This window comes from Nocardia vermiculata NBRC 100427 (genome assembly GCF_001613265.1).
Classification (GTDB): Bacteria; Actinomycetota; Actinomycetes; order Mycobacteriales; family Mycobacteriaceae; genus Nocardia; species Nocardia vermiculata.
This window is the reverse complement of the sequence record NZ_BDCA01000040.1, coordinates 1-54,214: the sequence shown is the minus strand read 5'-3', so window position 1 is coordinate 54,214 and position 54,214 is coordinate 1. Positions and strand designations below refer to the sequence as shown.

At 66.1% G+C, this 54,214-nt stretch carries 52 protein-coding genes; 39 read left to right on the top strand and 13 right to left on the bottom strand.

The window, feature by feature from the left end; genetic code table 11:
• Window positions 1–83: 83 nt before the first annotated feature.
• Genes NV2_RS28160 through NV2_RS28150 form a run of 3 tightly spaced genes read right to left on the bottom strand, consistent with a single transcriptional unit; the run spans window position 84 to window position 1,964 of the window.
• Entirely contained in the window at window positions 84–605 is a 522-nt protein-coding gene (locus NV2_RS28160) for a nuclear transport factor 2 family protein (protein WP_084475616.1), read from the bottom strand.
• Window positions 606–617: 12 nt separating this feature from the next.
• Complete coding sequence (locus tag NV2_RS28155; protein WP_067881103.1) at window positions 618–1,517, bottom strand: TIGR03619 family F420-dependent LLM class oxidoreductase; 900 nt, start codon at window positions 1,515–1,517, stop codon at window positions 618–620.
• A gap of 3 nt (window positions 1,518–1,520) precedes the next feature.
• Window positions 1,521–1,964 carry a nuclear transport factor 2 family protein gene (locus NV2_RS28150; protein ID WP_067881100.1) on the bottom strand — a complete coding sequence of 148 codons (444 nt, stop codon included), beginning with the start codon at window positions 1,962–1,964 and terminating at the stop codon, window positions 1,521–1,523.
• Window positions 1,965–2,126: 162 nt separating this feature from the next.
• Between NV2_RS28150 and NV2_RS28145 the strand changes: the two genes are divergently transcribed.
• The 4 genes from NV2_RS28145 (at window position 2,127) to casI (ending at window position 6,874) form a co-directional block, all read left to right on the top strand.
• The gene (locus tag NV2_RS28145) at window positions 2,127–3,290 is read left to right on the top strand and encodes an acyl-CoA dehydrogenase family protein (protein WP_067881097.1); all 1,164 of its coding nucleotides are present in this window, start codon (window positions 2,127–2,129) and stop codon (window positions 3,288–3,290) included.
• A 31-nt stretch (window positions 3,291–3,321) separates the two neighbouring features.
• Window positions 3,322–4,428, top strand: coding sequence for an acyl-CoA dehydrogenase family protein (locus NV2_RS28140; protein WP_067881089.1), 1,107 nt, complete (start codon window positions 3,322–3,324; stop codon window positions 4,426–4,428).
• 38 nt (window positions 4,429–4,466) lie between these two features.
• Entirely contained in the window at window positions 4,467–5,123 is a 657-nt protein-coding gene (locus NV2_RS28135; RefSeq protein ID WP_067881123.1) for a PaaI family thioesterase, read from the top strand.
• A 65-nt stretch (window positions 5,124–5,188) separates the two neighbouring features.
• Entirely contained in the window at window positions 5,189–6,874 is a 1,686-nt protein-coding gene (gene casI / locus NV2_RS28130; RefSeq protein ID WP_067881088.1) for a steroid-22-oyl-CoA synthetase, read from the top strand.
• Window positions 6,875–7,021: 147 nt separating this feature from the next.
• Here casI and NV2_RS28125 read toward each other — a convergent pair whose 3' ends face one another.
• Window positions 7,022–7,762, bottom strand: coding sequence for a TetR/AcrR family transcriptional regulator (locus tag NV2_RS28125; RefSeq protein WP_067881087.1), 741 nt, complete (start codon window positions 7,760–7,762; stop codon window positions 7,022–7,024).
• Window positions 7,763–8,399: 637 nt separating this feature from the next.
• Between NV2_RS28125 and NV2_RS28120 the strand changes: the two genes are divergently transcribed.
• The 12 genes from NV2_RS28120 (at window position 8,400) to NV2_RS28065 (ending at window position 20,963) form a co-directional block, all read left to right on the top strand.
• On the top strand, window positions 8,400–9,929 hold the full coding sequence (locus NV2_RS28120) for an ABC transporter substrate-binding protein (protein WP_245662812.1): 1,530 nt from the start codon (window positions 8,400–8,402) through the stop codon (window positions 9,927–9,929).
• 26 nt (window positions 9,930–9,955) lie between these two features.
• Window positions 9,956–10,897 (top strand): ABC transporter permease, encoded by a 942-nt coding sequence (locus NV2_RS28115; RefSeq protein ID WP_067881082.1) that lies wholly within the window; start codon window positions 9,956–9,958, stop codon window positions 10,895–10,897.
• The gene (locus tag NV2_RS28110; protein WP_067881079.1) at window positions 10,894–11,787 is read left to right on the top strand and encodes an ABC transporter permease; all 894 of its coding nucleotides are present in this window, start codon (window positions 10,894–10,896) and stop codon (window positions 11,785–11,787) included. The genes NV2_RS28115 and NV2_RS28110 overlap by 4 nt, the downstream gene beginning before the upstream one ends.
• A complete protein-coding gene (locus NV2_RS28105; RefSeq protein WP_067881121.1) occupies window positions 11,777–12,829 on the top strand; it encodes an ABC transporter ATP-binding protein in 1,053 nt (350 codons plus the stop codon). The genes NV2_RS28110 and NV2_RS28105 overlap by 11 nt, the downstream gene beginning before the upstream one ends.
• On the top strand, window positions 12,826–13,629 hold the full coding sequence (locus NV2_RS28100; protein WP_067881076.1) for an ATP-binding cassette domain-containing protein: 804 nt from the start codon (window positions 12,826–12,828) through the stop codon (window positions 13,627–13,629). Before NV2_RS28105 ends, NV2_RS28100 begins: the two co-directional genes overlap by 4 nt.
• 2 nt (window positions 13,630–13,631) lie before the next feature.
• Window positions 13,632–14,378, top strand: a complete 747-nt coding sequence (locus NV2_RS28095; protein WP_067881073.1) for an IclR family transcriptional regulator — start codon at window positions 13,632–13,634, stop codon at window positions 14,376–14,378.
• Between the two features lie 31 nt (window positions 14,379–14,409).
• Window positions 14,410–15,270 carry an SDR family NAD(P)-dependent oxidoreductase gene (locus NV2_RS28090; protein ID WP_067881070.1) on the top strand — a complete coding sequence of 287 codons (861 nt, stop codon included), beginning with the start codon at window positions 14,410–14,412 and terminating at the stop codon, window positions 15,268–15,270.
• 113 nt (window positions 15,271–15,383) lie between these two features.
• Complete coding sequence (locus tag NV2_RS28085) at window positions 15,384–16,418, top strand: NAD-dependent epimerase/dehydratase family protein (protein ID WP_307613583.1); 1,035 nt, start codon at window positions 15,384–15,386, stop codon at window positions 16,416–16,418.
• 29 nt (window positions 16,419–16,447) lie between these two features.
• On the top strand, window positions 16,448–17,428 hold the full coding sequence (locus NV2_RS28080) for a BtrH N-terminal domain-containing protein (protein ID WP_245662811.1): 981 nt from the start codon (window positions 16,448–16,450) through the stop codon (window positions 17,426–17,428).
• A gap of 357 nt (window positions 17,429–17,785) precedes the next feature.
• Window positions 17,786–18,988 (top strand): Cmx/CmrA family chloramphenicol efflux MFS transporter, encoded by a 1,203-nt coding sequence (locus tag NV2_RS28075; RefSeq protein WP_067881064.1) that lies wholly within the window; start codon window positions 17,786–17,788, stop codon window positions 18,986–18,988.
• 88 nt (window positions 18,989–19,076) lie between these two features.
• Window positions 19,077–20,045 (top strand): asparaginase, encoded by a 969-nt coding sequence (locus NV2_RS28070; protein ID WP_067881061.1) that lies wholly within the window; start codon window positions 19,077–19,079, stop codon window positions 20,043–20,045.
• 27 nt (window positions 20,046–20,072) lie between these two features.
• Entirely contained in the window at window positions 20,073–20,963 is an 891-nt protein-coding gene (locus NV2_RS28065) for a polysaccharide deacetylase family protein (RefSeq protein ID WP_067881058.1), read from the top strand.
• Window positions 20,964–21,016: 53 nt separating this feature from the next.
• Here NV2_RS28065 and NV2_RS28060 read toward each other — a convergent pair whose 3' ends face one another.
• Window positions 21,017–21,571: a MarR family winged helix-turn-helix transcriptional regulator gene (locus NV2_RS28060; protein WP_067881055.1), complete on the bottom strand. Its 555-nt coding sequence runs from the start codon at window positions 21,569–21,571 to the stop codon at window positions 21,017–21,019.
• A 228-nt stretch (window positions 21,572–21,799) separates the two neighbouring features.
• On the opposite strand from NV2_RS28060, the gene NV2_RS28055 reads away from it, so the two are divergent.
• A complete protein-coding gene (locus tag NV2_RS28055) occupies window positions 21,800–23,158 on the top strand; it encodes an MFS transporter (protein WP_084475614.1) in 1,359 nt (452 codons plus the stop codon).
• A gap of 74 nt (window positions 23,159–23,232) precedes the next feature.
• Here NV2_RS28055 and NV2_RS28050 read toward each other — a convergent pair whose 3' ends face one another.
• Complete coding sequence (locus NV2_RS28050; RefSeq protein ID WP_210749835.1) at window positions 23,233–24,225, bottom strand: SDR family NAD(P)-dependent oxidoreductase; 993 nt, start codon at window positions 24,223–24,225, stop codon at window positions 23,233–23,235.
• A 392-nt stretch (window positions 24,226–24,617) separates the two neighbouring features.
• On the opposite strand from NV2_RS28050, the gene NV2_RS28045 reads away from it, so the two are divergent.
• From NV2_RS28045 to NV2_RS28035, 3 genes are all read left to right on the top strand, one after another.
• On the top strand, window positions 24,618–26,036 hold the full coding sequence (locus tag NV2_RS28045; protein ID WP_067881050.1) for an MmgE/PrpD family protein: 1,419 nt from the start codon (window positions 24,618–24,620) through the stop codon (window positions 26,034–26,036).
• Window positions 26,037–26,047: 11 nt separating this feature from the next.
• Complete coding sequence (locus tag NV2_RS28040) at window positions 26,048–26,875, top strand: SDR family NAD(P)-dependent oxidoreductase (protein WP_307613584.1); 828 nt, start codon at window positions 26,048–26,050, stop codon at window positions 26,873–26,875.
• A gap of 170 nt (window positions 26,876–27,045) precedes the next feature.
• Window positions 27,046–27,825, top strand: coding sequence for a hypothetical protein (locus NV2_RS28035; RefSeq protein ID WP_067881036.1), 780 nt, complete (start codon window positions 27,046–27,048; stop codon window positions 27,823–27,825).
• An 82-nt stretch (window positions 27,826–27,907) separates the two neighbouring features.
• Here the strand turns inward: NV2_RS28035 and NV2_RS28030 are convergent, their stop codons facing one another.
• From NV2_RS28030 to NV2_RS28020, 3 genes are all read right to left on the bottom strand, one after another.
• Window positions 27,908–29,380 (bottom strand): FAD-dependent oxidoreductase, encoded by a 1,473-nt coding sequence (locus NV2_RS28030; protein WP_067881115.1) that lies wholly within the window; start codon window positions 29,378–29,380, stop codon window positions 27,908–27,910.
• Between the two features lie 116 nt (window positions 29,381–29,496).
• Window positions 29,497–30,174 carry a Dabb family protein gene (locus tag NV2_RS28025; RefSeq protein ID WP_067881033.1) on the bottom strand — a complete coding sequence of 226 codons (678 nt, stop codon included), beginning with the start codon at window positions 30,172–30,174 and terminating at the stop codon, window positions 29,497–29,499.
• Window positions 30,167–30,514 carry a hypothetical protein gene (locus NV2_RS28020; RefSeq protein WP_067881108.1) on the bottom strand — a complete coding sequence of 116 codons (348 nt, stop codon included), beginning with the start codon at window positions 30,512–30,514 and terminating at the stop codon, window positions 30,167–30,169. The genes NV2_RS28025 and NV2_RS28020 overlap by 8 nt, the downstream gene beginning before the upstream one ends.
• Window positions 30,515–30,862: 348 nt before the next feature.
• Between NV2_RS28020 and NV2_RS28015 the strand changes: the two genes are divergently transcribed.
• From NV2_RS28015 to NV2_RS27970, 10 genes are all read left to right on the top strand, one after another.
• A complete protein-coding gene (locus tag NV2_RS28015) occupies window positions 30,863–32,065 on the top strand; it encodes a 3-ketosteroid-9-alpha-monooxygenase, oxygenase component (RefSeq protein ID WP_084475609.1) in 1,203 nt (400 codons plus the stop codon).
• A 67-nt stretch (window positions 32,066–32,132) separates the two neighbouring features.
• A complete protein-coding gene (locus NV2_RS28010) occupies window positions 32,133–32,357 on the top strand; it encodes a hypothetical protein (protein ID WP_067881107.1) in 225 nt (74 codons plus the stop codon).
• 129 nt (window positions 32,358–32,486) lie between these two features.
• Complete coding sequence (locus tag NV2_RS28005; protein WP_067881030.1) at window positions 32,487–32,876, top strand: VOC family protein; 390 nt, start codon at window positions 32,487–32,489, stop codon at window positions 32,874–32,876.
• Between the two features lie 62 nt (window positions 32,877–32,938).
• Window positions 32,939–33,991: a hypothetical protein gene (locus NV2_RS28000; protein WP_067881028.1), complete on the top strand. Its 1,053-nt coding sequence runs from the start codon at window positions 32,939–32,941 to the stop codon at window positions 33,989–33,991.
• Between the two features lie 95 nt (window positions 33,992–34,086).
• Window positions 34,087–35,637 carry an ABC transporter substrate-binding protein gene (locus NV2_RS27995; RefSeq protein WP_067881026.1) on the top strand — a complete coding sequence of 517 codons (1,551 nt, stop codon included), beginning with the start codon at window positions 34,087–34,089 and terminating at the stop codon, window positions 35,635–35,637.
• A 55-nt stretch (window positions 35,638–35,692) separates the two neighbouring features.
• Entirely contained in the window at window positions 35,693–36,640 is a 948-nt protein-coding gene (locus NV2_RS27990) for an ABC transporter permease (protein WP_067881018.1), read from the top strand.
• The gene (locus NV2_RS27985) at window positions 36,637–37,542 is read left to right on the top strand and encodes an ABC transporter permease (RefSeq protein WP_067881016.1); all 906 of its coding nucleotides are present in this window, start codon (window positions 36,637–36,639) and stop codon (window positions 37,540–37,542) included. Before NV2_RS27990 ends, NV2_RS27985 begins: the two co-directional genes overlap by 4 nt.
• 29 nt (window positions 37,543–37,571) lie before the next feature.
• Window positions 37,572–38,666, top strand: a complete 1,095-nt coding sequence (locus tag NV2_RS27980) for an ABC transporter ATP-binding protein (RefSeq protein WP_067881106.1) — start codon at window positions 37,572–37,574, stop codon at window positions 38,664–38,666.
• Between the two features lies 1 nt (window position 38,667).
• Complete coding sequence (locus tag NV2_RS27975; protein ID WP_067881014.1) at window positions 38,668–39,681, top strand: ABC transporter ATP-binding protein; 1,014 nt, start codon at window positions 38,668–38,670, stop codon at window positions 39,679–39,681.
• A 163-nt stretch (window positions 39,682–39,844) separates the two neighbouring features.
• Window positions 39,845–40,516 carry a PadR family transcriptional regulator gene (locus NV2_RS27970; RefSeq protein ID WP_067881013.1) on the top strand — a complete coding sequence of 224 codons (672 nt, stop codon included), beginning with the start codon at window positions 39,845–39,847 and terminating at the stop codon, window positions 40,514–40,516.
• A gap of 10 nt (window positions 40,517–40,526) precedes the next feature.
• On the opposite strand, the gene NV2_RS27965 is transcribed toward NV2_RS27970, so the two are convergent.
• Window positions 40,527–41,303 carry an IclR family transcriptional regulator gene (locus NV2_RS27965; protein ID WP_067881010.1) on the bottom strand — a complete coding sequence of 259 codons (777 nt, stop codon included), beginning with the start codon at window positions 41,301–41,303 and terminating at the stop codon, window positions 40,527–40,529.
• Window positions 41,304–41,591: 288 nt separating this feature from the next.
• Between NV2_RS27965 and NV2_RS27960 the strand changes: the two genes are divergently transcribed.
• The 9 genes from NV2_RS27960 to NV2_RS27920 all read left to right on the top strand — a co-directional run bounded on the left by NV2_RS27960 (window position 41,592) and on the right by NV2_RS27920 (window position 51,673).
• Window positions 41,592–42,836 carry an ABC transporter substrate-binding protein gene (locus NV2_RS27960; protein WP_067881007.1) on the top strand — a complete coding sequence of 415 codons (1,245 nt, stop codon included), beginning with the start codon at window positions 41,592–41,594 and terminating at the stop codon, window positions 42,834–42,836.
• Between the two features lie 38 nt (window positions 42,837–42,874).
• A complete protein-coding gene (locus NV2_RS27955; RefSeq protein WP_067881004.1) occupies window positions 42,875–45,664 on the top strand; it encodes an ABC transporter permease subunit in 2,790 nt (929 codons plus the stop codon).
• A 2-nt stretch (window positions 45,665–45,666) separates the two neighbouring features.
• Window positions 45,667–46,428: an ABC transporter ATP-binding protein gene (locus NV2_RS27950; RefSeq protein WP_067881002.1), complete on the top strand. Its 762-nt coding sequence runs from the start codon at window positions 45,667–45,669 to the stop codon at window positions 46,426–46,428.
• A 229-nt stretch (window positions 46,429–46,657) separates the two neighbouring features.
• On the top strand, window positions 46,658–47,605 hold the full coding sequence (locus NV2_RS27945) for an SMP-30/gluconolactonase/LRE family protein (protein ID WP_067880999.1): 948 nt from the start codon (window positions 46,658–46,660) through the stop codon (window positions 47,603–47,605).
• 35 nt (window positions 47,606–47,640) lie between these two features.
• A complete protein-coding gene (locus NV2_RS27940) occupies window positions 47,641–48,546 on the top strand; it encodes an SDR family NAD(P)-dependent oxidoreductase (protein WP_067880997.1) in 906 nt (301 codons plus the stop codon).
• 34 nt (window positions 48,547–48,580) lie between these two features.
• The gene (locus NV2_RS27935; protein WP_067880994.1) at window positions 48,581–49,810 is read left to right on the top strand and encodes a cytochrome P450; all 1,230 of its coding nucleotides are present in this window, start codon (window positions 48,581–48,583) and stop codon (window positions 49,808–49,810) included.
• Window positions 49,811–49,820: 10 nt separating this feature from the next.
• Entirely contained in the window at window positions 49,821–50,141 is a 321-nt protein-coding gene (locus NV2_RS27930; RefSeq protein ID WP_067880990.1) for a 2Fe-2S iron-sulfur cluster-binding protein, read from the top strand.
• 2 nt (window positions 50,142–50,143) lie between these two features.
• Entirely contained in the window at window positions 50,144–51,424 is a 1,281-nt protein-coding gene (locus tag NV2_RS27925) for an NAD(P)/FAD-dependent oxidoreductase (protein ID WP_067880987.1), read from the top strand.
• Window positions 51,425–51,454: 30 nt separating this feature from the next.
• Window positions 51,455–51,673 carry a hypothetical protein gene (locus NV2_RS27920; RefSeq protein WP_067880984.1) on the top strand — a complete coding sequence of 73 codons (219 nt, stop codon included), beginning with the start codon at window positions 51,455–51,457 and terminating at the stop codon, window positions 51,671–51,673.
• Window positions 51,674–51,837: 164 nt separating this feature from the next.
• Here the strand turns inward: NV2_RS27920 and NV2_RS27915 are convergent, their stop codons facing one another.
• Genes NV2_RS27915 through NV2_RS27905 form a run of 3 tightly spaced genes read right to left on the bottom strand, consistent with a single transcriptional unit; the run spans window position 51,838 to window position 54,047 of the window.
• The gene (locus tag NV2_RS27915) at window positions 51,838–52,713 is read right to left on the bottom strand and encodes an oxidoreductase (RefSeq protein WP_245662810.1); all 876 of its coding nucleotides are present in this window, start codon (window positions 52,711–52,713) and stop codon (window positions 51,838–51,840) included.
• Window positions 52,714–52,747: 34 nt separating this feature from the next.
• On the bottom strand, window positions 52,748–53,911 hold the full coding sequence (locus NV2_RS27910) for a hypothetical protein (RefSeq protein ID WP_067880981.1): 1,164 nt from the start codon (window positions 53,909–53,911) through the stop codon (window positions 52,748–52,750).
• Complete coding sequence (locus tag NV2_RS27905; protein WP_157103129.1) at window positions 53,892–54,047, bottom strand: hypothetical protein; 156 nt, start codon at window positions 54,045–54,047, stop codon at window positions 53,892–53,894. Before NV2_RS27905 ends, NV2_RS27910 begins: the two co-directional genes overlap by 20 nt.
• Window positions 54,048–54,214: the final 167 nt, after the last annotated feature.

The following is a 54,214-nucleotide window of genomic DNA, read 5'->3' as shown; positions in this document are numbered from 1 at the left end:
CCGGGCGGCAGGCATTCGGCACCGAAAAGCCCTCGGGCCCACCGCGGTTCTCGCGGTGGGCCCGAGGGCTGTGCCGGACCGGACTACCCGGCGCGCTGGGTGATGTGCTCGCGCAGCAGTATCAGCGGATCGGTGGCGTCGCGGCGCCCACGCGGCCCGTTGCCCTCGGGAGCGGTGAGCCGCCCGGCATCGGAGCGGGTCCATTCGCGTACCGCCCAGCGTTCCGCGATCGCCCACCTGCCCTCCCGCAATTCCATTCGGTCCACGTAGCGGCAACCGCTGGTGAAGTCGGACGTGCCTTCGGCGCCGGGCGCACTCCAATGGGTTGCGATGGAATACGATTCGCTGATCGCTACCTCGCCGTGCAGTTCCACCAGATGATTGCCGATGTGATGCATGGTGCCGCCGAGACGGGGCAGTTTCGGACCCAACCATTCGACGAATTCGTCGACGGTGCCGTCGAATCCGGTGTGGTGGTCGATCGCGTCGCGATGGTAGGCGCTACGCACCAGGTCGAAATCGAGCCGATCGATACCGCGGCAGTAGCGCATCACCACCTCGTAGATGGCTTGTTTGTGCAGCAGTTCCTGCAGGGCGTCCGACACCGCCGTCTCCTTCTAGTCGTCGTTGCCGAGGCTGATCATCCAGTCCAGCAACTCCGGTAGCCGGCCCGGATCCCGGCTGAACGAGGTGGGACGGAACAGCACAGCAGTCGCACCGAATTCCTGGAATTTCCGAACCATGCGCGCCGTCGCGTCGAGGTCGGCATTGCCGGCGGAATCGAACACCGGGGTGATGGATACCTGGACGCGCAGCGAGCCGGGATCACGGTCGTGGGCTGCGAACCTGTCGCGCAGCAGCGCGACACTGTCGGCGAACTGGGGCAGGTCCGTCGGATTGACCGTCCAGCCGTCGGCGACGCGGGCGATACGGTCGAAATTGCGCGGACTCGGGCCGAGACCGAACAGCACCGGTACCCGATCCTGGACCGGAAACGGCAGACTGTGGAAGTTCTCGAAGGAGTAATCGCGGCCGGTGAACTCGGCCGGGGCGTGCGTCCACAGCTCGCGGCACGCGCGCACCAACTCCTCCATCCGGCCGAACCGGCCTTCGAAGGGCACACCGGTGGCGGTGTACTCCGCCTCCTGCCAGCCCACCCCGAGCCCGATGGTCACCCGCCCCTTGGAGAGGTGATCGAGGGTCGCGATCTGTTTGGCCAGCAGGACGGGGGGCCGCAGTGGCGCGATCAGTACCGACACCCCCAGCTGTGCGCGCTCGGTCACCGCGGCCACGGCCGACAGCAACGAGATCGGTTCGTACCACGGGTGTTCCAGCGGGAACGGGAACGCGTTCTCCCGGCGTCGGACCGCATGGGCGTCGGCGTCGAAACCCAGGTGATCGCCGGTGGAGATCAGATCGAAGCCGCGGCGGTCCGCCTCGGCCGCGAGGGCGGGAACGCGGCTGATATCGCCGTCGAACAGTCCCTCGGCGCCCAGCAGATTGAGCCCGATTTCCATTGTTCAGACCTCCGTCTCGCGGGTGGCCGGCAGCCGCACCGGCACCGTCTCGGTGAAATCGACGACGAGTTCGCGTCGGGAGAACAACCAGCTGTCCTCGACTCGTGCGAAGGTGTCCTGATAGCGGATCGCCACACGCTTGTCGCGGTGACCGTCGTCGTAGGGGAATATGTGGTGCGCCGTGCAATAGGTTTCGCCGCGAGCAGTCACGTCCGACACCCCTTCGAGCAGTGGTTGATCCACGACGTGCCGGGTCAGTACATAACGCTGCACCGACTTCACGACCGCGTCGACCACCTCGTCTCTGCCGACCAGTTCGCTCGGCGCGCCCGTTCCGTTCAGCTCGGGTGGCAACACCAACACCACGTCCGAGGTGAACAGGGAGGTGAGTGCGTCCGCGTCGCGGCGATCGACCGCTCGACCGTAGCCGGTGGTGAGGGCAGACATCGATAATTGGTCAGCTGGTTCCACATTCCTATCTCAGCCTCGAAGCCGCGCGCACGGAACCGGCGTTTCCGGTGGGTGGGACCTCGGCAGGCTCGCGACAGCCCGGCCCCGATAACGTCCGAATCAGGTCGCGACAGCCGTCAATGGCATAGGAGAACCACGATGGACTTTCGGGAGTCACCCGAACAACAGGAGCTCAGGCGGGAATTACGTACCTATTTCGCCGGACTGCTTCCCGAGGACGAGCGGCGTGCCGCCGGTGAACAGGGTGTGGGTGGCGACCGGTTCCGGGAGATCGTGAAAATGCTCGGCGCCGACGGCTGGCTGGGGATCGGCTGGCCGGTGGAGTTCGGCGGGCAGGGCCGCTCGATCGAGGATCAGTTCGTCTTCTTCGACGAGGTGCAGCGCGCCGGCATCCCCTTCCCCTTCGTCACCGTCAACACGGTCGGCCCGACGCTGCAGAAGTACGGCACCGAGGAACAGAAGGCGGCATTCCTGCCCGGCATCCTCTCCGGCGACATCGTCTTCGCGATCGGATACACCGAGCCCGAGGCCGGCACCGACCTGGCGTCGCTGCAGACGCGCGCCGTGCGCGATGGTGACGGCTGGGTGGTGGACGGCAACAAGATCTTCACCTCCGGTGCCAATACCGCCGACTACGTCTGGCTGGCCTGCCGCACCGATCCGGATGCGCCGAAACACCGGGGCATCTCGATCCTCATCGTGCCGACCACCGACCCGGGTTTCTCCTGGTCGCCGATCCATACCGTCGGTGGCCTGACCGTCACCTCGACCTACTACTCCGGTATTCGTGTCGGCGACGATGCGGTGGTCGGCGAGCCGAACGGTGGCTGGCGCCTGATCACGGCGCAACTGAACCACGAACGCATCGGCCTGGCCGCTCTCGGTGGGCGGACCGAAGGGCTGTGGCGGCAGGTGCTGGACTGGGCGCGGGAGTCGGGCGCCGTCGACCAGCCCTGGGTGCGACAGGAATTCGCCCGCACCCACGCGAAACTCGAGGCCATGCGCCTGCTGAACTGGAAGATGACGATGGCCGTGGCGGCCGACACGCTGTCGGGCGCCGATGCCGGAGCGACGAAGGTCTTCGGCACCGAAACCCATGTCGATGTCTATCGCAGCCTGCTGGGCATCCTCGGTGCGGCCGGGCGGATCCGCCCGGGCAGCCCGGGAGCCGTCCTGGCCGGGCAGATCGAACAGCTCTCTCGTCAGGCCGTCGTCAACACCTTCGGTGGCGGCGTCAACGAGGTGCTGCGGGATATGGTCGCCACGCTGGGCCTGGGGGCGGCGAAGGCGGCGCGCGGCTGATGAGCGTGCTCGACATCTGTGAGGAGAACTGATGGATTTCGCCTTTACCGAGGAGCAGATCGCGATTCGTGATCTGGCCGCCGACATCTTCACCGGAAAATCGGGTACCGACCGGATCAAGGCGGTCGAGGCGACCGAGGACCGGGTCGACCGCGAGTTGTGGCGCGAACTCGGCCGGGCCGGACTGGTCGGGATCGCGCTGCCCGCCGAATACGGCGGGGGCGGGCTGGGATTCACCGAGTTGTGTGTGCTGCTCGAGCAGCAGGGCCGCAGCGTGGCCCCGGTGCCGTTGTGGGAGACCGTGCTCGCTGCCGCGGCCGTCGCCGAATTCGGCACCCGGGAACAGTGCGACAGTTACGTGGGCCCGGCCGCGGAAGGACAACTGCTGCTGACCGTCGGACTCGAGGAGTTCGGTCCGGCCGATCCCGCGGCACCCGGTACCTCGGCGCAGCGGTCCGAGGCCGGCACCTGGCTGCTGACCGGAGCGAAGGCGGCCGTCCCGGCAGCGCATGTCGCGACCCGCGTGCTGGTGTCGGCCGCGACGCCGACCGGGACCGGACTGTTCCTGGTCGATCCGGCCGGTGCCGGGGTGCAGGCCGAGAACAACGAGACCACCACGCGCGCCATCGCCACGAATCTGACCTTCGACGCGGCCCCGGCCGACCTCGTCGCCGAGGGTGGCTCGGTGCGGTGGCTGGTGGACCGCGCGCAGGTGGCACTCGCGGCGCTGCAGGCCGGTGTCGGTGCCGGCGCGGTCGCCCAGGCTGTTTCGTATCTCAACGGGCGCAAGCAGTTCGGTCGTCCGCTGGCATCGTTCCAGGCGGTGGGTCATCAGCTGGCCGACTGCTATATCGATCTCGAGGCGATGCGGGTCACCTTGTGGCAGGCGGCCTGGTTGCTCGGCACCGGGGAGGATCCGGGAACCGCGGTGCCGGTCGCCAAGTGGTGGGCCGCCGACGGGGGACAGCGGGTCGTGCATCGCACCCAGCATGTGCACGCGGGTATCGGGGTGGACATCGACTACCCCGTGCACCGATACCTGTTGTGGGGCAAGCAGATCGCCGCAACCCTGGGGGCTGCGGGCGCCGACCTGGCCCGGTTGGGTGATCGGCTCGCCGACCAGGAGGTGACGGTGTGACCGCGACAGGTGTCGATGCGAATCAGCAGCGGGGCCCCATGAGTCACGAACCGAACGTGCGTCCCACCCTGGCCACCGCGCCGCCCGACAGCATTATTACCTCGTCGCCGCGAGCACTGCCGGTCGATCGTGCGACCGCGGCGGTGCGGCGGGTCATGGACGCGCTGATGCGCACCGACCACGCGAGCGCGGAACTCGACCGAGTGGCTGCCGAACTCGATGCTGTTGCCGACCACCTCGACGAGCATGCCGGGACGATCGAGCAGCGCTTGATCGAAATGTGGCGCGGTGACGGTATCACTCGCCACGACCCGGTTACCGGAATGGAGAACCCGATAGCGCCCCCGCTGACGCTCACCGGCCGTGCGGACGGATCGGTGGACGGCGTGGTCATCCTGGGCCTTCCGTATCAGGGCCCGCCGGGATATGTGCACGGTGGTGTCGCCGCGCAGCTGCTCGATCACACCTTCGGCGTCGCCAACGGGTGGGCCGGATCCAGCGGGGCCACAGCTCAGTTGAATGTGCGGTATCACCGCCCGACGCCGTTGTTCGTTCCGCTCACGGTGAGTGCCCGGACGGAGTCGGTGAGCGGGTCCAAGATCAACACCGCGGGCGACATCCGCACCGCCGACGGCACCGTCTGCGTCTCAGCGGAAGGATTGTTCATCGCCCGGATGCTGCCTCGGCCGCGGTGACCCCCGGTGATCGAACAATGGCCGCCGCGGCGCCGTCGTGACAATCGGCACGGATATACGAGGAGTTGGAGTTGGAACGCGTGACCATAGCCGAGATGCTGCTCGACCGGCTCGGAGATACCCGCCCGGGCGTGCGTACCCGGGAGCAGGACTGGACCTGGGACGAGACGGTCCGCGAGAGTGCGGCGCGCGGTGCGCTCGCTGACGCTCTGCGCACCGAGGGCCCCTTCCATATCGGCGTACTGCTGGAGAACACTCCCGAATACCTGTTCTGGCTCGGCGGTGCCGCGCTGTCCGGGGCGGCGATCGTCGGAATCAACCCGACCCGGCGCGGCGCCGAACTCGAGGCCGAGATCCGATATGTCGACTGTCAGCTGATCGTCACCGACACCGCGGGGATGGCCAGGCTCCAGGGCCTCGATCTAGGGCTGAGCGAAGATCGTTTCCTACTGGTCGACGCACCGTCGTACCAGGCAGCCGTGCAGGAGCACCGGGGTGGCGAACCCGTCGCCGGCCCCGGTGTGGACGAATCGACGCTGTTTCTGCTGTTGTTCACCTCCGGCACCACCGGCATGTCGAAGGCGGTGCGCTGTAGCCAGGGCCGGCTGGCGCGGCTCGCGTACGCGAATACCGCGAAATACGGCCACGTCCGCGACGACGTCGACTACTGCTGCATGCCGCTGTTCCACGGCAATGCGCTGATGGCGTTGTGGGCGCCGGCACTGGCCAACGGTGCGACGGTCTGCCTGACACCGAAATTCAGCGCCTCCGGGTTCCTGCCGGACGTTCGCTTCTTCGGCGCCACCTTCTTCACCTACGTCGGCAAGGCGTTGAGCTACCTGATGGCGACTCCGGAACGACCCGACGACATCGACAACACGCTGGTGCGTGGATTCGGCACCGAGGCGTCGCCGGAGGACCAGGCAGAGTTCGCCCGGCGCTTCGGCGCCCAGCTGTTCGAGGGTTACGGCTCGTCCGAGGGGGCGGGATCGGTGAAGCCCGACCCGGATATGCCCCCGGGGGCGATGGGCCGGCCGGCACATGCCGACATCCTCGTCGTGAACCCGGAAACCAGGCAGGAATGCGCCCGGGCGAAACTCGACGAACACGGTCGGGTCCTGAACCCGGACGAGGCCATCGGGGAGATGATCGACAAGGGCGGCGCGAAGCGGTTCGAGGGCTACTACAAGAACGAAGCCGCAGTCGCCGAACGTATCCGGCACGGCTGGTACTGGACCGGTGATCTCGGCTATGTCGACGAGGCCGGGTTCATCTATTTCGCCGGCCGTAAGGGCGACTGGATTCGCGTGGACGGGGAGAACACGTCGGCGCTGATGATCGAGCGCATCCTGCGCCGGCACCCGAAGGTCATCGCCACGGGTGTGTATGCGGTACCCGACCCGCGTTCGGGCGATCAGGTGATGGCCGCGATCGAGGTTGCGGAGTTCACCGACTTCGATCCGGCGGAGTTCGGGCAATTCCTCGGCAGCCAGGACGATCTGGGTAGTAAATCGGCGCCTCGGTTCGTGCGGGTATCGACGAATCTGCCCGTTACCGGATCCAACAAGGTGCTCAAACGGGAGTTGCAGGCGCAGTTGTGGCGAGTCGGTGATCCGATCTTCCAGCGGGTGGGCCGGACCGGGCTGGAGTACGCACCACTGACCGAGGCGGACAAACAGGCACTGGAGAGCGATTTCCACACCTACGGCCGCGCGAGGTTCCTACCCGAAACGAACCCCTCGACCGCCTGAGGGCGAATGCGACCGACGGCCGGGTGCCCGGTGATCCACGAGATCACCCGAGCACCCGGCCGGATGTATTCGCACCGGACGAGTATCCGGCACCGTGGCACCACGTACGGGGCGAAGCGGTTCGACGCGCCCGATCGGGCCGCGATATCAACCCCGCAGCAACCTCAGTTCACGGACCGCCTGCTCGAGTTCGCGTACATCGCGTTGCAGGTCGCTGAGCGCCGAATCATCCGTGGCAGCCGACGCGGGTGCCGGGTGCTCGGCCGGCACGGCGGACTGCGCCACGCTCGTCGTGGCGGGAACCGGCGTGGCCGGGCTCGCGGTGAAACCGCCGAGGAAGACGGTGATCAGGTCGTGGCGGAGCTTGTCGGCATTCTGCTCGAGCGAGGGACGGTTGAAACGCACTGTGAGCCACACAGATTCGCGTAGCATCCGGTGAAAGTGGTTCGGGTCCACATCGTCGCGGAACTCGCCCGTCCGGACCCCCCGCGTGATCGCTTCGTCCCAATAGCTGTTCGCGCGACGTACCGCGACGGCGATGCGGCTGCTGTCGGGCTGCGAGGATACCGAACTCTCGTTCTGATAGATCTCGGTCGCGAAGGGGTGGTCCATCGCGGCCTCGAACGAGACCGCGACCATGCGATCGAGCCGTTCCCGGGCGGTCTCGCCCGGCATCAGGGCCGCTTCGTACCTCTCGTTGAGGTCTTCGACGAAGGTTGTCACGATTTCGAAGACGATCGCGTCCTTGGACGCGAAGTGGTGGTATAGGCTACCCGAAAGGATCCCGACGTCGTCGGCGATATCCCGCACGGTGGTACCCGCCACGCCACGTTCGCTGAACAGCTTCGCCGCGTGGAACAGGATGTCCTGTCTGCGAGTCGATGCCACCGCACCCCTCCTCGTATCGCGCTTGCGCGTCCTCAACCAAGCGCTTGTTCGGACCATCGTACACCGCGTCGGTCGGCTCGTATCGGGTACCGCAGCTCGATTTACTGCCGGGTAACCCGCGTTCAAAACCCCCTGTTCACCTGGGAGTTTACGTTTTGCGTACCGATTGGTTGACAGTCATATGTGATCCATCTAACGTACTTGAGCAAGCGATTGCTTCGCTGAAACCTAACGTTGCTTGGTTCTCGGCTCTCGATGCCGGTCGAACCAGCAGCATGCAAGGAGCACGTGCATGGATCTCGTTTCATCCCTCCCAGCCTTCCCGGTCCTCCCCGCCGTCTCGGTGCTATCGGAAGACGGCCCCGTCGCATCGGTGCCGGCGTGGCGCCGACCGCGCCGCCCCTGACCGGCGCTTGCTCGGAAACCTCTGGCTGCGAACGATTCCCGGCCACGCTGCGGTAATTGCCCGTCGTACTCGCCACGCTCCGCGGCCGACGGTGCTTCTCGCCCGATGTCACGGGCGTATCCGGATCGCGAGCGCCGCACGCGCCGGCGGCCGGATTGTTTGATTTCTTCGAAGTGTGAAAGGAACGCGATGAACCGTAAGAGGTTTCGTGTCTCCAAAAGTTTGGTAGCGATGGCCGTGACGGCCCTGGTTCTTGCCGGGTGCGGCGGCGGGCAGTTGAACGGCGGTTTCGGTGGCCCCGTGGGTGAGCTGGATCGAGATGCGGTACTGCGCGTCACCACGAGTTCACCCACCAGGAATCTGGATCCCTACATGCAGACCAGCTACGGGGGCTGGGGCTACATGACTCCGCTGTTCGACCGGCTCACCACGGTCGACGCGAAAGGGGATCTGCTTCCGGGGCTGGCGAACTCGTGGAAGTTCGCGAAGAACGGATCGTATCTGGAACTGGCCCTCCGCAACGACGTCGAATTCCACGACGGCACGCACTTCGACGCGGCGGCCGTCGCAGCGAATATCGAGCGGGGTCAGAATATGGAGGGCAGCACGGTGAAAGCCGCGCTGCACAACATCACCTCCGTGGATGTCGTCGACGACTACACCGTGCGGCTCCGGCTTGCTCCGGGTACCGGTGTGGAACTGCCGGGCGTTTTCAGTACGAACGTCGGAATGATGATCAGTCCGAAGACGATCGAGGCCGGCACCGATATCCGAAATAACCCCGGAAACGCCGGCTCCGGGGCATTCCTGGTCGAGGAATACGTTCCCCAGGAATCGTTGTCCCTGGTGCGTGCGCCCGGCACGAATTGGGACCCGGAGGCCGGGAAGGTAGCCGGCATCGAATTCGAGGCGATTTCCGACGCCAGTACGCGGCTGAACGGCCTGAAAACCGGAATGACCGATCTGAGTTGGGTGAGTTCGGCGAACGAGGTCGTCGAAGCGCAGAACCTCGGACGAGCCGGAGCGCTGGGGGTCGACGAAGTCGTCTTCCGCAATGTGCTCGGCCTCTACATGCGAGCGGAGGGCGACCTCGCGAAGCCGCAGGTTCGTCAGGCCGTCGCGACCGCGATCGACCCCGCAGCCGTGAGCGCCCTGTTCTCCGGAACCTGTAAACCGTATCGCCAGCTGTACCCCGCCGGGAGCTGGTCCGCGGACGCTGCCTACCGATATCCCTACTCGTTCGATACCGAGAAGGCCGCGGCGCTCGCGCGATCGGCCGGCGGAGCGAAGATCGAGTTGACGTTCGGTGCCGGTACGAATACCGAGAAGACCGCGAACGTCCTGCAGGGCAGCCTGTCGAAGGCCGGTATCAAGGCGGACCTCAACCCGGTACCGAACACCCAGAACGAGCCGCGCTATGTCGCCGGCGACTTTCCTTCCATGGTGGCGAACAGTTTCAGCCCCAAGGTCGATCCTGCCGAGACCGTGAATACCTTCGTGCTCGGGGCCTATGACCTCGGGAACGGAAATGCGCACATCGAGGATCTGGCGAAGCGGGCCGCAGATCCCACCCTGACCCACGAACAGCGGGCACCGCTGTATCAGCAGATCTGGGACTCGACGCTGCGCGAAGCGATGTTCGTGCCGATATGCAATCAGACGAATGCGCAGATTTTCACCAACAAAGTAGTCGGTGTGGAGGATATCGCCTGGGTCGACCTCGGGATCTTCGATGTCCGCCACGTAGGAATGACCGAGTAGACGGCCGCCGAAGGTAGGAGAGTTTCATGCTTCGTTATGCCGGGAAGCGGTTGCTGGCGGCAATTCCGCTACTGTTGATCGTTCCTTTGCTGATATTTCTGTTGATGGATCTGGCGCCGGGCGACCCAGCCGTCGTATTGGCGGGGGAGAACTCCACGCCGAAACGGCTGCGGGAGTTGCGGGAGAATCTTCATCTCGACGAGAACGTATTCCTGCGCTATTTCGACTGGCTCGGCTCCGCGCTGCGGGGGGATCTCGGAATGTCGTTGTGGTCCAACGAGTCCGTGGTGGAACTGCTGTCGCGCCGAATGGCAACGACGCTGTCGCTGGTCTTCGTCGCCATGGTGCTGGCCGTTGTCATCGGCATGGTGCTCGGTGTCCTGGGCGCGCTGCGCCCCGGTGGCCCGGTCGACCGCGCCATCAACGTCGCGGCCTCGGTGGCCATCGCGATTCCGGCCTTCTGGTTCGGATTGGTGCTGGTCCTGGTGTTCGCGGTATCGCACCAGATATTCCCGGCATTCGGTTACGCACCGTTGTCGGAGGGATTCGTACCGTGGTGGGAGCACCTGGTGCTGCCCGCTGTGGCGTTGGCACTGCTGCCCGCGGCCGAGGTGACTTTGCAGCTGCGCTCCGCGTTGGGACAGGTACTCGACAGCGACTACATACTCAATGCCGAGGCGAGGGGTCTGTCCCGGGCGAGCGTGATCGGTAAGCACGCTCTCAAGAACGCCTGCATCCCGATGATCACCGTGCTCGGATTCCGTGTGTCGGAAGTGCTGGGCGGCGCGGTGACCATCGAGATCATCTACAACATGCCCGGGATGGGGAGTCTGGCGGTGAACAGCGTTCAGAACCACGACGTGCCGGTGATTCTCGGATTCGTCCTGTTCACGACGATCGTCGTTGTCGTGGTGAACCTGCTGGTGGACATCTCCTACGGCTACTTCAACCCGAAGGTGCGCGCATGACGGCGACCACATCCGCCACCGCGGCGGACATCACGAACCCGAACACGGTGGGCCGCAAGGTCTTCGGCTTCCTGCGCCGCAGGCCCGCCACCGCGATCGCAGGACTCGTCGTGCTGGCGTTGGTCGTTGCGGCGGTGTTCGCACCGTGGATCGCACCCGCCGATCCGTACGCGCAGGACCTGCTCAACCGACTGCAGCCGCCCAGTGGTGAGCACCTACTGGGAACCGACGACTACGGGCGAGACGCATTGAGCCGGTTGATCTTCGGCACCCGCATCTCGTTGACCGCCGCATTGCAGGCGGTGGCGTTGGCACTGGTGCTCGGGCTGCCACTCGGTGTGATCGCCGGCTATCGAGGCGGCTGGACCGATGCCCTGCTGACCCGCGCGATGGAGGCGTTGATGAGCGCCCCGTCGCTGGTGCTGGCGATTACGATCGTCGCCGTCCTCGGATCGGGGATCACCAACGCGATGTTCGCGGTCGGGCTGGTGATGGCGCCACGGTTCTACCGCGTCGCGCGCGCCTCGACGATGGACGTTCGCAGCGATACGTATATCGAGGCATCGGTCGCGCTGGGCTGCCATCCCGCTCGGACGATCGTGCGCCACATCCTGCCGAATGTGATGCCCCCGATCATCCTGGTCATCTCCGTGTCGCTGGGCACGGCGGTGGCGGCGGAGGCCAGCCTGAGCTTCCTGGGGCTGGGTGCGAAGGCACCGGCGGCCAGCTGGGGCTCCATGCTCAGCACCGCGGCCTCGAATATGCAGCTCGCACCCCATCTGGTGTGGCCGCCGGGCGTGATGATCTTCGTGACCGTACTCGCATTCACCTACCTCGGTGACGGTGTTCGCCGAGCTCTGACGAGGAGCCGCAATGGCAGTGGCAACTAGCGATCTCCCGAGGCCCGGCACCACGCCCGAAGCCGACGGCGGGCACCTGCTGCGGGTACAGGACCTGACCGTGCAGTTCCGGGCGGGCCGGCGTGACTGGCTCACTGTGGTGGACGGTGTCTCGTTCGACGTCGGCGCGGGCGAATCCGTCGCGCTGGTCGGCGAATCCGGGTCCGGTAAAACGGTGTCCTCGCTCGCGGTGATGGGCCTGACCGGGAATATGGGCGGCCGGATAGCCGGCGGCTCGGTGGAATTCGAAGGCCGCGACCTGACCACGCTCCCGGAACGGGAGTGGCGCAAACTCCGCGGATCCGGAATGGGAATGATCTTTCAGCAGCCGATCCGCAGCCTCAACCCCGCGTACACGGTGGGTGACCAGATCGCCGAATCGGTGCGCAGGCATCTCGGACTGGATCGCCGCGCGGCGATGGCCCGAGCCGTGGAAATGCTGGAGTTGGTTCAGGTACCCCGCGCCGCCGAGCGGGTGCGCGAATATCCGCACGCCTTCAGTGGCGGCATGTGCCAGCGCGTCATGATCGCCATGGTCATGGCGTGCAACCCGCGGCTGCTGATCGCGGACGAACCGACCACCGCCCTGGATGTCACGGTGCAGGAGACCATTCTCGAACTGCTCCGCGACCTGCAGGAACAGACCGGCATCGGCCTGCTGTTCATCACCCACGATCTCGCGGTCGTCGCCGAACTGTGTCAACGAGTCGTGGTCATGTACGCCGGCGAGGTGGTCGAGCAAGGCCGGGCAGAAAACCTGTTCTACACACCCCGCCACCCCTACACCGCCGGGCTGCTGGCATCGATTCCACAGCCGGGACTGCGTGGGAACCGGCGCCTGACCGCCATCGAGGGCCGGATTCCGGTCGCCGGTGAATGGCCCTCCGGATGCCGGTTCGAACAGCGTTGCGCTCATGCGCAGCCGGGACTGTGTGAGCTCACCCATCCGGCGGCGGACTTCGATGCCGAGCACGGCGGCGCGCGGTGCCTGCGCAGTACCGAACTCGAACTCCAGGGGGTGCGGCAGTCATGAGCCTGCTCGAGGTATCAGATATTTCGAAGTCCTTCTCCACCGGACGTGACCTGCTGGGACGGCGTAACCGCTGGACCCACGCCGTGCGCGACGTCTCGTTCACCCTCGACGCCGGCGAATGTCTCGCGGTCGTCGGTGAATCCGGTGCGGGGAAATCGACCGTCGGCCGAATCGTGCTGCGATTGATCGAACCCGACAGCGGCACCATCGTGTTCGACGGCCAGGACGTCCGTGCCGCGAAATCGGCTCGGCTGCGGGCGATGCGGCGCGGGATGCAGATGATCTTCCAGGATCCGCACAGTTCACTCGACCCGCGCATGACCATTTTCGACGCGGTCGCCGAACCACTGATCGTGCACTCCGACGAGGATCGCGCAGCGCGCACCCGGACCGTGCGGGCCCTGCTCGACAAGGTCGGGATCGGCTCGCGTTACCTGAACCGGTATCCGGCCGAACTGTCCGGGGGGCAGCTGCAGCGCGTCGCGATCGCCCGGGCACTCACGCTGCGTCCGAAAATGATCGTCTGTGACGAACCCGTTGCGGCGCTGGATGTCTCGGTCCGCTCACAGGTGCTCAATCTCCTCCGCGACCTGCAGGAGGAGTTGGGTCTGGCCTACCTGTTCGTCTGTCACGACCTGGCCCTGATCGAGGTGATCGCGGACCGGGTGCTGGTAATGGCCGGCGGTGCGGTCGTCGAGTCCGGAACGGTCGAGCAGATCTACCGCGACCCGCAGCAGGAATACACCCGGACGCTGCTGGACGCCATCCCTGTCCCTATCCCACGAAGTGCACGGCGGTGACAATGAGCTACGAAACGTCCGTGGGGATGATCGACCGGTTCACGATCATTCTCGACGCATTCGAAGACCGGACTTCCCGGCTGACTCTCGAGCAGCTGACTCGCCGCACGCAGTTGCCGCGTTCGACAGTGCACCGGATCCTCAATCACCTGGTCCGGCTGGAGTGGGTGGAGCGCACGCCGTGTGGCTACCGGATGGGGCGTCGCATGCTCCGTGCGGGTGACACCGATATCGGTTCGGGCCACGGTGAGATCCGTTCCGCGGCAGCACCGTTGCTGCAGGAGCTGCATGTGCGGACCGGGATGGTGGTCCACCTTGCGGTGCTCGATGCCGGTGAGAGTGTGTATCTCGACAAGGTCGGCGGTCGCGGCGCATCCTCACTCCCGTCGCGCGTCGGTGGCCGGGAACCGGCGTATTCGACCGCCTGCGGGAAGTCGATGCTCGCGTTGCTGGCGCCGGAGCGGGTGGACGGCCTGTACGGCAAGCGGCTGCAGCGGCGCACCGAGCGCACGATCGGCGATGTGCCCATGCTGCACCGAGAGCTCAACAGCGTGCGCCGGCGCCGCGGACTCGCCTTCGAACACGGCGAGTCCTTTCGCGGCGTCGCCTGTGTCGGTGCGGCGATCCGCACCAGCGACGGGCCGATCGCCGGGATCTCGGTATCCGGCGGCGATGCCGGAACGACCCGGTTCGAGCGGGTCGCGCCGCTGGTGGCGGCAGTGGCTCGCGAAGTAACGCTGGCCCTGTAGCTTTCGTCGTCCCCTCGAAGGAGTAACGATCATGTCTGGACCTCTGTCCGGTGCCGGTGCGTTGATCACCGGTGGCGCCGGCGGCTTCGGCACCGCGACCGCACTGCGGCTCGCCCGCGACGGTGCGTCGGTGACCCTGATGGGCCGCACCGAATCGTCGCTGCGTGCGGCCGCCGACACGGTGGCGCGTGCGGCACCGCAGGCGCCGGCGGTGCGCTGGAGTGTGGGCGATGCCGCGGTGGAAGGCGATGTCGCTCGCGCGGTAGCCGACGCCGACGACACACCGCTGCGGGTCTGCGTGTGCACGGTCGGTGGCGGCACGATGGCGCCCGCGATGGCGCTGAGCAGCGAGGTGCTCATCGGCGATTTCGAGCGCAATGTGGTGACGGCGCTGCTCGGGATCCGGCACAGTGCCGCCGCTATGGCCACGCACGGTGGCGGTTCCATCGTCTGCCTGTCCTCGACCGCCGGCGCCGGCTCGCTCCCGTTCATGGGGTCCTACTCTGTCGCCAAGGCAGCACTGGAGATGCTGGTCAAGGTGACGGCCGACGAACTCGGTGCGCTCGCTGTCCGGGTCAATGCGGTGCGGCCGGGGCTGGTGCCGACGAATGCGGCGAAGCCGGGATTCATCGCCGACAACGAGGAGCTGCGCGCAAACGTGCTTCGCGAGAAGCCGCTGGCTCGGGTGGGTACCGCCGAGGATATCGCCGAGGCGGTGCGTTATCTCGCCGGTCCGGAGTCGTCCTGGATGACCGGTGCGGTTCTGCCGGTCGAGGGTGGTAATCACCTGCGCCGTGCGGCCGATCTCGAAATTCTGGCCCGCCACGTCTGCGGTGACGAGGTCGTCGATCGGGCCCTGGCCGGTCGGCTTCCCGATGCCGACGAGCGGTAGTACCGGCCCCTCACGGACGGAACGGGCGTCGGCCGCACCTGTCGTTGACACCTGAATGGACAGGTGTCTATCGTCGGGGAACCGGCAGACAACCAGAGTGGCGGGAGATCCGGGTGAGAGTGGTCCGCAGCCTGGTCATCGGTGCGAGTGGTTTTCTCGGGTCGCACGTCGCCCGGGAACTGGCCGAGCGCGGTGAAGCCGTTCGGGTGATGGTGCGCGAGACGAGTTCACGGCGGGCGTTGGAAGACCTGGACGTCGAATACGTCGTCGGCGACATCGACGATCCGGAATCGTTGCGAAAAGCCATGACGGGCTGCGATGTCGTGTATTACTGCGTGGTCGACGCCCGGCCGTGGCTACGCGATCCGACGCCACTGTTCCGGACGAACGTCACGAGTCTGCGCACCGTGCTCGAGGTGGCCTGCGAACTCGGCCCGCGGCGGTTCGTGTTCACCAGCTCGGTGGCGACGCTGCCGATCGACGAGGCGGTTGTCGACGAGGATTCCGGGCCACACAACTGGCAGCGCCGCGGCGGCGCCTATGTCCGATCCCGGGTCGCGGCAGAGGAACTGGTGCTCGGGTTCGCCCGCGAGCGGGGGCTGCCCGCGGTAGCGATGTGTGTCGCCAACACCTACGGTGCGCGGGACTACCTGCCCACCCCGCACGGCGCCTTCATCGCCGCGGCCGCGCTCGGCAAGATGCCGTTCCATGTGCGCGGTGTCGGTGCGGAAGTCGTCGGAATTCGCGATGCGGCACAGGCTTTGGTGCTGGCGGGGGAGCGCGGCAGAGTCGGGCAGCGCTACATCGTGTCCGCCGGCTATCGCAACACCCGCGAGCTACTCGACATGGCCTCGGCCGTAACCGGTGCTCGCCCGGCCCGTTTCGGAGTTCCCCGAGCGCTGCTGCCCGTGGCCGGTCTGATCGGAGAATTGGTCGCCCGCATCACCCAGAAGGATGTCCGCATCACCCGGACCACGATGCGCCTGATGCACATCATGACCCCGTTGAGTCACGACAAGACGGTCCGCGAACTCGGCTGGCAACCCCGCCCCATCGAGGAAGCGATCACCGAAGCCGCCGAATTCTTCACTCGCCGCCGGAAGGCCGACCCGAGCTACGAGGTGCCGGCACCGCGCCGGGACCGATAGCACCGTGGCATGGTTGGTCCATCACCACCGTGGTAGACGTCGAGGATCGCCGCACCCGGCACTGTGAGACGACGGCGCTGGGAGTGTTGCTGCGCCACGAGGGCCTCGAGCTGTCCGAGCCCATGCTGTTCGGGCTGGGCGCCGGCTTGTCCTTCATCTACTGGGACAGCAAGAACATGGATTTCCCGTTTCTGGGCGGCCGGGTCAAACCGTTCCTGCTCACCGAGAATATTGCCGATCGCCTCGGCCTGGAACTCGTTGTGCAACAGACGGCCTCGGCTCGTCGAGCCTGGTCGAACGTGAGGTCCGTGCTCGATGCGGGTCGTCCGGTCGGATTGCAGCTCGACAGCTACCACCTCGACTACTTCGGATCGAAGGTGCATTTCGGCGGCCACATCGTCGCGATGTACGGCTACGACGACCGCGACAGCTATCTGGTGGACACCGACCAGCAAGGCGGAAAAGTGACCACCAGCTTGACCGGTCTCGCTGCGGCCAGGTCCGCACGCGGTCCGATGACAGCTCGCAACAGGTCGTTCACGCTTACCCTGGCGAAGAACGCGCCTGCTCCGCGTAGCCGGATCGTTCCCGCCATCACTGCCTGCGCCCATGCCTTCCTCGACCCGCCGATCGCCAATGCCGGGCACCGAGGAATAGACAAGGCCGCGAAGCTGGTGCGGACCTGGCGGCAACGCGCCGACGACCCGGCCCGGGACCTGCCCCAGGCGGCCGTGCTGATGGAGCACGCCGGCACCGGCGGCGCCCTGTTCCGCAACCTTTATCGCGATTTTCTGGCCGAATGTCGCGAGACGGTGGACAGCAGCCATCTGCGCGCCGGCCACGCTCTGTATGCTGAGGCGGCGACACTGTGGACCGAGGTCGCGGCGGCGATCAGCCGAGCCGGTGCGACAGGCGACGACCGGTACCTGGATTCGGCCGGTGACCTCCTCGGGGATATCGCGCGGATCGAGCGTGCGGGGATGCAGGAACTGAGCCGGCTCGGGGGATGAGGGCAGGGCGCATCGAATCATGCTGTGGGCGTGAGGTATTGATGTCTGCCGCCCCGCTGCGGTCTGGTCCTGGCAGTCCGACCGGAAATGCGTTGGATAGGACGGATACGGGTTGTTAGTGTGGCGGCGTGAATTCCCCGGAGGCGTCCAGACGGTAGCCGCTCAGCTTTCGCGCTGAGCGGCGTTGTGAGTGTGTTGCTCCCACCGTGCCGACTGGCTCGGTGCGGTGCGTGGTGCTCGCGACGCCGGAAGATGTCGGTCTCCTGCGGTCGGGTGAGTTGTCTTCGCCCGCCTCCGCAGCCCATCTCGGGCGCCGCGGATGTAGCCGTCGCGCCCTGTCTCCGGGAGTTCTCTCTCATGCCCTTTGTGGTTTTCGTGCTGGCGATCGCAGTGTTCGCCCAAGGCACCTCCGAATTCATGGTGTCGGGGCTGCTCGACCAGATCGCCGCCGACGTCGGGGTGTCGCTCGGTGCCGCCGGTCTGCTGACCTCGCTGTACGCGGCCGGTATGGTGCTCGGGGCGCCGACCATGGCCATGGTGGCGGGCCGGCTGCCGCTGCGATATTCGGTCACAGCCTTTCTGGGACTGTTTTGTGCCGCACACGTACTGGGCGCTGCGACAACGGGATTCGCGGTACTGCTGGTGACTCGTGTCGTCGCCGCGGTCGCCAATGCCGGGTTCTTGGCGATCGCTCTGGCCGCGCTGCCGCGGCTGGTCGCATCCGCGATGCTCGGGCGTGCGACCTCTGTGGTGGTGTCCGGCGTGACGGTCGCCTGCATCGCCGGTGTGCCCGCGGGCACGATGCTGGGACAGCTGTGGGGTTGGCGTTCGGCGTTCTGGGCCGTCGCCGCGATCAGCGCGGCAGCTCTGATCCCGGTATGGACGATGCTGCGTGGTGTCGGACGGGACGACGACACCACCGACGGCCGGCGACAGTCGATGCGGCGCGAATGGTTGGTGCTGCGGCAACGGCCGGTCCTGATCGCGGTGGTCGCCGGGGTGCTCGTCAACGGCGCGACCTTCGCCGGATTCACCTATCTAGGAACCATCACGACCGGCACTTCCGGTAGTGACGGCTGGGTCCCGGTGGTGCTGGCCCTGTTCGGCATCGGATCGTTCCTCGGGGTGACGGTCACCGGTCGCTACAGCGACCGCCACCAGCGCCGGATCATCGTGGCCGGATCGGTGGTCCTCGTCGCCGCCTGGCTGCTTGCCGCAGGTACCGCCCATACGCTGCCGGGGATCCTGGCCATGTCCCTGGTGGCAGGAGCGGTCGCCTTCGGCGTCGGATCCACCCTGATCGGAGCCATCGTGCAGACGGCCACACCCGCGGCGCCGCGCATCGCCGGAGCCCTGGCCACCACCGCCTTCAACATCGGCGCCGTACTCGGTCCCCTCACCGCCGGTCTGCTCGTCGACGGCACCGACAACCCGGTCGCCGCACTGTGGTGCAGCGCCGCGTTCACCGCCGTCGCAGTGGGAGTCGTGGCGGTACGCAGCAGCGCACGCCGTGCGCACCCGATGGCCGAATCGCGGCCGACACTCGAGACAGGGAGGTAGCCTGATGTTCGCTGGGCTGTCGTAGGCGTTCGGCGAGCTCCGGCCACTCTCGTTCGATGCTGGTTCTCGGTGGAAACGGAGGGATGCGGTGGCCCACATCCAGTTGCTGGGCACCGGCGGCACGATCGCCTCGCGCAGCCGGGGCGCGGCGGGTGCTGTGGCGACCGACACCGCGTCCGCGCTGGTCTCGACGCAGTACGGCGAGGTAACGGTGGCGGCCCGCGATGTGCTCAATACCGGTAGCTACCGGCTGGGCCTGGGCGATCTGCGCCGGATCGCCCAGGCGGTCGCACACGCTGTCGCCGAGCCGAACACCGACGGCGTAGTGGTCACCCACGGTACCGACACGATGGAAGAGACGGCATTTCTGCTCGATCTCCTGCACGCCTCGCCGAAACCGGTGGTGCTCACCGGCGCTCAGCGCCCGGCCGACAGTCCCGACTCGGACGGCCCGCGCAATGTGACGGATGCGGTGCGCGCGGCAGCAGCGGAGGGACTGCGGGGGAGCGGGGTACTGATCTGCTTCGACGGAACGATCCGGTCGGCGCGCGGTGCCCGAAAGACACACACCACCGCGAGCAACGCATTCGGCGGCGGCGTCCAGGTAGCGCACGTGGCCGGTGACCGTCTCGTCGTCACCGCCGCGCCCCGCCGGTATCCCCCCTTGCCGATGCCGACGGCCGCGTTCGACGACACCCGGGTTGACGTCGTCGTCGCTTATCCGGGCGCCACGCCGGAATTACTGGAGTATGTCGTGCGGCAGGGAGCCCGGGCCGTCGTGCTGGCCGGCACGGGAGTGGGCAACGCGGGGCCGGGGTTCGCCGAGGCCGTTCGAGATGCCGTGGGACGCGGGTGCGCCGTGGTGCTCGGCACCCGGGTGCCCGGTGGACCCGTGGTCCCGACCTACGGCAACGGTGGCGGTATCGACCTCGCGGCGGCCGGAGCCGTCCCGTCGGGCGATCTCGATCCGTTCCAGGCGCGCATCCTCACCGCGCTCCTCATTTCCCACGGCACGGAGCCGGGGGAGTTCGCGGCGGCATTCGACACCTATCTCTGATCACCCACACGACCGGAGGAGAGAACTGTGGCCAAGAAGATCTACGTATCGATCGGAATCGACGTCGACGCCGTCGGCGGGTGGCTCGGCTCCTATGGCGGGCAGGACTCCCCGGGCGATATTTCTCGCGGGTTGTTCGCGGGTGAGGTCGGGGTGCCGCGGTTGCTTCAGCTCACGCAACGCCGGGACATGCCCGTGACCTGGTTCTGGCCGGGCCATTCCATCGAAACCTTCCCGGAGCAGTTCGACGCCGTGGTGGCCGCCGGGCACGAGATCGGGGTGCACGGGTACAGCCACGAGAATCCGATTGCGATGACCCGCGCCCAGGAAACCGAGATTCTGGACTACTGCACCGATCTCATCGAGACCCGGTCCGGGCGCAAGCCCACCGGGTATGTCGCCCCGTGGTGGGAGTTCTCCCCGGTGACCAACGAGATCCTGCTCGAACGCGGATTTCGCTACGACCACTCCCTGATGCACAACGACCACACCCCCTACTACGTGCGGGTCGGCGACTCCTGGACCAAGATCGACTATGCGGCCGATTCCGCCGCGGAGTGGATGAAACCGCTGGTCCGCGGCCAGGAAACCGACCTCGTCGAGATCCCCGCCAACTGGTACCTCGACGATCTGCCACCGATGATGTTCGTCAAGTCCTCGCCGAACAGCCACGGCTTCGTATCCCCGCGGGATATCGAACAGCTCTGGAAAGACCAGTTCGACTGGGTTTATCGGGAGATGGACTACGCCGTGTTCCCCATGACGATTCACCCGGATGTCTCGGGCAGGCCGCAGAATCTGCTCATGCTCGAACGGCTCTTCGACCACATCGCGCAGCACGACGGGGTGGAGTTCGCGTCCATGGACGATATCGCTCGTGACTTCGCCGAGCGTCATCCGCGCCACCACTCTCGATGACTATCGGCGACACCGGTGTGACCACCCGGTGGGTACGCGCTCGCCGGACGGCGTCACCCCTCCGTCGAGGCCCGGGTGTTGTCGAGCAGCGCCGTGTACTCCTCGAGGAGGTCGGCGAGTAGGAGCCTGCGCTCCGGATCCATCGGAGTGAGGGTCTCGCGCATGATGTTCCGGCGCTCCACCATCACGCGGGCGATGGCTTCTTCACCCGCCGGGGTGCACCGCAGCCGCACGTAGCGGCGGTTGGTGGGATCGGTGTAGCGCTCGACGAGTTGCATGTCGACCAACGGATTCACCGCACGGGTGACGGTCGACGGATCGAGTCCGAGCTGCGCGGCGAGACGGTTCATGTGGATCTCGCCTTCCTGGGCAACTGCTTCGAATGCGTCGATCTGGGCGGGGCCGAGCTCTCGTCCGTTGACTGTGTAGAGCTTGGTCTGGATTCGCTCTCGTCGACTCGAGCGCAGAAAGCGCCGGATCGCATCGATCAAACGGTCGCCCAGGACCTCGAATGCAGCGTCCGACTGCGCGTCGGTCCAGGTTTGTGTGGCGTCTCCGTCCTGGGTCTTACCGCGCTGGGCGTCACGGGGTTGAACGGGCACGCTCATATCTCCTTCGGGTGGTCGTCCGCCTGGATACACAGGCTCGCAGTGCTCTCATAATAGCGGCCCTGCAACTCTTGGTAACTACAAGGCTTGTGTCGAGCAAGCATGCGTTGTTAGTCTGCTCACACCGTGTACGAATCAAGCGGTGGATTTCATGGCGGGTCTTCTCCGCCGAATCACTCTCGATCTCCGGTGGGTGCCCGTGCGGGCGCCACACCATGCAGGAGCGTCATGACCACATCATCGGATTTCGCAGCGCCGACACGAGAAACCGTCCGCCGGGCTTCGCTGGCCGGTTTTCTCGGAACCGCTGTGGAGGCATACGATTTCATCGTCTTCACCTACATCGTCGTCTACCTCGCGCCGCTGTTCTTCCCCAGTGACGACCCGGTCACCGGGGTCCTCAACTCACTGCTGGTCCTGGGCACCGGGTTTCTGGCCCGGCCGATCGGCGGTATCGTCTTCGGCCGCATCGGCGATCGTCGCGGCCGGCGATTCACTCTGATTCTGACGATCACCGGAATGGGAGCGTCGACCGCTCTGATGGGTGCGTTACCGACGCATTCGACCGTCGGCGTCCTGGCTCCGGTCCTTCTGGTCCTCACCCGGCTCCTCCAGGGTTTCTTCGCCGGAGGCGAGCAAATCGGTTCGGCCACCTTCGTCACCGAACATGCATCGGTCGCGAACCATGGGTTGCTGAGCGCGATGACCCCGATGGGCTTCGGAATGGGGACAGCACTGGCGCCGGGCGCAGTCGCCCTCACCACGATGCTGACCTCGGAAGGCGCCATGGCCGCCTGGGGCTGGCGTGTCCCACTACTGCTGTCGATTCCACTCATGGCTTATACGCTGTATTTGCGTACCCGACTGGAGGAGTCGCCCGGATTCCGCCGACTCGCCGACAGCCATGAAGTTCCGACGGCACCGGTGCGGTCATTGTTCCGGGGGCACACGCGCAACCTGCTTAAGGTCATTGCGCTCAGTGTGTCCGTACTCGCCATCGGCTACATAGTTCCCGCCTACTTGCCGTTGTTCATGCAGCAGCAAGTAGGGATGACGGCGGGGGTCACCGCGGGAATCGCTACCTTCGCCTCCGCCTGTGGAATCGCGATCGGATTCGGTGCGGGCGTGTTGATCGACAAGTCCGACCGCAGGACCACCATGGCGATCTTCCTGGTGGCACTCGCGGTCATCATGTTCCCGATCATGTACCTGATCAAGGCAACCGGCGGCAATCTCGTCGTCACCACACTCGGCCAGACCCTTCTCACCGGGTTCGCCGGTGCCGCGGCCGTCCCGGTGTACGCGACGCTCACCGCGACCTTCCCGGCCTCGGTGCGATACACCGGCGCGGCAATAGGTTTCGGGATCGGCTCTGCCCTGGGCGGTGGGCTCGGCCCGTACCTGGCCGGCAAGTTCACCGAGATCACCGGTAACGCATACGCGGCCGCCGGTGTGGTCGCAGTAGCGGCGGCGCTGGGGTTCTCGGTGATCATGACCATGCCGGGCCGCGGCATTGCCGGCGAGGAAGAGAGCACAATCGGCGGCGATCGCCGCGACAGCGACCGCGCTGCCTCCGGGGCCGGGTAGAGCCTGCCGACGGATACGAGTCGCCGTAGCCGGCCCGGCTACGGCGACTCGTTCGGCGATGTCGCGGTTTTCGGTTATTCGTCGGCGGGACTACTGTCGGAGCCTCCCATGCGGTAGGGGTAGCTCGACGTCGCACCGGCATCGATGACCAGGGTCTGCCCGGTTATCGCCGCGGCGAGATCGCTCACCAGGAATGTGATTCCTGCGGCGATATCGGAGGGGGTGGTCAACCGGGTGAGTGGTGCGCCCGCGCGGCTGTTCTCGAGCTGCGCTTCATCGAGGACATCGGCCATCCGGGGGGTGAGCACGAATCCCGGAGCCACCGCGTTCACGCGTACGCCGCTCGGGCCGAGTTCGACTGCGGCGGTGCGGACGAGGGAGACGAGCCCGGCTTTGAACACCCCGTAAGCCCCGTGCCCGGGCGCACTGCTCAAGCCGGACACGGAGGCAACGAAAGTCAATGTTCCGCGGCCCTGCTGTGCCAGCCGGCGTCCGAAATGGCGGACCGCCAGCCAGGCGTGCCGCAACACGATGTCGTGTTCCCACATCCAGTCCGCTTCGGAAACGTCGAGCAACGCCTCGTAGCGAGCAATGCCGATGACGTCGACCACGCCGTCGATCGAGCCGATATCCGTGGCGAAGGCGGACATTTCCTTGTCGTTCGTCGCGTCGACGACCCTGGCTACTGCGGCATCGCCGATTTCGGCTGCCACGGCATCGGCCCGTTCCTGTTCGGAATCGACCACTACGACACGAGCGCCCAGTTGCGCCAAGGAGTGCGATGTGTGCCTGCCCATTCCCCGGCCGCCGCCGAGGACGACATAGCGCCTTCCGTCCAGGCGGAAGCGCGCCGGAAGGTCGGTTATCTCCTCGGCTGCTTCCACGAGTTCGGTGACAGAGGGGGTATCGAGATTGTCGGTGGTCATGGTTCTCCGGTCGTTGTTGAGCTGGGGCATCCGAATCGGGGCCGGAAGGTCAGGACTGCGCGGTCCCGGCCGGGCGGCGCGGGAGGCGCCGTCGATCCGGTTGCGTTTACCGTTGTAGCCGGTGGCCACACCGATCGTCAATCATGACGACCGCGGCGAGGTGGAGCATGTGGAGCCCGGCGGTCGAAGCGTCGAAGACGGATGCGGCAGAGAACTATTCACGCTCCGCGAGTCTCCGGCGCCGACCTCGTCGGTCGTGGAATGTGTCGGTCGGCTGTTCGGTGAACCCCCTCCGCTACCTCTTGTCCGGGCGTCGATATCCGGGTATCGTTCGATCATTCCCGATACTTGTAGTCTACAAGTCTTGTATATGCCTTGTATCGCTTTCCGTCGATGCCCTCCGGAGACAGCGGCACAGCCGTACACATCCGCGGGGCGCGCCCGCCGACACTTCGGACGCATGTCGATCGGCGAGCGAATTCCGGCGCAACCGGCGCCCGGTGCGCCGGATATCAACGATCGAAGGAGCTGGTATGACCACTGGGTACATCGAGGATGCAGGTGCGGACGCCGCATTCGTTCTGGCTCGGCACGCTGTGGCACTCACATACAGCGACCTCCCGGACGGGGTGGCCGATATGACCAGCAAAACGATCCTCGACACCACCGGCGTGATCCTGCCGGCCTCTACTACGTCGCCGGAGGCCAAGGCGCTGGCGGATCTGGTGCTCGACCTCGGAGGTAAACAGGAGGCCACGTTGCTCGGATTCGGGAGCAAGGCCCCGGCCTGGCTCGCCGGCTACGTCAACGGGGCAATGGCCAACTGCCAGGACTTCAGTGACCTGCACCCCGACGCAGCGCACATCTCCTCGCCGGTGATTCCGGCCGCGATCGCGCTCGCCGAGCGGCAGGGCGATATCGCCGGAAGGGAATTCATCACCTCCGTCGTGTTGGGGGTCGACCTGCAATGTCGTCTCACCGTGGCCGCGGGAAAACCGGGCGGGCGGATGGCTCCCTGGCATCCGGCGCCCCTGTTCGGAGTGTTCGGTGCCGCGCTGGCATGCAGCAAGCTGCTGCGCCTCGACGAAAACCAGACCGTGAACGCGCTCGGTATCGCATTCACGCAAGCGGCAGGTACGCACGAGATCGTGTTCGGCAAGAACTCCACCATCCGTGGTTTCGGACATGCCGTTCCAGGCGAGGTCGGCGTGCGTGCCGCGTTGATGGCGCAAGCAGGCATCAGCGGCGTACGCCGCAGTTTCGAAGGGGTGCACGGCCTCTGGAATGTCTACTACCAGGGCGAATACGACCGCGACCTGCTGCTGGGCGATCTGGGGGTCCGTTACGACGTACTGGAGGACGGGTTCAAGCCGTGGCCTTCGTGTGCGTTCACCCACGTGTTCATCGATATGGTCCGGGCATTGATGCGCGAGCACAGGTTCGAGCCACAGGAGGTGGAGTCGGCGACCGTGACGGTGGGAGATTTCGCGCGCGGCCAGACCGAGCCACTCGCAGAGTGGCGCCGTCCTCCCAACTCGATGCTGGCGAAACTGAGCGTGCCGTTCACGGTAGCCACGGCACTGCAGCGCGGTGATGTCACCATCGCCGACTACTTCGACGAGAAACTGACCGACCTCGATGTCCTTGCCATGGCCGACAGGATCGAGTCCCGCTACGACGAGCAGTACGACTTCGTTGCGGGCTCCGGGTTTCCGGGTGGGGAGATCGCCATTCGTCTCCGGGACGGTCGCACGCTGACGCGACAGCAGCCCAGAGCATACGGTCATCCGCTCGCACCGATGACCTGGGACGGTCTGATCGCGAAGTTCAAGGATTGCGCGGGCTACGCCGCGCGCCCGATCCCGGGCCAGGCTCTCGATCGGGCGGTGACGGGATTCCGCGAACTGGAATCGATCGACGACGTCGGAGAACTTTTCGCCCTTCTCGGGTGACCGCCACCGGCATGCGAAGCACCTCGAAACGACACCGATATACAAGGGACACAACTATGCAGCTGAAAGACAAGGTCGCGGTAATCACCGGATCGGCCGCGGGGATCGGTCGCCAGGCGGCTGTCCGATTCGCGTCCGAAGGGGCCCGGGTCGTGGTGAGCGATCTGGACGATGCGGCCGGGGCCGAGACCGTTGCGCACATCCGTAGTGGCGGGGGCGAGGCCGCATACTGCCACAGTGATGTCACGCGGGTTTCCGACCTCGAAGCGTTGATGAAGTTCGCGGCCGAAACCTATGGCGGCGTGGACATTTTCTGGCACAACGCAGGAACGGCCGGAGCCTCGGCGCCTTCCAGCGGGGCCGGATACCATCCGGGCGTCACCGAACAGGACTGGGACCAGCAGATGAATGTCCACCTCAAGGCTGGGTTCTTCGGGGCCCGCCTTGCTGTGGAGCAGATGCTCGCGCGAGGGGGCGGCTCGATCCTGTTCACGAGTTCGGCCGCCGCACTCAAACCGCCGGTCGGCAACGCTCCCGCCTACCCGATCGCGAAGCACGGCTTGATCCTCCTGACGAAGATGATGGCCGTCGACCTTGCCCGGCACAACATCCGGGTCAACGCGATCTGCCCGGCGTCGATCAGAACTGCCATGATCGAGGGTCTGCTGGCAGACGAAACGACCAAGGGCATCGTGGACGGTCTGGTGCAGCAGATGCCCATGGGCCGGATCCTGGAGATGGACGAGGTCGCCAATTGCGCCACTTTCCTGGTTTCGGACCAGGCTTCCGCCCTCACCGGGACCGTATTGCCCATCGATGGCGGGCGGACATCCCTCTGAGTGTCATGGTGACCGGTCGGTGCGCAGACGCGCGCCTTCCGGGACACCGGCGGACGAGTGGCCCCGCCCGAACCCCCACATCTCCCGATGAACGGAATCACGGGCGGTGCCGGCCGGTGCGAGCCCATAGCGTGAACCGACCGCGTCGTCGTGCATGCAGGAGGTGAAAGGTGTTCTCGGAGCGGGCATTCTTTTCGTTCATCGAGCTGACCGATCCCGAACAACATCGGGAGTACAACGAGTGGCATCAGTTGGACCATCGACCGGAGAATCTGTTGCTGCCCGGGGTGGCGTGGGGGGATCGGTGGGCCCGGCGTCGGGATCGCGATCCGGCCACGACGGCGGACGGGGAGCTGGCCGGGACCGACTATGTGGCCATGTATTGGTTCCGGCCGCCGTACGAGCGCAGCATCGCCGAGTGGACCAAGCTGGGGGAGGACTCGTTCCAATGGGGGCGCGGGCCGATGCTTCCCGGCGTCCGGCGGTCGCTGCTGGCATTCTTCACGCCGGTGAAAGGCTATGTGGCGCCGCGGGTTCAGGTGTCCGCCGATGCGTTACCCTTCCGGCCCAACCGTGGCCTGCACGTCACCGTCGACTATCTGGCCGACCCGCACAGCGCTCAGGTGCACGAGCAGTTCCGCTGGCAGGACCAGGTTCGGATTCCCGACCTGCTGACCTGTCCGGGCGTGGCGGGTGCCTGGACGTTCGCCCTGCACACCATGCAGCAGCATCCCACGCTGCCGTTCGACCAGACGCGCCGCGAGTACGCGAGCGGGTCGCTGCGGATTCGGCTGCTGTACCTGGATGGTGATCCGACCACTGTGACCGCTGAGATCGCCGAGCGGGAGCAGCAGTGGGACGAAGCGGGGCGGGGTGCTCCGTACCCGGAGGCAGAGCAGACGTTGCTGGCCGGGCCCGTGCACACGATCGTCCCCTGGCAGGACTGGTAGCTCCCACCATCGGCAGCGCATCGCGGATCCGGCCGGTGACGTCGGCTCACCCGCCGGACCCGCTGCCGAGGAGTCGCCGGTCTCAGGACCCGGCGGCCGCGCGCCCGGCCCGACGGCCGTAGAAGCTGCCGTCGCCGAGTGAAGCGCCGCTGGCATACCCGCCTGCACAGACCCCGGAGGTGCATCGGCCGGCGGCGAACAGTCCCGGAACCGGATCGCCGGAGACGTGCAGGACCCGGGAATCGAGGTCGGTCTTCAATCCGCCGAGGGTGAAACCGCCGGTGTGGTTGCGCAGGTCGTAGGCTGCCAGCGGCGTCTCGATCGGCCGGACCCACTCGGGCTTCTTGCCCAGCACCGGATCGGCGCCGTTCGCGGCGTGACGGTTGTAGACCTCGACGGTGGCCTGCAGGACTCCGGCGGGGAACCCGATCTCGGCCTCCAGCTCTTCCACGGTTTCCGCAACCCAGGTCGGCGGTTGGGCTCGCATCGCCGCGGACGAGGAGACGGTGCCCTGCGCCTGTTCCAGAGCGGATTCGTCGATGATCAGGAATGCCTCGTTGTGCTGGCGGCTCAGAGTGGCCTGGCCGATATGGCTGGGGTAGGAGTCCTCGGGGATGTAGCGCTGACCGCGTCCGTTGACCAGGATGCCCCGGACCATCAGTTGCGGATCAGCGAAAATCGCGACCTCGATCGCATCCATGTGAGCGACCCGAGCGCCGAGTGCCTGCGCGACGCGGATACCGATCCCGTCGTGCTCCTCGATTGCCGCCGCGGGCCGGTTGACCAGCAGCGGGGTGTATTCCTCGATCATTTCCTGGTTGTAGGCGAAACTGCCGGTGGCCAGGACCACGCCTCGACGCGCCCGCACATGTACCTGCTTGCCGTACCGCTTGGCGACGACCCCGGCGACCTTCCCGGAAGCGTCGACGATCAGGCGCTGCAGCCGCATGTCGTATTCGGCACGCACACCCAAGGACTCGGCCGTGTCGGTGAGCGGTTTCATGAGCATGTAGCCGCCGCCCTTCTCCCCGGTGTGCTTGTCCGCCATCTGCGGGAGGTGACCGCGCGGCGCCGGGGTGGCGATCGTGTTGTACGGTGCGGCGTTCTCACCCCCGGAATACATCAGGCCCTGGTCGGCGGGCGGCTCCCAGCCGGGTTCGCCCCAGAATTCTTCCTTGAACGGGACACCCTGTGCGACAAGCCAATCGAAGTGTTCCACACTGCCCTGGCAATAGTCGTGAACCTTGGCGACATCGATGCCCGGTCCGAGCGCTGCCGTCATGTATTTTTCCATGTTCTCGGGGGAGTCCTCGAAGCCGAGCGCCTGCTGCAAGGCGGTGCCTCCACCGAGGTAGATGAATCCGCCCGACAGTGCCGCGGCACCACCCCAGCCGCCGGTGCGCTCCAGCACCAGGACATCGGCGCCGCCGCGGGCCGCTTCGATCGCCGCGCTGACGCCCGCCACCCCGTAGCCGACGACGACCACGTCGGCCTCGTAATCCCAGGTGCTGATCCTGCTCACCTGCTCGGGGCGAACATTGCCTGCATCCGACATCATTGTCTCCTTTTCGTCGACACCGACCGTGTCCGAGGTCCGATGCGACCTCTGTTGCGGAACCACTGGTGGTGCGCTGTGTTGAGCGGCCATTCGGGCGCGGCGGACCGGACGGCCTAGGCGCAACCCACTGCTATCGGGGCGGCTGCCGCATCGGTGACAACCGGACCGGACACGGCGCAGAAGCTGTGACAGACCCGGTCCTTCACAATGTTTTCCGGGCACTCGGGGTCGAACCAGCGGTCGACGAGGGCCCAGTGCACGGGGTGGTTCATGTACTGGCCGAGCAGTGCGTCGAGATCGGTGAATTCCTGCTCCCACACGTGCGTCCAGGTGGTGGCGCCGGCGGCGTGGAGTACGGGACTGAGCTGCCAGGCCCGCATGCCCGGCAGATGTTCGGGCATCTGCAGCACGGCGTGTTCGAAGCGGCGTAGCTCGTGCCGGGGGGCCGAATCGTCGACTCGGAGCAGGAGCGTCCGATAGACGGCGGGAGTGTTCGCCGTATCGCGCCTGCCCGCGCGGGAGCCGCCGACGTATTCGGCACAGTCGGCTCGCCGGATGGCGGGCCCGCCGGTGGCGGCGTCGATGGGTCCGCGCTGCCGAGTCCATTCTTCCTCGGACTCGAAGTGGAAGTGGGCCAGGATATCGCCGCCGTTGCGGGCACCGGGCAGGGTCGGCGCGACCAGGCTGTGCCGTGCCGATTCCGCGGCAGCGGCGATATCGCGAACCACTGCTGCGGTGCTCGCCTCATCGCGGGGGTCGGTCAGATGGAGGAGACGGGTGACCTTATACATCGCACAGTCCTTCCACGGCGTCGGCGGCCGCGGCCATCGATCGGGTGCGCTCGATGATCATGGGTGAGACCGAGTCCCACCATTGCGCGGGCCCGGGGTCGTGGCGGCCCTTGACAGCTGCGGCCCACCACTCGCGAGGCCCGTCGACGGTCCAGGTGATGGTGAGGGTGTTGGGCTCGGAATCGATCCAGGCGGGCGGGCTGACCAGGACCCGTTCGAGGGTGAGGCCGCGCTCGCGGGCGCCGGGTGCATATTCGTCGAGGTAGGCGTCGATGAATGCGCGTGCACGACCTGGTTCGAGCACTATCCGGTCGATGATGTAGATGGTGCTGTCGCTCATGTCGATCAAGGTATGTGGCGCGGCGCCGAGCGCCGGACGATCTTCCCGGCAGCCGGGAACGACACCGCACCGCCGCCGTGAGTTCCAGTGATCGGGATCACGCACAGTGGTGCGCGCCATAGTGACCTATCGTTGGCCGGTCAGGACTTCTGGTCCGGTCGGCGACGTGATGAGTTGCGCACGTTGCAGTTCCACCGGCATCGAGCACGCGGAGCAGGTAGTGGTCACCGACACGCCGTCTCGGACGTCGTCGCGCCGTGTCCTGGCACGGGGACGGTGTGCCGACCGCGCCTCCACCGCGAACAGCGGTAGCGCCCGTGCCGGTCCGCGGTCGACAAGGAGATAACCATGCCTGTTCCCGATACCGACGTTCGCGTCATCGAATCGGCCCCGCCGCCTGCCCGCTATGCCCGTGGCTGGCACTGTCTCGGGCTGTCGGACGAATTCCGCGACGGAGAGCCGCATGCCGTCGAGGCGTTCGGCACGAAACTCGTCGTGTTCGCCGACAGTGCCGGTGCACTGAACGTGCTCAACGCATACTGCCCGCATATGGGCGGAGATCTCACGCAGGGAACGGTCAAGGGCGATGCATTGGCGTGTCCGTTCCACGACTGGCGCTGGTCGGGTAACGGGCGATGCGCGAGCATTCCGTACGCCAGGCGAGTCCCGCCGCTGGCGCGCACCAAGTCGTGGACGACGCTCGAACGCAATGGTCAGCTGTTCATCTGGCACGACCCGCAGGGCAACCCGCCGCCGCCGGAGGTGGTGATCCCCGAGATCGCCGGGTACGAGCAGGGCGAGTGGACGCCGTTCACCTGGAGCCGGTTGACGATCGAAGGCTCACATTGCCGCGAAATCGTGGACAACGTAGTGGATATGGCGCACTTCTTCTACATTCACTACTCGTTCCCGGTGTATTTCAAAAACGTGTTCGAAGGCCATATCGCCAGTCAGCACATGAACAGCAAGCCTCGTGCCGACGTGGACCTCGGTACGAACTACTCGCGGGAAAAGGAGTCCGTCGGCCGGTCCGAGGCCGCCTATTACGGCCCGTCCTACATGATCGATTATCTGTGGAACCAATCTCCCGTCGGTGAGATCGAGACCGCTCTGATCAACTGTCACTATCCCGTGTCGCCCACCAGTTTCGTCCTGCAGTGGGGTGCCGCGGTGAAAAAGCCCGCACAGCTGACCGAAGAGCAGGCGCTGGAGCTGGCGCACAACTTCACCCGAGGGGTCGAACTCGGTTTCGTTCAGGACGTGGAGATCTGGCGCAACAAGACCAAGATCGACAACCCGCTGCTGTGCGAGGAGGACGGGCCGGTGTATCAGCTGCGCCGGTGGTACGAACAGTTCTACGTCGACGTGGAGGACGTGACTCCGGAGATGACACAGCGGTTCGAGTTCGAGATCGACACCGAACGAGCGATCGGCTTCTGGCAGCGGGAAGTCGACGACAATCTCGCGGCCGGCCGGTTCGTCACCTCGGACCCGCGCATCGAAGCGTTCCAGGCCGATGCGCAGCCGACCGAAGTCGGTGCGCCGCACTGATGTCGATGTCGTCCCTGCCGTTCCGGTCGACCCGGAACGGCAGGTGAATCCGTCCTCAGGAGTGAATATGCAGCCACTGTCCTGTCGAGTATGCGGTAACCGGGTACTGGTCGAGAAGAACAGCCTGGCGCACACCTCGGTTCAGTGGACCGAGAGCCTGCGGTGCGTGGAATTCGCACCGGCGGCGGATCTGACCGCGCGGGCCTTACGTCCGACCTGCGCGAAAATGCGGGAGTCGATCGAAACCGCTGTCCGGGAAGGGCGCATCGATATCGGGTCCGATCAACGCTGAGGCCGGTCGGTCACCGCGGCCGGGCACATTTACCCGAAACCTCCCGTTGATCGGGAAATGACGCTCGAAGCCGTATCGCTCTCCTCTTACCATCCCACCGTGACTTCCGGTTACATGAGAGGAGATTCCATGCCCGGTCCTCGCTTTGCGTTCACCAAACTTCTGGTGAACGACCTCCCGGCTCAATTCGACTTCTATTCGAAGGTTTTCGGTCGGACGGAACGGACCAGATACGAGTTCGACGACCGTCCCGACCCGCTCGCCGAGATCATCATGACCTCTCCGGACGGGACCGAGCAGTCCCTGGTGCTGTTGCACTACAAAGGGGTGCCCGCGCCTGCCCCGGGTTCAGCGGTGATCGGTTTCCAGGTGCACGGCCTCGACGAGATCGTGCAGCGGGCGGAGAACGCCGGTGCCACGGTCACCGAACCACCTACGACGATGGCCGATATCGGTATTCGCGTCGCCTTCGTCACGGACCCGGAAGGGCACGTCCTGGAACTCTTCGAACAGCTGTGACAAGCGGTTTCGGCGCAGCCCGGCCCACCGGCGGCGTCGAGATCGACGAAAGAAGGTAAACCATGAGCGCAACTCTTCCGGCCTCCGGTCGCCATCCGCTCACCCCGGTCGCCCCGCCCCGTGTCGTCGCGGACCTCTACTCGAGTGCCGAGTTGGCCGCGTTGTTCGGCGTGATCGCCGACCACGGTCCGTGGCCGCTGGTCCTGGCCCATCACTTCGCCTCGACCGAGGAGTATCTGGCCGTTTCCGGTGGGGCCCAACGCAAACCGGATGCGAAACTCTCGGATTTCGCTGCGCCGGTGTTCCGTGGCTATCTGGCGAAGGAGGGCGTGGCCTTTTACGACGAGATCCGCGATATCTATCTGAGCCGGAGGCTGCTCGAGCATGCCAAGAGCGTGCACGGTGCTCGCTACGGTATGGCCCACCACATGCTGTTCAATATGGCGGTCCCGTCACATAGTTTCGACGCGGGACATTTCGACAGCGGCAACTGGCGCGGAATGAGTTCGGTGGACACTCCGATCTGGTTGCTCAGTGTGATGGCGAAATCGGGGCTGTTCGACGCGTGGGAGGTGAAGACCTCGCAGGTGATCACCTATTTCTACGATTCCGATCTGGACGGTGGGTTCACCTATTGGCCCGACGGTCCCGACCGCGAACCGCAACGGCTGGCGGCGCCGTTCTGGAATACCGCGGTGCTGTCCGACAATTCGAAGATGTACCACCGGCGCGAGGGCAACGGACCGCGCGAGCGCCGCGATATGCCCGAGCTGGAAATGCATACCCGCCTGCACGGTGAGAACGGCCGGTGGGTAGTAGGCAACGGCGAGCAGGAAATCGGCCGATACACCGACGGTGACGTCCGGACGCTGTTCCACTACACGGCGCTGGTCTTCGACGATCGGCGTGCTGCCGATCGCTACCTCGACCACACCGACGACCTCACCGCCGCAAAGGTTTTCGATATCCTGGGCGACGACCTGCGCCGCCGCGGTATCACGTTCGATTTCCCGACGGACCCGATAACCGATCCCGATTTCATCGCGCTGCTCACCGCCACCTACGCGATGGCACCGGCCGGATACCCGGCACAAGCCCCGCTCGACATCAATTGAGTCGACCCGGCATGCAGCCTCGCCCGGGGTACCGCAACGAGATCCCCGGCGCAGCGCCTGCGCGACCTTCCCGATGCTGACAAAGGAGTCGGTCGTTGAGAATTCGTCATCGTGTGACGGCCGCCCTGTGCGCGGGCGCAGTCATCGCGCTACTGCTCACCGCCTGTGCGGGCGTGGCTACCGTGGAGCGGAGGCCGGCTGGAGAACCGCGCCGCGGCGGGACGCTGGCGTTCGCATGGAACACCGAGGCCCAATCCGTTGATCCGGTGACCTGCGCAATCGGCATCGGCGTCGGTCCCTGCCAGGCGATCTACGGTGCGCTGCTCTATTACGACCCCGGCTCTCGAAAAGTCGTTCCCGGCATGGCGGAATCGTTCACCAGCGAGGACGGCAAGGTATGGATGCTGAAGCTGCGTCCGGAAGTGGGGTTCACCGACGGCACTCCGTTCGACGCCGCGGCCGTGGCGTTCAATTGGCAGCGTGCACTGGACCCGAGCAAACTCTCCCCGAGCAGGGCCGCAGCGCAGTCGATCACCTGGCAGGTCGTCGACGCGACAACCTTGCGGGTCACTGCCGACGAGGTGAATTACCAACTCCCGTACCAACTCACCGAATCCCTGGCTTTCGTCGGTTCACCCGCGGCCATCCGACGGAAGGGTGCGGATTTCGCGACCGAGCCGGTCGGCGCCGGCCCCTTCGTGTTCCGGTCCTGGGCCCGTGGCACCGAAATGGTTCTCGAGCGTAACGCCGGCTACTGGGACAGCCCGCGACCGTACGTGGACCGGTTCGTATACAAGACGATCCCGGCAGACGACCAGCGCTACAACGCTTTACAGGCCGGCGAAGTGGACGTGATGGCAGTGGTCAGCGACAAATATGCCGAGCGTGGCCGATCAGCCGGACTGGAAGTCGTGCAGTACCCCCAGCTCGGCGGAAACGGTGTGCGCTTGAACAGCCGGGGAACCCTCGCCGATTCCGATCTGCGTACCGCCATCGGGAAGCTGATCGACAACGAACAGATCCGGGCGGCTGCTTTCCCCGGTGAACCGGGCGCCGAATACTTCGTCGCCGAGGACCAACCGCTTTTCGACGAAGCCGCGAAATGGCCCGCGAAGGATGTCGCCGGTGCACAGCGCCTCGTCGACGGTTACCGCGCCCGACACGGTGACGACAAGGTGGTGCTGTCGTATGTCACCACTGCGGGCAGCCCGGTGCTCACCCGGGTCGCCGAAGTGCTCCAGGCGCAAATCCAGCAGGTCGACGGTCTCGAGCTCGAGATCAAAGCACTCGACGGCGCCGGGTATGCGAGCGCATTGGTGTCGGGAAACTTCGACCTGATCCTGTCCTCCCTCGGCGGCGCACACCCGGAGAATTTGTACCGGGTGTTCCACACGAACGGAGCGGGCAACTCGGCGAAGTATTCGAACCCGACGGTCGACAAGGCGCTGGAGCGGGCACACACCTCCAACGATCCGGCTGTCGTCGACGACGCCTACCGGACGGCGATCCGGGAATTGGTTGCTACCAATGCCTATCGGTACTGGCGGCCGGCCGTGACGAGCTTGATCCTCCGCGCAGACGTATACGGCGTCGAACCGGCGTACCAGTACTGGATGCGCCCTGATCTGGCGTGGATACAGGAATGAGGTACGCCATGAACGCCTGTGCACCTGGCATTCGGCAGCATCGGTGGGCGGACCGGTGACAGGACGTGTGCTCGTCGTCTACCTCGCGAAATTGGTCGCCGTGCTGGCCCTGGTCAGCATCGTGACCTTCCTGCTGCTCGAAATGATCCCGGGCGACCCTCTGGCCACCTTGCTGCCCGAGGGCGCCACCCCGGAGATGCGTGCCGCGGCGGCGGAGCGGTTCGGCCTCGACGGCCCGCTGCTGCAGCGGTATTTCGAATGGCTCGGTGCCGCTCTGCAGGGGGACCTCGGGCGTTCGATGCAGTCACAGCTTCCGGTCACCGATGCCATTCTCGACCGATTGCCGGTAACCCTCGAGCTTGCCGGTCTATCGATACTCGTCGCGCTGGTGGTCGCCGTGCCCGTCGGTGTCTGGGCCGGGTACCGCCCGGGCGGTGTGGCCGACCGAATCACCACCGTCCTGTGCTCGGTGACACTGTCGATTCCCAGCTTCCTGCTCGGCGTCCTGCTCGTTTTCGTGTTCGCGGTCTCGATGCAAGCCTTGCCGGTGATCGGATGGACGCCACTGTCGCAGGGGCTGGGCCTGCACGTGCGCGGCCTGATACTGCCGGTGGCAACGCTCGCTTCCATCGAAGCCGTCGCCTTCATCCGCCTGCTGCGCAACGATATGGTCGCGACCTTGCAGCAGGACTTCGTCCTGTCGGCGCGGGCGCGTGGTATTCCCACTCGCCGGATCCTGTTCGTGCATGCGTTGCGCCCGTCGGCGTTCTCGCTGCTCACTGTGCTCGGTGTATCGATGGGCCGGTTGATCGGTGGGACGGTGATCGTCGAATCGCTGTTCGCACTGCCCGGACTGGGATCCCTCGTCCTCACCGCAATCAACTCCCGGGACTATCTGCTGGTGCAGGGCATCGTCCTGGTGGTTGCGGTGGGCTATGTCCTGATCAACGCGGTGGTCGACATGGCCTATCCCTTGCTCGATCCGAGAGTGAGATCCTCATGAGCACACCCCTCGAAAAGCCGGCACCTGCCCTGCCTGTGGCACCGGAAACACTGCCCGATTCGGCGGCCGGCGGGACCACCGTTCGCCGTGCTCGCGGCACTGTCGGTGCTCGATGCGGAGCCCTCTGGCTGATCGCGATCACCGTCGCGGCCGTCGCGGCGCCGGTGCTGCCGCTGCCGGATCCGAGCACGATCACCGATCAGTACTCGATCCCGCCTTTCCGGCAGGCCGCGCATGTGCTCGGCACCGATCCGCTCGGGCGCGATCTGTTGAGCCGAGTCGTCCACGGTGCGCAGATCTCCCTGGCTGTGGCAGTCGGCGCGACGCTGCTCGCCCTCGTGGTCGGCACCGCGCTCGGACTGGCCGCGGGGTTCTTCCGCGGCAGGGTGGATATCGCTTTCGATGTCGGCTCCAACACCGTGCTGGCGTTTCCGCCGTTGATTCTGCTCATCGCCCTGGTTGCGGTCATGGAGCCCAATATCGGCACTCTGACGGTGGGGCTCGGTCTGGTCGGCATGCCGACGTTTGCGCGGATCGCGCGGGCGAACACCATCGCGTTCGCCGGCCGGGATTTCGTCACCGCGTCGAAATCGCTGGGCGCCGGCACATTTCGTATCCTCGTGCGAGAAATACTTCCCAACGTCGCGCTTCCGGTGTTCTCGTTCGCGATCGTCGTCGCGGCGACGCTGGTGGTGGCCGAGGGATCGCTCAGCTTCCTCGGTCTCGGTGTGCCCCCACCCACACCGAGCTGGGGCGGCATGATCGCGGCCGAGCGGGAAAGTCTGTACGAAGCCCCCTATCTGGTGCTCGTACCCGGGATGTTCTTCTTCCTGACCGTCCTTTCGCTCAATATGACCGGTGACTGGGTGCGTGACCGCATCGGACGGGAGTCGGCGCTGTGACCGCTGCTGACAAGGTCGAGTCTTCCTCGGTGCCCGCGGCACCGGGACCGGGGAAGCAAGTCCGGACACCTTCTCTCGAAGTCACCGATCTGCGGGTGTGGTTCGATACCCCACGCGGCATGGTCCGCGCGGTCGACGGGATCGATGTGTCGGTGCCGGCGGGGACGACGCTCGGCATCGTCGGGGAGTCGGGGTCCGGTAAATCGGTGCTCGCCCGGGCGGTGATGAACATTCTGCCGCGCAACAGCTCGATTCGTCCCGGCTCCAGGATCGAGATCGACGGACGCGATACCGCCGCCCTCTCTCGTGCCGAAGCACGCGCCCTCTGGGGTTCCCGGGTCGCCATGGTGTTCCAGGACCCCATGACCTCGCTGACTCCCGTGCTGACCATCGGTGCGCAGCTCGCCGAGACGTTGCGCCGCCATCTGCCGCTGTCCCGGGCCGAAGCGGCGCAGCGCGGGGAGGAGTTGCTCACCTCGGTGGGGATTCCGGACGCGCGCAAGCGGCTCCGCCAATATCCGCACAATCTCTCCGGTGGTATGCGCCAACGCGTGGTCATCGCCTTGGCGCTCGCCTGTTCTCCGCAACTGCTGATCGCCGACGAACCCACTACCGCGCTCGATGTGACGGTGCAACACCAGATCCTGACCCTGCTGGCCCGGCTGCAGCGGGAGAACGGGATGGCCATGGTGCTCATCACCCACGATCTCGGCGTCGTGGCCGGGCGCACCGACGAGATTGCGGTGATGTATGCGGGGCGGGTCGTCGAACAGGCACCGACCGAGGAACTGTTTCGCACGACGCGGCATCCGTACACGCAGGCGTTGCTCCGGTCCATTCCACGCCTGGCCGCACCCAGCCACACCAGGCTGGAAGCTGTCCCCGGGCGACCGCCCACCATCATCGACCCGCCGCCCGGCTGTGCGTTCGCACCGCGCTGCCGGTACGCCCGGCCACGATGCCTGTCCGAAACCCCGCAGCTGATCGGTGCAGCGCACAGCCGTCACCGCTTCGCCTGTTTCCATCCCGTAGGAACGCCGGCGGGTGAGGAAGCGCTTACCGCCAATCTGGCAGCAGGCGCCTCGGCCGCCGGACTGCCGGTGAACTCCAGGAGTGTGCACTGATATGGCCGGTACCGGAACTGCCCATCTCCGTGACGACGACCCCGAGGTGGTCCTGCGTGTGCAGGATCTCGTGGTCGAATACCCTACGGCCCACTCGGGCAAGGTTCACGCCGTGTCGAACGTGAGTCTGGACATCCGGCGGGGGGAAACACTCGGCCTGGTCGGCGAATCCGGCTGCGGCAAGTCGACTCTCGCCAAGGCTGTCATGCAGCTCCCGGCTCCCACTTCGGGGCGGGTGCTGTTCGAGGGTGACGATCTCACCACCAAGTCGGGGCGTAGGTTGCGCTCGGCACGGCGCCCGATCCAGATGATCTTCCAGGATCCCGTCTCGTCGTTGAATCCACTACGGAAAGTGCGCCATATCGTCGCGGAGGGATTGGAAGTCGCCGGCGGTCACAGCAGAACCCGGCGTGCGGAGTTGGTCGACACGATGCTCGAGGCGGTGGGCCTCGATCCGGCCGCTGTCGGTGACCGAAAGCCACACGAATTCTCCGGCGGCCAGTGCCAGCGCATCTCGATCGCCCGGGCGATGGTTCTCGAACCGGAGGTGGTGATCTGCGACGAGCCGGTCTCGGCCCTGGACGTCTCGGTGCAAGCCCAGATCCTGAATCTGCTCGAGGATATGAAGGCTCGCTACGATTTGACGCTGCTGTTCATCGCACACGACCTCGCGGTGGTGAAGAACATCAGTGATCGGGTGATCGTCATGTACCTAGGGAAGATCTGTGAGGTCGGCCCTCCCGACCTGCTCTATGCCCAGCCCGCCCACCCGTACACCGCGGCGTTGCTGTCCGCGGTGCCCGAGCCCGATCCCGAGATCGTGCCGGACGCCGCCGCGCTGTCCGGCGATCTACCCTCGCCGCACGACCCGCCGTCGGGCTGTCGGTTCCGCACCCGCTGTCCCCGCGCCGCCGCACTGTGCGCACGAGCAGAGCCGGAAATCCGCGAGATACGTCCGCAGCAGTACGTCGCCTGCCATTTCCCGGACGACGGTGTCCCGCTTGTTACCGACTGACCCGGCACAGCCTGCTTCGGGCACTGTCTCGTTGCCGGTGTCCGTGGGGTCGTCGCTCCTGCCGACCGAGGTGGGGTGGGGTGCGGGCACGGAGGACGAGGTTCCCGGCAGCCGGGAGCGAGGTCGCGCGGGGGGCGCGGCACCCCTTGTAAGCTCGGCGATCATGGACTCCGACGTCGATTCTTTCCCGAACCTCCCGGCCACCAGCTGGGCGGTGCTGGGAATGCTCGCCTTCGGTGAGGAATTGACCGGCAACGAATTGAAGAAATGGGCGGACTGGAGCATCGGGTTCTTCTATTGGAGTCCCTCGGTCAGCCAGATCTACGGCGAACTCAAGAAACTCGAGGATCTGTCGCTGGTGCGCTCGCGGCTGGTTTCCGAGGACGGGATGCGGAATCGCCGCCTCTACCGGATCACCGAGGAGGGCGTGCACGCGTTGCGGAACTGGTCCGCGCACGCCGATGTGGATATGCCGGTGCTCAAACACGGGGTGATGCTGCGGCTATGGATGGGGCATCTGCACGAGCCTGCGCAGCTCAAACGCATCGTGCGGGCCCATATCGAGAATCTTCGGATGCGGGCGGAGCGCGCCGGCCGGCACGCCGACCGGTCGGATCCCGAGCCGGGCTGGGCCTTTACCCAGATGAGTCTGCGGTGGTCGCAGCGCTACTTCGAAGCCGAGATCGAACTGGCCGAACAATTGCTCTCCGATATCGATACCGCGGCGGAGCATTATCGTGCGGCGGTCGTCACCGACGAATCCGGACTCCCGGTGCCGCGCCACCCCGGCAGCTGGCGCGCGGTCGGTGACGACGGGCCCGATCCGGCACGTTGAATCGGCGGATTCAGCCTTCCGCGAGTACCGACGGGGCCGTCGGCAGCGATCGAAGAATGTTGCGTCGCTGCAGAATCGGGGTAACGAACCGACCGGCATTGAGGCTGCGCACGATCGCGGCGGCCGCGAGCTGAACCGGCGTCGTCAACCGGCTGTCGAAGGACATGCGATTGAGCGGACCGCACACCGATATCGCGGTCGTTGCCTCGCCGACCTCGCCGACCGGTGCCGCGATACAGCCGAAACCGCTGGGCGCGCCATTGCGTTCGGTGGCGTACCCGAGTCGGCGGACCGGTTCGCCGCCGGGCTCGTCGTGACCGCGGTAGGCCAGTAGTGCCTTACCCAGCGCTGTCCGGTCCGCGGGCATGCGGCCCCCGACCCGGGTGGGGACCTGAGCGGCCAGCCGGCCACCGATCTTGTCCAGATACACCACGTCGTCACCGTCGAGAACCGCCAGGTGCACCACCATGCCGGTGGCGCGGTAGAGGTGATGCAGATGTTCGGCTGCCGCGGCGTGCACGCGATCCTGGTGCACCGCAAGCGAACCCAGCTCGACCAAGCGGAGGCCGAGTCGGTAGTAGCGGCCCTGTCGTTGGAGCCACCGCAGGTATACGAGCCGGTCGAGCATGCGGTGTGCCGAGGAGCGGGGGAGCCCGGTGCGGGCCACGATGTCGGTCAGACCGAGGCTTTCGTGTCCGTTGAAGGCGTCCAGGACCAGGGTCAGTCGGTCGAGGGTGTTGCTGGGCAGATTCGCGTCGTCCGCCTGCATCTCCTGAATCACGGTCATACTTGCTCCTCGTTGGCGGACATCGACGTTCTGACGTCGCTATTTCTTTTAGAAAATAGTGCCACACCGCGGCGCTCTTGTGAAGCGGGTCACGTACCGGTCCGCGAGTGTGTGCCGGTGGGCTTCGCGAGCGATGTTCCCGGTGAACGGGAAACGCCCGGAGCGTGCGGCCCGTCGGTCCGCACATAATCGCCGCTGACATCAGATGTGATGCACATCATTCGAGGAGTCGGGTGTGCCGAGTACCACTCGGTGTGACTCCTTTTCGCCAGAAGGAGATTCCGGATTATGAAACGTGGCGGACGTGCTTGCCATCGGCGAGCCCTTGCCGGATTCAGCGCACTTGTCCTGCTGGGCGCGCTGGGAGCGACGGCGTGCAGCAGTGACAACGGATCGAACAACGACGCGGTCGCGGGAGCGGCGACGACCGTGTTGCCCGATGATCCCGCCACCGATGCGCCGGTGAAGGTCGGCTTCATCTCGACCGAGGGCGGCGCGGTGGTCTCGCTCCCTGAGATGCGCGAGGGTGCGCAGGCCGCGGTCGAGTACCTGAACAAGAACGGGGGTGGGCTCGCCGGGCACTCGGTCGACCTGGTGGTCTGCAAGCAGCAGGAGGAGCCGACCTCGGCAACCAAGTGCGCCAACGAATTGGTGGAGCAGAAGGTGGCTGCGGTGTTGTCACCCGGCACCTCGCAGGGTGCGGTCATCGTGCCGATCGTCGCCGGCGCGGGGATTCCGTACATCACCCTCAACGGGGTGTCGCAAGTCGAGCTGACCTCGCCCGAATCGGCGTCGCTGTCGGCTGGGTTGCCGGGCACCGTCACCGCGATGGCCCAGGCCGCGAAGAAGGAGAACATGAAGTCCTTCACGCTGTTCGCCAGTGACGGCGGCGGGATCGGGGCGATGATCAACGCGATGGGCGCGCCCATCTTCCAGGCGGCCGGGGTCGAGTTGAAGGTGGTGCCGATCGCGCTCGGGGTGCCCGATCCCACGCCCCTGGTGACTTCGGGCCTGTCGAGCAAGCCCGACGGAGTCAGCGTGATCGCCGACGCCGCCACCTGTACCTCGGTGTACAAGGCGATTCAGACCACGGATCCCGAAGTCCGGAAGGTCTACATCCCGACCTGCCTCGATCCGGCGGTCACCGCCATCATCGGCATGGACGCGGTGCAGGGCAGTATCGGCATCACCGCGACCGACTACCTGTCCGATCGCCCGGATTCGGTGCTCTACCGCTCGGTGCTGCAACAGTACGCACCGAAGGCGAATGTGACCGGGGCGGCATCCTCGGGCTACCAGATCGTGATGGCGCTGGCCGGCGCCACCGCGAATATGCAGGGACAGGCCGATCCGGCCGGGATCGCCCAGGCGTTGAAGACCGCGAAGAACGTGGAGATGCCGGCCGGTGGTGGCGTGCGGTTCACCTGTGACGGCACCGCGGTGCCGCAGATGTCCTCGATCTGCTCGCGTCAGATGTTGATCGGCACGATCAACGACCAGGGTGTGCCGGTGGATCTGCAAGTGACCGGCTAGGTCCAGGGTAACAACGGGATTCGGCCAGAGGGATCGCTATGACTGACCATCTTTCCTACCTCGTGCTCGGCCTCGGCAACGGGGCCGTGTACGCGGCGATCGGGCTCGCGCTCGTCATGACGTTCAAAAGTTCCGGCGTCGTGAACTTCGCGACCGGTACCGTCGCGCTGTACACGGCCTATACCTACGCCTTGCTCCGCAAAGGCGAGTTGCTGGTGCCGATACCGGGACTGCCCGAGACGATCCATCTCGGCGGACCGCTCGGTGTCGGCCCGGCCATGGCGATCTCTCTGGTCTGCGCCGCCGTCCTCGGCGTGCTCTGCTATGTGCTGGTATTCCGGCCGATGCGCAGCGCGTCGGTGGTGGCGAAAGCCGTGGCCTCGATCGGCGTGATGATCGTGATCCAGGCGCTGATCGCCCAGCGCGTCGGCACCGGACTGGTCTCGGTCCAGCCGATCTTCGCGCTGGAGACGTTCCATATCGGCGACCGCATCGTGCCTGCCGACCGGATCTGGCTCGCCGTCTCGATCATCGCCATCGCGATCGTGGCCACCGTCGTATTCCGCTGCACCCGTTTCGGTGTCGCCACCGAGGCAGCCGCGGAGTCGGAGAAGGGGGCGTATCTGACGGGTCTGTCCCCGGATCGTCTGGCGTTCAGCAACTGGGCACTGTCGTCGGTGGTCGCGGGTCTCGGCGGCATTCTGATCGCACCGCTGGTGGCGCTGAATCCGGTGGCCTATTCGATGTTCATCGTGCCTGCGCTCGCGGCCACTCTGGTCGGCAATTTCGGTTCGATCTGGCTGACGGTGCTGGCCGGGATCGTGATCGGCGCCCTGCAGGCCGAGGCTACCAACCTGCAGGGCCGCTACGACTGGATGCCGGATGCCGGTACTGCCGAGGCGATTTCGTTGCTGTTGATCCTGGGCTTCCTGGTGGTGCGGGGACGTCCGCTGCCCGATCGCGGCAGTGTGGTGCGCAAGGCGCTCGGCCGGGCGCCGCGACCGGACCACATCGCGATTCCCGCGGTCCTCGCCCTGGCGGTGGCGGTGGTGGCCCTGATCGCGACATCCGGCAGCTATCGTGCGGCCGTCGTCAGCAGTGTCATCTTCGGTGTACTCGCGCTGTCGCAGGTGGTGGTCACCGGCTACGCCGGTCAGATTTCCCTGGCTCAGCTCACCCTCGCGGGAGTGTCGGCGTACGCGTTGAGCGTGCTGAATCAGCATCTGGGCGTGCCGTTTCCGTTCGCGCCGATCCTGGCGGCACTGTTCGCGACCGTGGTCGGCGTCGTCGTCGGATTGCCGGCACTGCGGGTGCGCGGGCTGCCACTCACCGTGGTGACCCTGGCGCTGGCAGTGTTCGTGGAGGCATTCTGGTTCCGCAACCCGGGCCTCAACGGCGGCGTGGCGGGCGCCCCGATCGATACCCCGCGCCTGTTCGGGATCGATCTCGGAATCGGTGCGGGACACGCGTATCCGCGGATCGCGTTCGGTCTGCTGTGTCTGTTCGTACTCACCGTGGTCGGTCTCGGTGTCGCCGGGCTGCGCCGTAGCAGCCTCGGCACCGACATGCTCGCGGTGCGGGCCAACGAGCGCTCCGCGGCCGCCGCGGGAATCGATGTGCCGCGGACCAAATTGATCACCTTCGCGATCGGTGCCTTCATCGCCGGTCTGTCGGGAGCGCTGCTCGGATATCAGCAGACACTCGCGACACCGGAACCGTTCGCGGTATTCGCGGGCATCGGGCTGTTCGCCATCATGTACGTCGCCGGCGTCACCTCGATCACCGGCGCGATTCTGGCCGGTGTCATGGCCCCCGGCGGGGTGATCTACCTACTGGTCGATCGCTTCCTGCACCTCGGCGACTATTACGCGGTGCTCAGCGGGATCCTGCTCGTCGTCACGGTGATGACCAACCCCGACGGCATCGCGTCCCGTATACCCCGGGTGCCGTGGCCGGCGCTGCGGCGTACGGCGCCCGCGGCTGCCGAAGCCGGGGCGACCCACGTGCCGGCCGATGCAGCCACGGCCGCGACGGCATCGCAGCGCGCACCCGGCGTCGCCGTGCTGTCGGTCCGGGGCGTCAGCGTGACCTACGGTGCGGTAGCCGCGGTCTCGGACGTGACCTTCGATATTTTTCCCGGGGAGATCGTCGGGCTCATCGGACCCAACGGCGCCGGAAAAACCAGCGTCATCGACGCGATCACCGGCTTCGCCGCCGCGACCGGGGCGATCACACTGGACGGCGCGGCGATCGCCGGTGCGCCACCGCACACGCGCAGCCGAGCGGGTCTCGGACGCAGCTTTCAGGACGTGGAACTCTACGACGACCTCTCCGTCGCCGAGAACGTCCGAGTCGGAGCCGCTCGGTCGAAGTCGACACTGCCGGTGTCGCAGCGCGTGTCGCGAGTGCTGGCAGTGCTCGGGCTGAGCGATATGGCCGAGGTCACGGCAGCGTCGCTCTCACAGGGACAGCGTCAACTGGTTTCGGTGGCCCGGGTGGTCGCAGCCGCACCCGTGGTGGCGTTGCTCGACGAACCCGCGGCCGGTCTGGACAACAACGAAAGCCGATGGCTCGGAGACAAACTCCGTTCGGTGCGCGACGACGGCACCGCAATTCTGCTGGTCGACCACGATATGGAGTTGGTGCTCAACGTCTGCGACCGGGTGATCGTGCTCGATCTCGGACAGGTCATCGCCACTGGAACGCCCGAATCGATCAGGGCCGATCCGGAGGTACTGCGCGCCTATCTCGGCGTCTCCGCCGATACCGACCCCGACACATCCCGCGCCGGCGCGCACACCGGCGCCCTCACCATCCCGGAGGCATAGCCGTGACCACTGTGCTGGAATGCCGCGAGCTCAGCGCCGGCTACTTCGAGCGGCGACCGTGCGTGCGCGGCGTCGATATGACCTTGCGAGCCGGTGAGATCACCTGCCTGCTCGGGCCGAACGGTGCGGGCAAGACCACGTTGCTGTCGGCTCTGGCCGGATTGCTGCCCCGCTCGGGCGGTACGGTCCGCGTCGACGGACACGATCTCCCCGGGGGCCGCCCGCGTGCCGCGGTGCGCGCGGGAATGGTTCTGGTGCCCGATGACCGCGCCTTGTTCCGGCAACTGAGCACCAGGCAGAATCTGCAGCTCGCGATCACCGACCGGCGGCGCCGGCGCGGTGGGGTGGCGCAGGTGCTCGAATACTTTCCGGCTCTGGAAAAGCGGCTGTCGGTCGAGGCCGGCCGACTCTCGGGCGGCGAGCAGCAGATGCTGGCCATCGGCCGTGCGATCCTGCAGCGGCCTACAGTGTTGCTCATCGACGAGTTGAGTATGGGACTGGCGCCTGTCGTCGTCGGTGAAATCCTCGATGTCCTACGCCGTCTCGCGACCGATGGGATGTCGGTGCTGCTGGTGGAGCAACACGTGCATCTGGCGCTCGGCGTTGCCGACAACGCCACGATTCTGGTGCACGGGACAGTGGCCGACTCCGCGACCGCTGCTGCGTTGCGGGATGATCCGCGCCGCGTCGAGATCGCCTATCTCGGTGCGGTCGTGGACGGTCCGGTACCGGAATCCGTGGATTCGACGCATGGCCACTCATAGACCCTCCCATTGAATGGGAGGGTAGCGACCAGGCCCTATTACGCAAACCTATCGTCTCGACATGCCGCGAACGTGTGACCCAGTTCACCACTGGGAATCGAGCTCCGGGGCCTGGTCGGAGCACCGCCCCCGGGGTCGGTGCCGGTCGTGGCGTACACGTGCCGGGCTGTGAACAAGCCACGGCCGTCACCATTTACGTCCTTATCACTGTTGCTGGAGGGCCCGCATCATGACCAATCCCGTCGACACCGTGGCCGCCGCCGTCGCTGCGGCCGCAGCCCCGACCCACGAGGCCCGAAAGATCTCGACCGGATACTCCTGGCCGGAGTGCCCGCGGTGGCACGAGGGCACCTTCTGGTTCTCGGATATGTACACCGGAACCCTGAAGACGCTCGACGCGGACGGCAACGCCACCGTTGTCGTCGATGCCACCGCACGCGCCGCGGATACCGACGTCCCGATCGTGCTGGGCGGGTTCGGCTGGCTTCCGGACGGTCGCCTGATCGTGGTGTCCATGCACGAGCAGTTGGTGCTGGTCCACAGCGGAGGTGGCCCCGGTGATCTGTCGGTGTACGCCGATATCTCCGAACACTGCCTGGCGGCGGCCAACGATATGGTGGTCGACGCGGACGGCCGCGCCTACATCACTCAGCTCGGGTTCGATCTGTTCAGCGGTGCCGAACCCGTACCGTCCCCGCTGATCGTGGTGGAACCCGGCGGGGCCGTGAGTACGCCGGAAAAGGTCGGACCGCTGTTGTGTGGCAACGGCATTGCGATCAGCGCCGACGGAACCCGGGTCTACGTCGCCGAGGTGATGGCCTTCAAGATCACTGTGATCGACCGGGCATCCGACGGCACACTGTCCTTTCCGCGCGAGTTCGCCACCTGTCCGTTCATGCCGGACGGAATCGGCCTGGATGCCGAAGGCGGCGTCTGGGCGGCCATGCCCGGCGGCGGATACGTCGCGCGATTCACCGAGCAGGGCCTGACCGACGCGGTGCCGTTGCCGCTGGAGAACGGTGTCGCCTCGGCCTGCCTGCTCGGCGGCCCCGACCGCAGCACCCTCTACCTGACTGCCGGTTACGAGGTCTTCGACTTCGAGAAGTCCGCTCGCGAAGCGCTCGGCGGCATCTGGGTCGCGGACGTGCCGCAGCGCGGCGGCGACACCCGTCCCTGACCGCCGGCGAACCCTCCGACCTCTAGGAAAAGACAATGGCAACACTGGATTACAGTGATCGAATCATCGTGGTGACCGGCGCCGGTCGCGGAATCGGACGGGCACATGCGCTGTTGCTCGCCGCCCGCGGCGCCGCTGTCGTGGTCGGCGATCTCGGTGCGAATATCGACGGCTCCGGCGTCGACGGTGACGATCCGGCCACCCAGGTGGTCGGCGAGATCACCGCAGCCGGCGGCAAGGCGGTGGCGTGTACGGCGGATGTGTCGACCGAGGACGGCGCCCGTGCCTTGGTCGAGGCGGCGATCTCGACCTTCGGAGGACTGACCGGCGTGGTGAACAATGCCGGCATCGTGCGCACCGCGCCGTTCTCCGAGGTGCCCGACGAGGAGTATCAGCGTCATCTCGACGTCCACTATTTCGGCGCGCTGCGGGTGTGCCGGGCCGCGTGGCCGCATCTGCTGCAGGCCGAGTCCCCACGCATCGTGAACACGATTTCGCAAGCGATGCTGGGGAATCCGGGCATGGCGCACTACGGCGGATCCAAGGGGGCGGTCTTCGGGCTGACCCGCAACCTCGCCCTGGAGGGGATGGCGAGGGGGATCGCGGTGAACGCGATCGCACCCGGTGCGGGGACCCGCATGGCCGAAGCCGCGGCGGACACTCTGTCGCCGGAGGTGATGGAGTACATGCGCACCGCCCTGCTGCCCGAACACGTCGCTCCGGTCGTGGCGTATCTGCTGCACCCCAGCTGCACCGTCACCGGTGAGGTGTTCAACGTCGCCGGTGGGATCGTGAACCGTCTCGCACTGGTGAACACCGTCGGTATCCACGATCCGGAGCTGACCGTCGAGAGCGTCGCCGAACGGTTCGACCAGATCATGGCGATCACCCCCGATGCCGTCCCGCAGGTCGTCGCTCCGGCGCAACTGCCGGTGTCCTGATCCACCTTCGACAGCCCGACTGGAGCCCGAGTTCATGAGTACATCCGAAACGGTCGTGCCGACCGACTATCCGTTCGCACCGGTGCCGCCGGCCGACGCGATCGCCCGCTACCGTGCGATCGCCGCCGAACGTCCCATGACGAAGATGACCATGCCCTTCGGCGGTGACGTCTGGGTCATCCACCGCAACGCGGCTGCCCGGCAGATGCTGAGCGACCGGCGTTTCGTACGCGAACCGTTCCGCACCGGCGAACGGGTAGTGCCCTACTTCGTGGAGTTTCCCGACTTCCTGCGCACCACATTGCAATTCGAGGATCCGCCGCACCACACCAAGCTGCGCAAGCTGGTGCAGCGCTCGATCTCGCCCAAACGAGTGAAGGCGATGCGGGATTCGGCGGTGGAATTCGCCGACCACCTCATCGACGCGATGGTCAGCAAGGGCGCGCCGACGAATCTGGTGCAGGACTACGCGGTGGCGCTGCCGATCCAGATGCTGGCCAATCTGCTCGGAGTGCCGCCGGAGGACCGGCCCAAGTTCCAGAAGTGGAGTTCGGCGACGCTCGCTGTGGCGAATATGCCCGAAGACGAGGTCGTCGCCAACATGACCGAACTGGTCGTGTACATGATGGCGTTGATCGAGGAACGACGGAAGAACCCACGCGAGGACCTGCTCAGCGATCTGGCCAATGCCCGGGACAAGGATGACACCCTGACCGACGGCGAGATCCTGCCGATCGCGATGGTGTTGATCATCGGCGGATTCGACAACACGGCCAACTTCATGTGCGCCGGCGTCCTGTCACTGCTACGAAATCCCGGCCAGCTCGAAGTGTTCCTGCGGGATCCCGACGGAACGGCCCCGGCGGCGGTCGAGGAGATCCTGCGTCACGGCCGGATGGCGTTGGGGGGCGACGTTGCCGGTGGTGGCGGGCTGGTGCCCTATGTGGCCACCGAGGATGTGGAACTCGACGGTCAACTGGTCGCGCGGGGCGAGGCGGTCATGGTGGACCCGGCGGCGGTGGCCCACGACGGTGTCGCGGTCGAGCACGACGACGTGTTCGACATCAGCCGCAGCAACAACCCGCATCTGACATTGAGTTACGGCCTGCATCACTGCCTGGGAGCGCCGTTGGCGCGGATGGAGATGCAGGTCGGTCTGGCCGAGCTGTTCAAGCGACTGCCCGGATTGACGCTCGACGGTGAGGTGGTCGTCGACCAGGACAACCTCACCCAGCCGATCGTCGATCTACCGGTGACCTGGTAGGAGCGTGCCGATGCCGAAAGTGTTCTACACCCAGCCCGACGGCCAGGTGCGAGTCGTCGACGGCGCCGTGGGTGACTCGGTGATGTCGACCGCGGTCCGCAACGGGGTGAATGGCATCGTCGGGCAATGCGGCGGAACCCTGTCGTGCGCGACCTGCCACGTGTATCTCGACCCCGGTGAATTGGAGTACTTCGCCGAACCGTCCGAGGACGAGGACGAGATGCTGGACTGCACGGCCTCCGATCGCGAGGAGAACTCGCGGCTGTCGTGCCAGCTCACGTTGTCCGACGGTGTAGATCTGCACGTGACCATTCCCGACGAGCAGGTCTGAGGATGACCGAATCGCAGCAGCGTGCCGATGTGCCGGCGCCACCGCAGAGTATTGCGGTGGTCGGTGCCTCGCACGCCGGGGTGCAGCTGGCCGATCGCCTGCGCGCCGGGGGCTACACGGGTGAACTCACGTTGATCTCGGGCGAGCCGCAGCTGCCGTATCAGCGCCCGCCGCTGTCGAAGGCCTGGCTGAAGGGCGAGGTCACGGGCGATTCGGTGCTGTTGCGCGAGCCGGACTATTACCGCGATCAGAAGATCGAACTGCTCACCGGCGCCCGGGTGGCGAAGCTGGACCGCACCGCGGCCGGGGTGCGGGTGCGATACACCCACGACGGCGAAGAGGTGTCGCGGCAGTTCGACCGGTTGGTGCTCGCCACCGGCGCGCGTCCGCGGCGATTGCCGCTGCCCGGCGCCGACCATCCCGATGTGCTGATGCTGCGCGATCTCGACGACGCTCGTTCGCTCGCCGCGCGGATAGCGGCCGGGCCCGTCGCTGTCATCGGCGGCGGCTTCGTCGGCCTCGAGGTCGCAGCGACCGCGCGGGCACTGGGAGCCGAGGTGACTGTGATCGAGGCGGGAGAGCGGCTGCTGGCACGGGCGGTGGGCGCCGACACCGCCGCGGCCCTGCTTGCCGCGCACCGGACGATGGCGACCGACGTCGTGCTGGGAGTGCTGCCGGTATCCATCATCCAGCGCGACAACAGGCTTCACGCGGTGCAGCTCGCCGACGGCCGCGAGATCCCGGCCGCGACCGTCCTGATCGGCGTCGGGGCGCAGGCCCGCACCGAACTCGCCGAGCAGCTAGGACTGGACTGCGACGGCGGCATCGTGGTGGACCGGAACTGCCTGGCCTCGGACGGGTGGACCCTCGCCATCGGCGACTGCACCACCCACGTATCGGAGTCCGGTACTCGCTACCGGCTCGAATCGGTGGACAACGCGGTCGAACAGGCCAATGCCGCCGCCGCGACGCTGCTGGGTGACCCGTGCCCGCAGCGGCCCGCCCCATGGTTCTGGTCGGATCAGGGCGATCAGAAGTTGCAGATCGCCGGCCTCATCGATGGGCATACATCGATGCTGGTTCGCACCGATCCGCAGCGTCCGAATCGGCGGGTAGCGCTGCACTTCATCGACGATGCGCTGGTTGGCGCGGAATGCCTCAACTCCCCAGCGGAGTTCGTGGCATTGCGGTCGGCGCTGAGCCGCGGGCATCGGCCTGGACCGAAGGACCTGGCGGACACGGCCGTTCCGCTCAAAAAGCTTCTGGCTCCCATCCGGAGCTGAGGAAAGATCGCGATTGTTCGGAAATGTATTATGGCAAAGCTGATCTCGAGCCACGGCCGAGTGACGTCGCGGTTGCGCCACATCCGCATCGAAGCCGGTGCGTTGACGCTCGACTACCAGGCGAGCGCTGAGCAGGCACGCGACGTGGCGTGCGCGCTGACGCAACTGTCGTCGGATCTCATGGTCACCGTCGATGACGACGTGTGCTGTGATCTGCCGCGTTTGCCGTGCGCTGGATTGTGGTCCTGAGCGCCGTTTTGCCACTCGTCGGGAAGGCCGCCATCCGCCCGTAGCTCGGCGCCGGACGCGTCGAAACATCCCATCGCCGAGTAGTCCTCGGCGATGGGATATCTCCTGAACGCGGTCACACGGGCTGACCCAGCTTCGCCTCGGCAGCACCGTCACGGTCGCCGCTACTCACCAGCGGGCAGCGCGTGCCAGTGCCGGTGAAGATACTGGCCGCGCACAGGTTGCAATAGATGCACAGCGGACTTCTTCGACGACTCCACTCGGATCCGATTGATCAGATCCGGCTCCCGCAGCAGAGCCCGAGCCATCGCCACGAATTCGAACCCGTCGCGGATCGCGGTATCCATGCCCTCCAGGTCGGTGATTCCGCTGAGTAGCACCAGCGACATGTCCAACTCGTCGCGGAGCTGACGTGCGTAGTCACGGAAGTATACGGGCTCGTACGGGTAGTGCTCGAACACGAAGCGGTCGAACATCGTCATGCGCAATTTCACCAGACCGCTTTGGGTCTCGGCCATTTCGCGGATCGGCACATCGTCGCGGAATAGATGCATCGGGATGAGTAGCGAGGACCCGCCGGTCAGCTCCAGCGCGTCGACATGGCCGTCACTCTCCACCATCTGCGCGAAGACCAGGGACTTGTCGGCCCACAGGCCTCCGGGAACGCCGTCGGCGATGTTCATTTTCGCCAGCACCGCGATCTGTCCGTACGCTGCCTCGCGTACCGCCTGCAGAATCCGGCGGGCGAACTCGGCACGACGGTGGAGCGGTCCGCCCCAGGAGTCCTGGCGGCGGTCGATCTTCGGGCTGAGGAACGAGCCGACGAAACAGTTGTGGCCGAGATGGACCTCCACCGCGTCGAATCCCACCTCGATCGCGTACCGGGTCGCGCGGGCTTGACTGTCGATGATTCGCCGGATATCCGCTTCTGTCGCGGCGCTATCCAGGACGAATTCGGCCGCGTCGATGGGGCCGACGAGGGCAGACCGGTGGAGCGTGAGTTGGCGACCGGACTCGCGCACGTGACCGTTTTCGTTCACCAGCTTTCCGGACTTGTTCCGCGGATGGTGTGTGTCATTCGGCACCGATGCGCGGACCGCCAGGCCAGTACGCCATGAGTTCGGTGGGGGTGTGGGGCGCCCGATAGATGCCGTGGAGGACTTGATCCGCTGGCGCGCCGGGGGTTTCGGCGAGGCGAATGAACCAATCTATTCCGGCGGAATACGACCACATGTACGACCGCAACAGGGGGTTGGCGCCACGGTCGGTGAGCAAGTCGGCGATCTGGGAATCAGTCCAGTAGGGCACGCTGCGGCGAGCACGTTCGGCCAGGTCGAGAATGGGTTCTCCGGCTGCCAGCGCGAGGTGTAGTCGGCCGCGCACGAGCTGGTGATAATGATCCAATCGCACTCGGGTAGTGAGGTTTTCGTCATCAGGAGCCACAAATAGTGGCATCGCCTGAGCGAGGCCTTCGAACAGGACTTGGTTCGGTGAGTGGACCGAGCACAGGCGGATCCACGGCACGTCTTCATCGGCGCAGCGTGCGGAAATGCTTGCGAATTGCAACGCATGGCCGAGGACTTCGTGCAGTGCGAATTGGCGGGCTACCACGTGGGTGAAGCGGGCGTTTCGACGGTTGATTCGTAGTCGGGGTTTCTGGCCAGCGCCGTCGAGCCAGTAGCTCCAGTAGGCGTCGACATCGACGGATTCGATGGTGAGGTCGTAGTCCGCGGTGGATCCCGTTGCGGCGCGGACGCTCGGTTCGAGGTCCGCTGCTGCTTCGCGGATCGCGTCTGCGCTCGACGAGACGTCGAGCGGGCCTTCGGCTTCCATCAAGTCGGTCAGGGTCTTGGGGCCCCAGTCGATGCCGAGTGCGGCGAGGCCGTGTTGTGCTCGCTCGAGGTGTTGCTGGAGGTATTCGTCCGACCAGCCTCTGGGCTCGCATCCCTGCGTGCGGCGAATGTATCTGTCGAGGGAGTCATGTTCACCGAGCAATGCGGCGCAGTAGGCGATGTCTGCGTCGATTCTGGTCACAAGGGCGCGGTCGCCGGCCGCCGTGGCGTCGGCTTGGAGTTCCGACAGCCGTTGCAGGGCTTCGAGTCTGTTCTCGACTGCGGGGACGTCCGAGGTTGTGGGTGAGCAGTCGTAGTCGATGACAGGGTGCGCGCCGCGTTCGATCTCGTAGCGGTTCCAGCCTCGTAGGACGTGCTCGGCGGCGTCACGCAGTTGCCTGGTCACGATCGATCTCCCAACGTAGCGTCACCGATTCGTTCGGTCGCAGATAGTCTCTGGTCAGCGTGACCACGATGTCATCGCCGTCGTAGTCCCACAGTAGGTCCTCGGTCGCGCTGTTGATCAGTCCGTTCGGCTGCACTTGTTCGCCGGTACAGGTGACGAGCCGGTGTAGGCCTGCCTGGCGCATCACGATCGTGAAGTGGCGGGTGTAGCGGAGGATGTCTTGCCGCCAGTAGAGGGCGTCGATGAATTTGCCGCCTGTGCACGTGTAGCTGATTACTCCGGTTTCTGAGGTTCACCCCGGGT

Bases quoted from the DNA above. Each gene is read 5' to 3' on its own strand.
- NV2_RS28155 (WP_067881103.1), bottom strand. From the start codon at position 1,517: ATGGAAATCGGGCTCAATCTGCTGGGCGCCGAGGGACTGTTCGACGGC.
- NV2_RS28150 (WP_067881100.1), bottom strand. From the start codon at position 1,964: ATGTCTGCCCTCACCACCGGCTACGGTCGAGCGGTCGATCGCCGCGAC.
- NV2_RS28145 (WP_067881097.1), top strand. From the start codon at position 2,127: ATGGACTTTCGGGAGTCACCCGAACAACAGGAGCTCAGGCGGGAATTA.
- NV2_RS28140 (WP_067881089.1), top strand. From the start codon at position 3,322: ATGGATTTCGCCTTTACCGAGGAGCAGATCGCGATTCGTGATCTGGCC.
- NV2_RS28135 (WP_067881123.1), top strand. From the start codon at position 4,467: ATGAGTCACGAACCGAACGTGCGTCCCACCCTGGCCACCGCGCCGCCC.
- NV2_RS28120 (WP_245662812.1), top strand. From the start codon at position 8,400: ATGGCCGTGACGGCCCTGGTTCTTGCCGGGTGCGGCGGCGGGCAGTTG.
- NV2_RS28115 (WP_067881082.1), top strand. From the start codon at position 9,956: ATGCTTCGTTATGCCGGGAAGCGGTTGCTGGCGGCAATTCCGCTACTG.
- NV2_RS28110 (WP_067881079.1), top strand. From the start codon at position 10,894: ATGACGGCGACCACATCCGCCACCGCGGCGGACATCACGAACCCGAAC.
- NV2_RS28100 (WP_067881076.1), top strand. From the start codon at position 12,826: ATGAGCCTGCTCGAGGTATCAGATATTTCGAAGTCCTTCTCCACCGGA.
- NV2_RS28095 (WP_067881073.1), top strand. From the start codon at position 13,632: ATGAGCTACGAAACGTCCGTGGGGATGATCGACCGGTTCACGATCATT.
- NV2_RS28090 (WP_067881070.1), top strand. From the start codon at position 14,410: ATGTCTGGACCTCTGTCCGGTGCCGGTGCGTTGATCACCGGTGGCGCC.
- NV2_RS28075 (WP_067881064.1), top strand. From the start codon at position 17,786: ATGCCCTTTGTGGTTTTCGTGCTGGCGATCGCAGTGTTCGCCCAAGGC.
- NV2_RS28060 (WP_067881055.1), bottom strand. From the start codon at position 21,571: ATGAGCGTGCCCGTTCAACCCCGTGACGCCCAGCGCGGTAAGACCCAG.
- NV2_RS28055 (WP_084475614.1), top strand. From the start codon at position 21,800: ATGACCACATCATCGGATTTCGCAGCGCCGACACGAGAAACCGTCCGC.
- NV2_RS28045 (WP_067881050.1), top strand. From the start codon at position 24,618: ATGACCACTGGGTACATCGAGGATGCAGGTGCGGACGCCGCATTCGTT.
- NV2_RS28040 (WP_307613584.1), top strand. From the start codon at position 26,048: ATGCGAAGCACCTCGAAACGACACCGATATACAAGGGACACAACTATG.
- NV2_RS28030 (WP_067881115.1), bottom strand. From the start codon at position 29,380: ATGTCGGATGCAGGCAATGTTCGCCCCGAGCAGGTGAGCAGGATCAGC.
- NV2_RS28025 (WP_067881033.1), bottom strand. From the start codon at position 30,174: ATGTATAAGGTCACCCGTCTCCTCCATCTGACCGACCCCCGCGATGAG.
- NV2_RS28020 (WP_067881108.1), bottom strand. From the start codon at position 30,514: ATGAGCGACAGCACCATCTACATCATCGACCGGATAGTGCTCGAACCA.
- NV2_RS28015 (WP_084475609.1), top strand. From the start codon at position 30,863: ATGCCTGTTCCCGATACCGACGTTCGCGTCATCGAATCGGCCCCGCCG.
- NV2_RS28010 (WP_067881107.1), top strand. From the start codon at position 32,133: ATGCAGCCACTGTCCTGTCGAGTATGCGGTAACCGGGTACTGGTCGAG.
- NV2_RS28005 (WP_067881030.1), top strand. From the start codon at position 32,487: ATGCCCGGTCCTCGCTTTGCGTTCACCAAACTTCTGGTGAACGACCTC.
- NV2_RS28000 (WP_067881028.1), top strand. From the start codon at position 32,939: ATGAGCGCAACTCTTCCGGCCTCCGGTCGCCATCCGCTCACCCCGGTC.
- NV2_RS27985 (WP_067881016.1), top strand. From the start codon at position 36,637: ATGAGCACACCCCTCGAAAAGCCGGCACCTGCCCTGCCTGTGGCACCG.
- NV2_RS27975 (WP_067881014.1), top strand. From the start codon at position 38,668: ATGGCCGGTACCGGAACTGCCCATCTCCGTGACGACGACCCCGAGGTG.
- NV2_RS27970 (WP_067881013.1), top strand. From the start codon at position 39,845: ATGGACTCCGACGTCGATTCTTTCCCGAACCTCCCGGCCACCAGCTGG.
- NV2_RS27965 (WP_067881010.1), bottom strand. From the start codon at position 41,303: ATGACCGTGATTCAGGAGATGCAGGCGGACGACGCGAATCTGCCCAGC.
- NV2_RS27960 (WP_067881007.1), top strand. From the start codon at position 41,592: ATGAAACGTGGCGGACGTGCTTGCCATCGGCGAGCCCTTGCCGGATTC.
- NV2_RS27955 (WP_067881004.1), top strand. From the start codon at position 42,875: ATGACTGACCATCTTTCCTACCTCGTGCTCGGCCTCGGCAACGGGGCC.
- NV2_RS27945 (WP_067880999.1), top strand. From the start codon at position 46,658: ATGACCAATCCCGTCGACACCGTGGCCGCCGCCGTCGCTGCGGCCGCA.
- NV2_RS27940 (WP_067880997.1), top strand. From the start codon at position 47,641: ATGGCAACACTGGATTACAGTGATCGAATCATCGTGGTGACCGGCGCC.
- NV2_RS27935 (WP_067880994.1), top strand. From the start codon at position 48,581: ATGAGTACATCCGAAACGGTCGTGCCGACCGACTATCCGTTCGCACCG.
- NV2_RS27930 (WP_067880990.1), top strand. From the start codon at position 49,821: ATGCCGAAAGTGTTCTACACCCAGCCCGACGGCCAGGTGCGAGTCGTC.
- NV2_RS27925 (WP_067880987.1), top strand. From the start codon at position 50,144: ATGACCGAATCGCAGCAGCGTGCCGATGTGCCGGCGCCACCGCAGAGT.
- NV2_RS27920 (WP_067880984.1), top strand. From the start codon at position 51,455: ATGGCAAAGCTGATCTCGAGCCACGGCCGAGTGACGTCGCGGTTGCGC.